Here is a 57,671-nt window from a genome sequence, read left to right as displayed (position 1 = left end):
GAGGAGGGGGGTAGGCGATCCGGTTGCCATTGAGGAGGAGAGAGATGGTGATGAGTTCCGAAGTGATGGACGACCTGCCGGCGATGGAGCTTCAGCAGTCGATGCCGGGCTCGCGTTGGATGCGGCCGGTCGAGATTATCTGTGCGGCTCTGCTGACTTTCATCGTCGCGATCCTGCTGGTTGGCGTAACTGCACGCTATGTGTTCTCCTCGCCGATCACTTGGGTGGATGAAAGCGCATCCTTCGCGTTTCTCTGGTTTGCCATGCTCGGTGCCGCGATCGCCATCGACCGGCATGAACACTTGCGTCTGACGGTCTTTCTGCATCTCCTCGATGAAAGGAAACAGGCGTTTGTTGCGACTGTCGGCCTGCTTCTCACCGCCGTTTTCCTTGGCAGCCTGCTTTATCCTGCGTTCGATTACGCGATGGAGGAAAGCTATGTCACATCCGCGTCTTTGCTGATCCCGATGAGCTATCGTGCATCGGCACTGCCTGTCGGATTGACGCTGATGCTGGCGATCGTCATTCTCCACGGAGTTCGCATCGGGAACGCCCGGATGGTGGTCGGCGCAGCGGTTCTCGTTGGAGCTGCCGGGGGCGCGCTTTTTGCGCTCGAGCCGGTGTTCGCCTATTTCGGCAACTGGAATATCGTCATCTTCCTCGTCTTCGGCGTGGGCCTGTTATTGGCCATGGGCGTGCCGATCGCTTTCTGTTTCGGTCTCGGTGCGCTGTCCTTCCTGACTTTTACCACTTCCATGCCGACCTTCGTCATCATCGGGCGCATGGATGAGGGCATGTCCAGCATCATCCTTCTTTCTGTTCCGATCTTTGTCCTGCTTGGTTGCGTGCTGGATGCGACCGGCATGGGCAAGGCGATCGTTGAAGTGCTTGCCTCATTGCTCGGCCATGTGAAGGCGGGCATGTCCTATGTCCTGCTCGGCTCAATGTTTCTCGTCTCGGGCATTTCCGGATCCAAGGTCTCCGACATGGCGACGGTCGCGCCGGCGCTGTTTCCGGAGATGAAGCGGCGCGGCCACAAGCCGCCGGAAATGATCGCTCTGCTGGCAACCGGCGCCGCGATGGCGGAAACGGTTCCTCCCTCAATCGTATTGATCGTGCTCGGTTCGACAGCAGGTGTCTCGATTGCCGGCCTGTTCACCTCCGGCTTTGCGATCGCCATGGTTCTGTTGCTGGTGCTGGCCGTTCTCGCCCGATGGAAGTCAAGGCATGAATCGATGGAAGGCGTCAGGCGAGCCTCAGTCAAAACGGTCTGGAAGGCGGTCGTCATAGCGGCGCCAGCACTGCTTTTGCCGTTCCTCATCCGTAGTGCTGTCGGCGGTGGCGTGGCAACCGCCACGGAAGTCTCAACCATTGCTGTGCTATATGCACTGATTATCGGCGCGACACTTTACGGTGGCATCAGTCTCAAGAAACTCTACGGCATGCTGGTCGAGACTGCGGCCCTGTCCGGTGCAATCCTGATCATCCTCGGTTGCGCCTCGGCGATGGCGTGGGCGCTCACCCAGACGGGCTTTGCCTTCAAGCTGGCGCAGGCGGTTACGGATCTTCCCGGCGGCTGGCTCACATTCATGGGCGTGACCGTTCTAATCTTTATGGTGCTCGGCTGCGTGCTGGAAGGTCTTCCGGCAATCGTGCTGATGGCACCGATCATGTTCCCAATCGCGAAAACCCTTGGCATCAACGACGTACACTACTCCATGGTTGTCGTCACTGCGATGAATATCGGTTTGATTGCCCCGCCGATCGGCATCGGCTTCTATATCGCCTGCAAAATCGGGGGCGTTGCGCCGGATGAGGCGATGAAGGCAATCTGGCCTTATATCGGCGCGCTGCTCATTGGCCTCTTCCTGATCGCGGTATTCCCGATCTTGTCTACAGCATTCCTTTAGCTCAGCAGGCAAACGTGGAGCTGGAGAAGGTTTTCGATTTCAAAACCGTTGGAAGGCACTATCTTCAAGACCTGAGATTGCGGTGAAGGGCTTGGCTATTTTCAATGGTGAACCTTTAAGCATTGGTTGCGCGTGATCAAACTGTTGAGAAGATAGGTATATCCTAGTCATGAATGATGGGCAGCGGTGCCGATCCCATCAAGACCAATGGGACACGTTTATAAACCGTCCTCATATTTGGATCTGCAGCTATGCCTTTTTCGATGAAAGATGGTCATTCGATAGGGCTGGATGGACTTAGAAGTCGTGATACTTTCCTAAGCGAAGCTGACCAAACCGCATAACCCGCTGCATTCATATGAACCAGATCGGGCAGGTAGTATCGGAACATCGGCAGACCGTTCTCGCCGATCAAGCCGGTACCCACTTCAATCCAGTAGGTGTCATCGCGGCTGTCGCACCAGTCGCTTGCCAGCCGGTTGAGCAGATCGAATTCGTGCCGGTAAATCCAGCGCGCCGGGCTGTGCTTGATCGACAGGACAAAAACCTCGGATTGCGGCATGGCCTGCGAAATGCGCTCTCTCAGACCCTTTAGATGACCAAGCGTCGTATGGGCGGTGAGGCCATCACTGGCGATATCATTTTCACCGAAATAGATCGCTATCCTGCCTGGCCTCAGCGGGGTCAAAAGCTGATCCATGTAGTGGATGCCTGAAAGAAATGTGCCTCCTCCGAAACCCAGGTTGACGACGTCCAGCGACCCCAGATCTTCGGTGATCGAGCTCCAGATGCGGAAGGAGGACGAACCATAAAAGGCTATCGGATTTGCGGGAAGGCCAACGCGCTCGAGTCGTGCCAGAACCGTGATAATATCGTTTTCGTGACGGGCTGTGCCGATACTGGCGGGAAAATCGTACATATCTACCCTCGAACATATGGTTGAAAGCGTTGCGCCAGCGAGCTTCCGGCTCGCTGCGCCGGGTCTATGAAAGCGAATGGCGCATTACATCGAGCGCACCACGGATCAGGACGTCATCGGCACCCAGCGCGATCTTGAGGTCGAATATGGTCGCCGCAATCACGTATAGGTCGTTCAAGCCGTCATTCCCGACAATGGTGGCCTCGTCACCTTCCAAATACCAGCCAGCCTCGCGCGCCTGCCTGAACTCCTGGCCGATCAGCATGCCATGGACATACGACCGCAACTGATCCGCCCTAAGCTTTCCCGCCAGTCCACCGGTCCGTGCCGAGAACAGCAGGGAAAGCATTGCCGCGGAGCTTTTCGCTTCTTCAAGACCCCGGAGATAGGCTTCTGGATCATTCACCGGTGGCTGGGTTGCGCCGCGGGCGATGAAGGAATTGTTCAGGAGCAGCGAAAAGATCTCACCGGTCACAAAGGTTTGAAAGCTGTCTATGCGGCCGGCTTTCACCTTGGCCCACTTGCTGTGGGTCCCGGGGATTATGATTGTTGCGTCTTCAGCCAGTCCGTGGCCGGCGACCTGGATCTCCTCACCGCGCATGACGTCGGGGAAGGGCCGGCGTGAGGCATCCGTCAGGCCCGGCAGAAACACAAGCTCAGATCCGTTAGACAAGGATTTCCGCAAGCTGCCCGCGGCAAGCTCAGCCGGACCTGCAGGGCAGGCCACATAGGGAACTTCGATCCAGCCGTTGCGGCTGGTGATCATCCCAAGCGCTGCAACGGGCAAAGCTCCGTGGATGGAAAACCATGGGGCAAGCGTCGTCATCAACACCGCTTCATGGTCGCCCTTTTTGAGGCTCGATATGCCTTGCGGCGTCTCGATATTCTCCACCTCGTTGCCGCTCTCGTCCACCAGCGTTGCCCGCAAGGACGTGGTTCCCCAGTCGACAATGATCGCCGCTGTTTCTGTTGCCATGTCGTGAGCCTCCTCCGCTCATTTCATCTGGGGGCTTGTCATAGGGCGCAAGCATATGTAGTGTCAATTAGTGAATTCATGGTTTCATATTGTGATACTTCATTGGGAGGTGAAGAGATGGCAACTGGTCTGAAGGGCATCTTGCCTGTTCTGCCGACGCCCTTTTTGGCGGATGGCGGTGTTGATGAGGCGGGAATGTCGCGACTGGTGCGGTTCGCCCTCGATCAGGGTGTGGATGGTGTCGTATTCCCTGGTTTCGCCAGTGAGGTGGAAAATCTTACGTCAGAAGAGCGTGCCAAGCTTTTGAAGATCGTTGTTGCCAGCGTGGCGGGTCGGGTGCCTGTGGTTGCCGGTGCAAGCGCTGCCGATTGGCGCGACGTGGTGGAGCATGGCCGGATCGCGACAGATATCGGTATTCGTCATCTGATGGTACAGCCGCCGAAGTCGGTAGGCACCGATGCAGCGGCCCTGATCGAATTTCTTGGCAAGGTGGTCGAGGCTCTGCCGGAGGTGGAGATCATCCTCCAAAATGCGCCGGCCCCTCGCGGTTCAGATCTGTCGCCGCAAGCGATCGTCGAGATCATTCGCGCCTTGCCGCGTGTTGCCTATGTGAAGGAAGAGACCTTGCCGGCCGGGCCGGCGATCAGCCACATCATTGCCCATGCGCCAGAAAGCCTGAAGGGCGTCATCGGTGGTGGCGGTGCGCGTTATATTCTTGATGAATATGCGCGTGGTGCGACCGCCGCAATGCCTGCTCTCGAGATCGCCGGCGAACATGTGGCGATTGACCGGGCGCTTGTCGACGGCAAGCGCGATGAGGCTCGCCAGATTTATGTTCGCACCCTGCCGCTTCTCGTCCTGCAGGCGGTTTATCGCATGCGGTTGACCAAGCACGTTCTGGCGCGTCGAGGGGTGATCGAAGGCGTCGGTGTACGCGCCCCTACACCGGATCTCGACGCTGCGGCGATTGCTGACATCGATGCAAACCTGGTTGAACTCGGCCTTCTGGCTCCGGAGGCTGCATGAACAGCCCCATCGCAACCATTGAGGTTTTTACTCTCACCCAGCCGCGCAAGGTGCCCTATCTCGGCGCATTGCGGGATGGAGAGGTGGTTAATCCTAACGGTTACATTGTCCGCAAGGGTAACCGCACGGTCTATCCCACCTTCGACCGAAGCGTACTCGTCCGTATGACGACGCGGGCGGGTTTGGTTGGCTGGGGTGAAACCTACGGCATCGTCGCGCCCGGTGCGGTTGCCGCTCTCATCAACGATCTTCTTGCCGGTTTCGTTATCGGTCGTGATGCGTCGGATCCATCCGCTATCTACGACGATCTCTACGACATGATGCGGGTGCGCGGTTACACCGGCGGCTTTTATGTTGATGCGCTGGCAGCCCTCGATATCGCGCTGTGGGATATTGCCGGCCAGGAAGCGGGAAAATCGGTTCGCGATCTGCTCGGCGGGGGCGTCGATAGCTTTCCGGCCTATGTCTCCGGCTTGCCGGAGAAGACGCTCCAGGCCCGCGGAGAACTGGCAAGATATTGGCAGGATCGAGGTTTCAATGCCTTCAAATTCGCAACGCCTGTGGCGGATGACGGCCCAGCTGCGGAAATGGAAAACCTGCGCAAGGTTCTCGGACCCGAGGCGAAGATTGCCGCCGACATGCATTGGAACCAGACGCCGGAGCGGGCGCTTGAGTTGATCGCCGAGATGGCGCCGTACGATCCGTGGTTTGCCGAGGCGCCGGTCTGGACCGAGGATATTGCCGGGCTCGAACAGGTTTCAAAGGGCATCGATATTCCGATCGCAGTCGGCGAAGAATGGCGTACCCATTGGGACATGCGTGCTCGTATCGAGCGTTGCCGTATCGCGATCGTGCAGCCGGAAATGGGGCATAAGGGCATCACCAATTTCATCCGAATCGGTGGACTTGCCGCTAAGCACGGTATCGACGTCATCCCGCATGCCACGGTGGGCGCCGGTATATTTTTGGCCGCGAGCCTGCAGGCGTCCTCAACACTGCCAACGCTCAAGGGGCACGAATTCCAGCATTCGATCTTCGAGCCGAACCGTCGTCTTCTTTCCGGCGAGATGGATTGCCGCGAAGGTCTTTATCATCTGCCATCCGGGCCAGGGCTCGGGGTGAAGCCTTCGGAGGTGGCGCTTAGTCTGCTTGAACGTATCTGAATTGGTTCTTTGGAGGAGGAAGCCATGAACAAGAGAGTGAAAAGATTGGCGCTCGGCGCCGCGACTGCAGCTTTGGTGACGATGGGCAGCTTTGCCCCGGCTATGGCCGATACGGTATTGAAATTCATCTCCTGGCAGACTGACGACGCCGGAACCGGCGAATGGTGGCATTCGGCCATCGCCGAGTTCGAGAAGCAGCATCCGGGCGTGAAGATTGAGTTCACCAAGGCCGAGCGCAGTTCATATGCGGATACGATGACAACGTTGTTCGCCGCCAACCAGCCGCCGCAGATTGTCCATCTCGCCTCGTTCGAATTCCAGATGTTTGCTGACAGTGGCTGGCTGGAGCCGCTCGATCCCTGGCTGAGGAAGGACGGCATCGACATGACCGGCTGGGCCGGCCAGAAGACGTGTGAATGGAACGGTGAAACCGTCTGTATCATGACGAACTACTTCGGTTTCGTCATGGCCTATAACAAGAAGATCTTCGATGAAGCCGGCATTGCCGTGCCGAAGACCTATGACGAATTCCTGGCCGCGGCAAAGGCGACCACCAAGGATCTTAACGGCGACGGCATCATCGACCAGTTCGGCACGGGCCATGAGACGAAAGGGGGGCCGGGCCAGTATCTCACCGAGATGCTGAACTACATCATCGACGCGGGCGCCTATTGGACCGACAAGGAAGGCAATATCACCATCGATACGCCTGAAATGGTCGAGGGTCTGACGCGCTGGAAGACCGTCATGAAAAGTGGCGTCAGCCCGGTCGACATGAGCGCCAGTGACGTGCGCAAGCTGTTTGCCGATGGCAAGATGGCCATGCGTCTGGACGGACCATGGCTTTACGGTACGACTGAAAAAGGCTCGGCCAAGAGCGATATCGTTTATGTCGCGCCGCCGCTCACGCCACCGCTTGGTGGATCGTCGAATGTGCTGGCCATGCCGTCCGATATTCCCGATGACCAGAAGCAGCTTGTCTGGGATTTCATTAAGCTGACGATGACGGCGGAATTCCAGCGTAGCTATGCGACGATGGGTGGAAATACGCCACCAAGCCCGAAGGCGGATGTTTCTGGCGTGGAGAAGACCATTCCGCATTTCCCGGTACTGCTCGCCACAATGAAGGCGGCCTCCGAAAAGGGGATCGACCGCGTGCCGATCGGTCTTGAGCTCTATTACAACGAGTTCAGCAAGATGATCATGGAGGAGAGCCAGCGGATGATCATCCAGGATCTCGATCCAGCGGCTGTCGCCAAGACCATGCAGGCCAAGGCCGAAAGCATCAAGGGCTGACCCGCTATAGGGCATGGCTCGCGTTGCGGGCCATGGGCAACTCAAAGCATTCGGAGGAGACCATCCATGACCGATACCGTTCAGGCGGGGAGGCGCAAGTTCTTTGACCTTGCGCGTCCCAGCCGGCAGCACCTTCTCGGCTATATCCTGATCGCTCCGGCGGTGCTGATGGTCGCCGCCATCATCGTTTGGCCGTTGATCCTGGCGATAGATCTGTCCTTTCAACAGGTCAAGATCCCGAGGCTCGGCGGCGCCAGCCGGCCGTTCTCGGTGAGCAACTATGTCTGGCTGTTCTCCTCACAGGAGTTCTGGCTGGCCTGCTGGGTGACGCTCAAACTCGTGATCGTCGTGACGGCGGGTAGTGTTGCTGTCGGCTTGAGCACGGCGCTTCTCGTCAACAACCGTTTTGAGGGCCGCACGGTTGCCCGGCTTGGCATGGCGCTGCCCTGGGCTGTGCCGGAAATCATCGCGGTCGTCATCTTTGCATGGATGTTCGACACGTCGTTCGGTCTGTTCGGCTGGCTGGCGATAAAGCTCGGTTTCACCGGTCAGATGATCCCATGGGTGAGCAGTTCGACGGCTGCTTTCTGGGCTGTTGCAATCACCATGGTTTGGAAGGGTTTCCCGTTCGTCTCGATCATGTGCCTTGCGGGCTTGCAGTCCATCCCATCCGACTACTACGCCGCCGCCAAAGTGGACGGTGCAAGCAGCTTTCAGCGGTTCCGCTGGATCACCATGCCGCTTTTGATGCCGGTTCTGGGCGTCACGCTGGTGCTGACGCTTCTGTGGGTGTTCCGTGACTTTTCCATCATCAAGGTGCTGACCGGCGGCGGTCCGCTGCGCTCGACGCAGACGCTGTCGATCATGACCTACGATCAGGCGTTCCAGTATCACAATTTCGGCCGTGCCGCCGCTGTCGGTGTCCTGACGTTGGTCATCTGCATTATCGCCAGTCTGCTGATGCTCGGCCGACGTTCGAAGTCGATTTATTGAGGAGGCCTTGATGAGACGCACACTGGCACAAAGCCTCGCACTTTATGCTACAGTGATCTTCACGCTGGTGATGATCCTCTTCCCTGTCTACTGGCTGTTGGTCACGGCTCTGTCCACCACCGATGAACTTTACCGCCTGCCACCGACTTTCTGGCCGGATGATCCACAATGGGATGTATTCGCTCGCGTCTGGGCGGCAAAGCCGATCCTGCTCTGGCTGTGGAATTCGATGCTGGCGGCGGTCGGTTCCGTGGCGCTGTCCATGCTGGTTTCGGTCAGTGCCGGTTATGCGTTGTCGCGTTATTCGATGCGCGGCGGTGCAACGATGGGGCTTTTCGTCCTTACAGCCAAAATGCTGCCCGCTACGCTCCTGGTCATCCCCTTGTTCTCGATCTTTTCAAGTTTCGGTTTGATCGGAAGCCTTTGGACGCTGGTACTCGCACATTCGACGATGATCATTCCCTTCGCGACATGGATGCTGAAAGGGTATTTCGACACGATCCCGAAAGAGCTTGAACAGGCGGCCATGGTCGATGGCTGCTCGCCCATCGGCGCCATGGTGCGTGTCGTCCTGCCGATCGCAACCCCGGGCTTGGCCGCCACGGCACTTTATGCCTTCGTGCTCAGCTGGGCCGATTACGCCTATGCGCGGACCTTCCTGGTCAATTCGCCAGACAACTGGACGGCCAATCTCGGCATCACCACGATGCAGGGCGAATATGTCACCTACTGGAACGACATCGCCGCCGCATCGGTATTCATCGCTTTGCCGATCATCGCAATCTACCTGTTCCTTGAACGTTATTTGGTCGGCGGCCTTACCGCTGGCGCGGAGAAATAAGCATGGCCAATATTTCCATTCGCAATGTCAGCAAGTCCTATGGCGCGCTGAACGTGCTCAGACCCTTTTCACTGGAAATCGAAAATGGAGAGTTTGTCGTGCTGGTCGGTCCCTCCGGCTGCGGCAAGTCGACCATGCTGAAGATCCTGGCGGGTCTTGAGCCTGCCACCGAAGGCCAGATCTTCATCGGCGACCGCGAAGTGACGGATCTTGCGCCCGGTGATCGCGATATCGCCATGGTGTTTCAGAACTACGCGCTTTATCCGCATCTGACGGTGCGCCAGAATATTGGTTTTGGCCTTAAAATGCGGGGCACCGACAAGACCGAGATCGACCGGCGTGTCGATGATGCGGCGCGTATCCTGGAAGTAACCCCCTATCTCGACCGAAAACCCAAGGATTTGTCGGGCGGTCAGCGCCAGCGCGTGGCACTGGGGCGCGCCATCGTGCGCCAGCCGCAGGCGTTTCTGATGGACGAGCCGTTGTCTAATCTCGACGCGAAACTGCGTGTGCACATGCGGGCCGAAATCGGCGCTCTGCACAAGCGTATCGGCGTCACGACCGTCTACGTGACGCATGATCAGGTCGAGGCGATGACGATGGCCGACCGCGTCGTCATCATGCAGGGCGGTATCATCCAGCAGATTGCCGCACCTGACGAGTTGTTCAATAACCCGGCCAATCTGTTTGTTGCTGGCTTCATCGGCTCGCCGGGTATGAACTTTCTGAACTCGGAACTGCGCGATGGCAAGCTCACCGCTTTCGGTCAGCAGATCTCGCTAAAGCGAGCCACCAGCGCTCAGGGGCCGGTGGTGGTGGGGCTTAGACCGGAACATCTCGTTCTGGGTGATGCCCCTGTGACCTTCGGCGTAAGGCCGACGCTGGTCGAAAGCCTGGGGTCTGAAAAATATGTCTATTTCGATGCCGAGGGCGCCCGGATCGCGGATGGCGAAGAAGGAAAGTCCAAGGGGTTGATCGCGCGCGTTTCGCATACGGGAAGCTTGCCGCGGAACCAAGAGATCAGGCTGGGTTTTGATCCCGCTCAGCTCTACCTTTTCGATGCAAAGACCGGTGAACGGCTATGATCCTTGTTACGGGATCGTCCGGGCGTGTCGGCCGCGCCGTTGTTGCTGCCTTGCGCGCCAAGGGCCGGAGAGTCCGCGGTTTCGATTTGCGTCCGTCAGGAGTGGATGGAAACGAGGTTATTGGTTCGCTTGAGGATGCGGCCAAGCTGGTAGAGGCTGTTCACGGCGTCACCGATATCCTTCATCTCGGCGCGTTCATGTCCTGGGCGCCGGCGGACCGTGATCTTATGTTTTCGGTGAATGTCGAAGGTACGCGCCGTTTGCTGGATGCAGCCTCGGCTGCAGGTGTGCGTCGTTTCGTGTTTGCCTCTTCCGGCGAGATCTATCCCGAAAACCGCCCGGAATTCCTGCCGGTAACCGAAGACCATCCACTCAAGCCCAATTCACCCTATGGACTGAACAAACTGCTCGGCGAAGAGATGGTGCGCTTTCACCAGCGGACCGGCTCGATCGAAACGGTAGTCCTCCGCTTCTCGCACACGCAGGACGCATCCGAATTGCTGGACGAAGACAGTTTTTTCTCCGGTCCACGCTTCTTCCTGCGCCCCCGCATTCGCCAGCAGGAGAGTTTCGGAAACACGGCGGTGGCCGATCTTCTCAGATCGAAGGATATCGGTACGCCTGCACATGTTCTGGCACGCAACCAGAACGGCCGGCCGTTTTGCATGCATATAACCGATACCCGCGACATGGTGAGCGGCATCCTTCTTGCCCTCGATCATCCTGATGCCGCGGGCGGCATTTTCAACCTGGGCGGAAATGAACCGACAGACTTTTCCGAACTTTTGCCGCGCATGGCGGCGCTCACCGATTTGCCTGTCGTTGCAGTCGATTTTCCCGGCGACGGCGTTTATTACCATACCTCGAACGAGCAGATCAGAAACACGTTGGGGTTTGAGGCGGAATGGACGATCGACCGGATGTTGGAAGAGGCCGCCGTAGCAAGGCAACGACGCCTCGCCGGGGAGACGAGGCAATGAAACCTGAGACACCGGGTGGCACAGCAGCACTGGCAAAAGGCCTTACCCTTCTGGACATGGTTGCCGATGCGCCCGAGCCTTTACGTTTTGCCGAACTGCTGCGCGCGTCCGGCCTGCCAAAACCCACATTCGCCCGTATCCTGCGCACTTTGATCGCCTATGGGCTCGTGCGCCAGGATGAAGCCCGCGGCACCTATGTCCTTGGCCAGCGGTTTCTCGAAATGTCCCACAAGGTTTGGGAGAGTTTCGATCTGGTTTCCGCTGCCACGCCTGAGCTCGAACGGCTGGCGGCCGAGCTGGGCGAGACGGTCGCATTGTGCCGGCTGGATGGCGACATGACACAATATCTTGCGGAACGCTCGCCCAACGGACTGTCAGTCCGGGTTGAAGTCGGCCGCCGCGTGCCTTTGCATTGTACCGCTCCCGGCAAGGCTCTTCTCGCATTCCAGGATCCCGCGGTGGGACGGTCGCTTATGGAGCGCCTGGCGCTGGACCGGCAGACACCGCAGACAATTACCACTCTCGAAGGATTGCAAGCCGATCTGACCCTGACGCGGGCGCGGGGTTATTCGATTTCCTATGAGGAGCATCTGCTAAGTGTGAATTCCGTCGCGGCTCCAGTGATGGGACGCGACAACACACCGATCGGCGTGCTGGTGGCGCTCGGCCCTTCATCGCGTCTGGAAGCGTCCAATATTCATCCTGTCGGTCGAGAGCTGATTGCCGCTGCACGCCGTATCACAGGCGCAGCAGGTGCCGTTGCCATCAGCTCACGACCCCGGCCGCGCTCGGCGACCGGGAAACCGACTGCCGAACTGAGCTGCATCCTGCCCTGGGGAGCTCAGTTGGGTGAAAGCCCTGTCTGGCACGAGGCGGAAAATGCACTTTATTGGGTTGATATCCTTCACCCCGCCGTTCATCGTTTCAATCCGGCAACGGGGCGCAACGATACCTGCGAAACGGGCAAGCTTGTCAGTGCTGTTATTCCGGTCTCGAAGGAGCGCCTGCTGGTCGCATCTCAGGACGGGCTGGAATGGCTTGATTTTGCTTCCGGCCGCCTTGCACCTTTTGTCAGCCCGGAGGCCGACATTGCCGATAACCGCCTGAACGACGCAAAATGCGGGCCGGATGGTGCGATCTGGGTCGGTTCGATGCGTATCGATGCCTCCAAGCAGACCGGTGCGCTTTATCGCGTCGATGAGGCCGGTGCGTTTGAACGCAAGGAAGGTGGCATCATCGTCTCCAATGGCCTTGGCTGGAGCCCGGATGGCGGCACTTTCTATTTCGTCGATACAGTGCCGGGTCTGATCCACGCCTACGATTTCAATCCCGCGACCGGCACGCTTTCAGCGCGTCGGGAGTTTGCCCGCATTCCGGTCGCCGATGGTCGACCCGATGGTCTTGCCGTTGATGCGGAAGGCGGTGTCTGGTGCGCGATCTGGGATGGCTGGTGCGTGCGCCGTTACCTTCCCAACGGGAAGCTGGATCAGGTGATCGAAATGCCGGTGCCGCGGCCTTCGAGCATCGCATTTGGCGGACCGGACCTTTCCACGCTGTTCATCACCAGCGCGCGCACACGCTTGCCGGCCTCGACATTGGCCGATGCGCCGCTATCCGGTGGCCTGTTCTCCTGTCGCCCCGGTGTTGCCGGGGCGCGCATCTCATTGTTTGGGGGAAATGATGAATCTTGAAACTGTCTTTGGTTTGAAGGGGCGCACGGCGCTTGTCACCGGCTCCAGCCGCGGCATTGGCGCGGCCATCGCGGAAGGGTTGGCGGCTGCAGGAGCACATGTCATCCTCCATGGCACCAAAGCCGGCGGAGCGGCTGCCGTTCACCAGCGGATTGTCGAAAATGGGGGCACGGCGCAGGAACTGGCGTGCGACCTGTCGGTACCTGGTGCCGGTCGCGATCTGATCGGGCAGGCCGAGGCCATCGCTCCCGTTGATATCCTGGTTATCAATGCCAGCGCCCAGATCAACGCAACTTTGCTGGACCTCAAGCCGGAGGATTTCGCCTTTCAGGTGGCGGTGAATCTCGGTGCGACCGTAGACATGTTGCAGGCGGCACTGCCGCTTATGGCTGCGCGCAAATGGGGAAGGGTGGTCTCCATCGGTTCGATCAACCAGCTGCGCCCAAAAGGTGTCGTCACCGCGTATGCGGCAACGAAAGCGGCGCAACACAACCTCATCCAGAGCCAGGCGCGTGATTATGCCAAGGACAATGTCCTGCTCAACACGCTTGCTCCGGGCTTGATCGATACCGACCGAAATGCCCATCGACGTGACGAGGATCCGGAAGGCTGGGCGGAATATGCCCGCACGCTAAACTGGATGGGACGCGCTGGTCAGCCTGAAGAAATGGTTGGCGTGGCGATCTTCCTCTCATCATCGGCCTGCAGTTTCATGACCGGCGAGACCGTTTTCCTGACGGGCGGTTATTGATGGGTCTGCCAGCAGAGCTGAGGAGGCAGGTGATACTGCCTGGGGATATGAATCTATCCTCCGCTACTACCGGCGGATTGAAGATTCGCAGGGTGCGCCGGACCCGGTTCGTCGCGGTATAGGCGGACCAGCCTACGTTGCGCAGCCTCAGTCTCCACAGCCCGTGGCGGAGGCTCTTTTGAGCGCTGCGTCAGCTATCGGTGTTCCGGTTTTCGATTCAACGAACGGCGAGATGATGGAGGGGCCCGGGGGCGCTTCGATCGCTGAACTGCGGATCCGTGATGGCAAGCGGGTGAGAGGGGTGGACGCTGTCATAGACGGCTGGCAGCGTTTCTTCCTGGCGCATTGCGAAACGGTACTCTCACTTGGGGCGATCAATACGCCGAAGGTTCTCATGCAGTCCGGAGACGAGCTGCGATCGCATGGCATTCCGGTCGTGCAACATCTGCCGGGTGTCGGCCGAAATCACCAGAACCATCTCGCCTTCGGCTGCACCTGGGCCTATGGAAAGCCTGACGCCATGGGCGGTAGCGGTTGCGAGGCGAATATTTACTGGAAGAGTGATGCACGTCTATCTCAGCCGGACATTCTGCAGTGCCAGTTGGAGTTCGCAGTTCCATCTCCGCCTGAGACCGGTCTCGAAACGCCTGAGCACGGCTGGACCATGTTTAATGGTCTTGCCCAGCCGAAAAGCCGCGGTCGGTTACGTCTCTCTGGTCCTGATATAAACAACCCTATCCTGATCGAGCCGAACTCCCTCAGTGAGCCGGAAGACATGGCCGCTGCTCTGGCCGCCGTCGAGTTGTGCCGTGAGCTTGGAAGAAGCGATGGGTCTTCCCAGTTGGTGACAGGCGAAACAGCTCCAGGTGTGCGCGACAGATCAGGTATGATCGATTTCATTCGACGCTCGGCCATTTCTGGCATCAAACCTCGACGGCCAAGATGGGACGAGACAACACGTCGGTAGTCGACAATGAACTCAAGGTCTACGGCATCGAGAGCCTGCGCATTGCGGACGCCTTGATCATGCCGCGGATCACCACCGGCAACACGATGGCACCCTGCGTTGTCATCGGCGAGCGGGCGGCTGATCTGATTGGAAATTCTCACGGACTGGGCGCTCAGCGCGAACCTGCCTCTTCCGTTGGCTGATCTGTATGGTCGGGGCTTAGCGCGTTGCATAGCATGGCGCTGAGCTTCCGAGCTGGATCATTTTGAAATCCCATGTCGACAACGGCGTTCGGCACTGAGTTTCATATCCATGATAAAGGACATTATCTCGGATATTCAGTGTGATACTCTCTTGAAGAATTGTAGGTAGCGAGTTCGATTCCGCTCAAGAGCAAACTTTGAAGATTGACTTAGATTACAGTCGCGCGGAGAGGATTGATAATGTCGATTCCTTGAAAATCTCGCTCATTATCTGTGATAACGATGCAGTTGTTGGATTGCGCAATAGCAGCCACGATTGTGTCCAAGGCACTCCGAGGACGGCCCGTCGCCTTTCCGTGTGCCATTAGCTCGCCCCAGATCAGAGCTGCTTTTTCGTCGAATGGAAGCACGCGGCCAGCAAAAAGAGATTGCGGCCCTTCATTGCCGGCAAACCAGGCTTCGAGGGCGGCTCGCTTCTTTCCCGCCGGCTTCTCCAGTATTCCTCGGTGAATCTCGGCGACGGTAAGCGAAGCGATGAATAGAGCTTCGTCGGCTTGCTCAGCCATCCATGCCATCAGTGACGTCGAAGGCTCTGGTTTGGTGATGTTGCTAAGAATGTTGGTGTCAAGCAAATAGCGCATCACAGATCTATCTCGCGACCTTCGTCGCGTGAACGGACTGTGTCAAGATCGGCTCCAACCATCGGTGATCGACGTAGAGCCGCTAGAATACCACCTTTTTTAGGTGGCTCTCCGGCAAGCGTTTCGCTGACAACGGCTCGCAGGTTGGCTGCTTCTGGGCCGTCTTCTGCCAATCTGCGAGCGAGTGATCTAATTAAACCACGATCAGTGTCACGCCCGAGTACCTCAAAACGAGCAAGGCCGCGGTCGCCCAAGCGGCTTCTGTAATTCTGAATTGCGCGTGTCTGAGAACTGGCCATCAGATCCTCCGGATGTTTCCAGTAATATAGCCAGTTATGGTGGTTTCTGCAAGTTGTCTGGGAATGGATAGTTGAGCTCGGCTGACGAGGCACGTTAATCAGAATCGTGGGGCATCGGTTCGAATCCTCTCACGACCAAAGGCATAATATATTGCTGGTCATCATGTCCGGGACGGCATTCGTGGCATCAGCCTCAAGAGATCCCGCGAGTAGTCCGTCTGCGGACTTTCGAAGAAATGCTCGGCCTGCGATGTCTCGACGATCTGTCCATCGCGCATGACGATAATTCGGTCGCACATCTGGCGCACCACCGGGAGGTCGTGGCTGATGAACAGAACGGTGAGATCGAGCGCATCGCGCAGATCCTTGAGCAGATTGAGGATTTGCGCCTGAATGGAAACGTCCAGCGCCGATGTCGGCTCGTCGCAGATGAGAAAACGCGGCCGTGTTGCCAATGCTCTGGCGATGGCAATACGCTGCCTTTGGCCGCCTGAAAATTCATGCGGGAATTTTTTCGCAGCCGCGGCTCCGAGCCCGACAATTTCCAGCAATTCGTGAACGAGCTTAGCGATTTCGGCGCCAGAGGCGTTGGCGTGGTGGCGGATCGGTTCGGCGATGATCCGCTCCACGCTCATGCGCGGATTGAGCGACGAATAGGGATCCTGAAAAATCATCTGGATCTGGCTGCGCAGCAGCTTCTGTTCACGCGCAGTCAATGTACCAAGGCGATGTTCGCCAAAGCGGATCTCACCACTCGATGGCTTGTAAATCTGGGTCAGCAGTTTGGCGATACTGGACTTTCCGCTGCCGGATTCGCCGACCAGACCCAGCACCTCGCCACGCCGGATCTGGAAACTGACATCCTTGACGGCATTGAAATAACGCCGGTAGCTGGGCAACAACGCATGGCGCGTCGTAAACCGCAGACCGAGATTGCGGACGGTGACGAGCGGTTCGTCGGTGATGGCCGGCATCTGATTAGTGTTGTCGAACCACCAGCCGCCGAGTTTCGGTTCGGCCGGGCGATCCGCTTCAAGGAAGGAAACGCCCGGAAAACGGTCCAGCCGCCGATCACCGCGTGGCACGGCGGAAATCAGGCTTTTTGTATAGGCTTGCTTTGGAGCGTGGATGATCTGCGCCGTCTCGCCGGTTTCGACCACTTCGCCCTTGTACATCATCACCACGCGGTCAGTCGTTTCGGCAATCACGCCCATGTCGTGGGTGACGAGAATGACGCCGACATTGCGCGTAGCGACGAGCGATTTGATGAGGTCGAGGATTTGAGCCTGGACTGAAACGTCGAGTGCTGTGGTCGGCTCATCCGCGATGATGAGGTCCGGGTCGGAACACAAAACGAGTGCGATGACGACACGCTGGCGCATGCCGCCGGAAAACTGGTGCGGATAATGATCGATCCGCTCTTCCGGCGAAGCGATGCCGACCGAGGCCAGAAGCTCGATCGCATTTTTGCGTGCTTCATCGGCGCTCAGCCGTTTATGCGTGCGGATCGTCTCGATCAACTGCTCGCCCACCGTAAAAAGCGGGTTGAGGCTCGTCATCGGATCCTGAAAGATCATCGATATGCGTTTTCCCCGAAGGCCGCGCATGGCGCGATCATCTGCTGGGTTCAGCCTCTCGCCGTCGAAGATGATCTCACCACCGGATACACGGCCCGGGTGGTCGAGAAGGCCCATGATGGCATTGCCGATGGTGGATTTCCCGGCTCCGGACTCGCCGACAATGCCGAGAATCTCTCCGCGCGCGACTGTCAGGCTGGCGTTCTTGACTGCGGTAAACGTTCCGAGTGGGCCCGGATACTCGACGGTCAGGTTCGAAATCGAAAGAAATGACATGAGTTTTCCGGATCAACGCAGTTTGGGATCGAGTTCTTGCCGGAGCCAGTCACCGACTAGATTGACGGACAGAACCATGAGCGCGAGCGTCATGCCCGGAAAGATGATCAGCCACCGTTCACCTGAAAACAGAAAACCGTTGCCAATGCGGATCAGCGTGCCAAGCGATGGTTCCGAGGCCGGAATGCCGACGCCGAGAAAGCTCAACGTTGCTTCGCCGAGAATGGCGACGCCGAGATTTATTGTCGCAATAACGAGGATCGGGCCAAGTACGTTGGGCAGGATATGCCGCACCAGAATGAGCGGTGAGGGGATGCCGATCACCTGCGCCGCTAGCACGTAATCGCGTTGGCGCTGCACCATGGTGGAGGCGCGTACGGTTCTGGCCACCTGCGGCCAGATCGACAGGCTGAGCGCGAAGATGATGACGAAGATTGCAAGCCGGTCGTGCTGTTCTGCCGGCAGTATTCCGCGACTGACGCCATCGATCAGCAGCGCCACCATGATAGACGGAAACGTCATCTGGATATCGACAATACGCATGATGACGGCATCGAGCAGGCCACCGAAATAACCGGCGATGAGGCCCAGAAACAGTCCGATCAGGACGGCGATCGAGACCGAGACACCGCCGACGATCAGCGAGGTGCGGGTGCCGTAGAGGATGGCCGAAAACAGGTCGCGGCCCTGATCGTCGGTGCCGAGCAGATAGCCAGCATCGCCTCCTTCCTGCCAGGACGGCGGCAGGAGCGAGTTGAGCAGGTCGAGTGCTGCCGGATCGAACGGATCCTGTGGAGCCAGAAATGGTGCGAGGAAGGCCGCAAGGATCATGGCCGCGCCAAGAAAGGTGGCGAGCATGGTGATCGGGGAGGCGAGAAAGCGATAAAGAAGCGGGTGTGCTGCGATACGGATGCGCAGCTTTCTGAGCGGTGTTGTGAACATGATGCGCCGCCTCACTTCGCGCCGACGCGCAAGCGCGGATCGACCATGTAATAGAGCATATCGACGATCAGGTTCACCACAACGAAGATGACCGCGACAAGAAGCAGGTAGGTGGAGACTACCGGGATATCGACAGCGGATATCGCCTGTAGGAACAGAAGCCCGATACCCGGCCACTGGAACACGCTTTCGGTGATAATGCCGAAAGCGATGATCGAGCCGAACTGCAGGCCGGCAATCGTCATGACGGGTACCAGCGTGTTTTTGAGCGCATGGCGGAAATGGATGCGGCGGGCGGGCAGGCCGCGGGCTCGGGCAAAACGGATGAAATCGGCCCGCATCACTTCCAGCATTTCGGCCCGCACGAGTCGCATGATGAATGTCAGCTGGAAGAGCCCGAGGGTGACGGCGGGAAGAATGATCGACAGCCAGCCGGATTTTGTCAGAAACCCGGTCGTCCAGAAACCGAGATCGACGGTTTCACCCCGTCCAAAAGTCGGCAGGATGGCAAGTTCGACACCGAAATAGACCATCAGCAACAGGCCGACAAAAAAGGTCGGCATGGAAATGCCTGCCAGTGACAGGATCATGATGACACGGGTTATGATGCTGTTGGGCTTCAGACCGGCAAAGACGCCGAGTGGAATGCCGATCAGCAGCGCCAGCGAAAAGGCGACAAAGCTGAGTTCGAGCGTTGCCGGCAGCCGTTCGGCGATCAACCGCATCACCGGCTGGCCCATCTGATAGGAAAGCCCGAATTCCCCCTGTACGACACGCGCCGCAAAATGCCCGAACTGGACGATCAGCGGATCATCGAGGCCAAGGCTCTGGCGGATGAGCGCTCTGTCTGCAAGCGTGGTTTCCTCGCTGACGAGCTGAGCCACCGGATCGCCCATGAAACGAAACATCATGAAGGAGCCGAAGGCGACGACTGCAAGCACGATAGCGGACTGGAAAAGACGTCGTAACAGATAAAACAGCATCAACACTGCCTGAAATTATAACGAAATGCATATCGCAAAGCCCGGTCAGACTTTGCGATATGCGGTCTATAGCAGAAGAGCGGATTGCCCCAAGAAGAACTTATTTGCCAAGCGTCACGTGGCGCCAGTCGAAAACGTTGTCGGCGCGGCGCTCCACCTTGGCGCTCTTGGCAATTCCCCATGCAGCCCAAGTCTGATGCAGCGGAATATAGGCGACATCATTGGTAGTGATGGTCCAAGCCTGCGTAATCAGCTCATTGCGTTTGGCGGTATCGGTTTCTTTCAGGATGGCATCGGCCAGCTTGTCGATTTCAGGATTGCAATACCCGCCGAAATTCGACTTTCCGGCGACGATCTTGCTGAGGTCATCTTTGTTCCAGAGCGGGCGATCGGCAGCAGTGCGTGGGCACATGTGCAGCGAGTTCAGGGCAATATGGCTGTCGAGGCTGGCGGGCGTGGTGCCGAGGATGGCGAGGCCGAAATCCATGCTCGGAGCCGTTACCGATTCCAGATATTTTGCTCGCGGCTGAATGTTCGGTTTGGCGGTCACGCCGACCTTCGCGAGCATCGAGGAGATCGCCAGGCAGGTCGCTTCGTCGTTGACATACATGTCGTTCGAGCACTGATAGGTCATGGAAAAACCGTCGGGATATCCGGCTTCCGCCAGCAATGCCTTTGCCTTTGCCGGATCGTATTCATAGCGTTTGATCGTATCGGTAAAGCCGTTGACGCCCGGTGCTACCATCAGAGCCGATGGCGTTGCCTGACCGCGCATGATCCGGTCGCGGATGGCATTGATGTCGATGGCGCGGTAGATGGCCTCGCGCACGCGCCGATCCTTCAGCGGGTTGACGCCTTCAAGGCCTGAGCCCGGCAGCATGTCTTTCCACTGGTTCATGGAGAGATACATGGTACGCACTTCCGGGCCGGCGATAACGCCGACATTCGGTGCGGCCTCAAGGCGCTTGATGTCCTGTACAGGAATAGGGAAAACCACGTCGAGCTGGGCGGAAAGCAGGCCGGCCACACGCGTCGCCGGGTTAGGAACCGGCGTATAGGTGACCTTGTCGACATTGCCCTTCTTGTCGGCATTGCCCCACCATTGCGGGAATGCTTCGAGCGTCGTGCGAATGCCCGGCTCGCGCTTGTCGACCTTGTATGGGCCTGTGCCGTTTTCATGAAGGGTCGCAAAGTTCTCGGTGTCGCCACCCTTGGTTGGCGGAGCAACCTTGTTTGCTTCGGCCCAGGACTTGGACATGATGTACCAGTTCGCCCAGGTGAAATTCAAAATCGGATTGGGTTCCTTGGTGACGAAATCGACAGTGAAATCATCGACCTTGACGACTTCGATACCGGCCGGAAGACGGTTCTTGAAATCGGATGCACCGGAGCGGACACGTTCGGCCGAGAAGATGACGTCGTCTGCGGTAAACGGGCTGCCATCATGGAAGGTCACGCCCTTTCTGAGATGGAAACGCCATTGCGTGGGAGACACATTTTCCCAACGTTCCGCCAAGGCAGGCTCTATGGTGAGGTCCGGTGCGCGGCGCACCAGTCCCTCATAGACATTTCCGAGGAAACCGGAGGTAAAGACTTCTTCGACTGCGTAAGGATCGAGCGATACGAGATCGCCCTGCGATGCGAAACGCAGCTCATTTGCCGCAGCCGGTCCAAAAGCCGACAAGAAAGTTGCCGAGGCTAACGATAGCGCCAGGGTCCAGCGGGGCATATGCGATCCTTCCAGAAAAAACCAATGAATATGCGCTGACGTCTACAACCGGCACAGGGCAGCGCAACGATAGAATTTGCTTTATCGTTACCGCAGTGAGAATATCTTACCACTGAAGCACAACGTCCGACGGGGCTAATCCGTTTTCGACAACAAAACCGGCTAGCGATGCATTCGACACGATGCTCTTCCAGCAGAATGTTTTCGTTATTCCTGCGGATAGCTCAGGCCGATTTGCTGCCTGAATTGATCGAGAACCGCCATGATGGCGACGCTCTGTTCGGACGCCATCAGGCATCGATCGCTGCGCTGAACGGATCAAAAGCTACAATATAGTGGCGCATTGTTTTTGCGTTGGACTCAGGGATGCTGCTGTACGCTCAAGCCGCCATCGACCGTCAGGCACGCTGCGTTGAGGAACGTGCATTCATCGGAGATCATGAATACGGCCGCCATAGCGATTTCCTCCGGTGCTGCGATCCGGCCGCCGGGATGCAATTTCATAGTCTCCGCTTTAGCCGCCGCGGGATCGGGAAACGAGTTCCAGTAATCGAGGACTTTCTGTGTCGCAACGTAGCCGGGCGCCAGAGCGTTCACGCGAATGCCTTCACCGGCATATTCCAGCCCCAGTGATTTCGTCATGCCAAGCAGGGCATGTTTTGCAAGTGGGTAGGGAAATGTGTGACGTATGATGGTGAAAGCATGGGTAGACGCGATGTTCAGGATTACGCCGTTTTTGGCAGCAACCATGGCCGGCAGCACGGTTCGGCAGCAGTTCCATGCACCTTTCAGATTTATGTCAAAGCAGCGGTCCCAATCTTCATCCGTCGAGGCTAGAGCTTCGGCGAATACATTGACGCCAGCATTGTTGATGAGCGCGTTGATCTCTCCGATCTCATGGCGCGCCTCGTTGACGGCTGCGGTAATCGCATCGCGGTCGGTAATATCGGCAGTACGATGAAGAAGAGACGCGCCGTGGTTGCGAAGCCGCGTTGCGATGTCTTGCAGCAAATCGTTGTCGCGGTCGATCAGCAACAGGGCTGCACCTTCGCGCGCGCAGGCTTCGGCAATGGCAAGGCCGATGCCCTGGGCTGCGCCGGTGATCATGATGCGCTTGCCCTGCAATCGTTCAACCATTGTCCTGTCTCCGGAATTGAATTGTCATTTGGGAATGAAGTGTTTCTGCGTGGCCCAAAAGGGTCATTCCACCAAACTCTTGCATTTGGTGTGCATTCGGAAGGTGGGTCATTGGCTCAAGGCAGAAAAAATCGTCCCGCTCCGTGGGAGCGTATATCATCAAGACGTCATGCGCCGGTGATGCGTCAATGGCGGCAGTAATCTCTAGCTCAGGCCATGCAATCAGCGCCGTTCCATCCCAGCCACCAAAGGCATTGTTGATGAAACGTCTTGGAAGACCGGAGCCTTGCTGGAAATCGAGGTCGTCAGGCGCTGGGAGTTTCGGGCCGGGAAGATGTCCCGTCCGCTCCGACCAATATTCCCTGACGGATGCGGTAATGCGCATGGCAGGCGTTCGAACAAAAAACGGGTGCTGGCCATGCCCGAAAGGCATTGTTTCTTCGGCATCATTGGTGACCGAAAGCTCGAACGTGACAGCATTGCCATCCACGGATATGCGCTGCCATGCGCTGTAATCATATGGGCTGAGTTCATCGGGGTGGTGCTGCAGAGCAAGCTCGATACTTGTGCCTTCAAAGGCGACCAGAGACCAGTCGCACAGCCAGCCATCTCCATGCAGATAAAACGGATCGGCGCTATTGGGCCGAAACGCGTAGGTTCTGTTGTTGAGCTGAAACCTGTTGAATTCGATCCGGTTGCCGAACGGAACCAGCGGAAAGTTTGCCATATCGCCCAAAGGGCCGCCTGCCGGGATCATTACTGAGTTGCCGGCGAAGTCGAGGCCGCGCAAGGATCCGCCGCGGCGCGACACCAGGACGGCGAGATCGCCGTCCTTCAGGCAATATGTGTCGTGCAGGTTCATCGGCGCCCGGCTGCCGAAGACCTGAGATTGTCGAGCAGCACTGCAAGCAGAAGGATCAGACCGCGCACGACATACTGGTAAAATGCCTGAATATTGAGGAGATTCATGACATTTTCGGCGATACCCATAATAAGGACGCCAACGATGACACCGCTCATTGCGGCGCGGCCACCGGCAAGTGAAACACCACCAAGAACGCAGGCGGAAATCACCGACAGTTCAAGCCCGGTTGCCGCATTCGGCTGGCCTGAGGTGATGCGCGAGGCGAGCAGTATTCCCGCGACGGCGCAAACCAGACCCTGCAACATGAAAATCCAGACGCGCATGTTGACGACGTTCACGCCAGCCAGACGGGAGGCTTCCGGATTGCCGCCGATGGCGAGCGTGTTCTTGCCGAAGACGGTGCGGTTCAGAAGAAAGCCAAAGATAATAAATGCAACCAACATGACCCAGATCGGCGTTGGAACGCCAAGGAACCTCGATAGCGCCAGCTGATAGAAGCCGGGATCATTGATGCCCACCGCGCGGCCATCCGACGAGATCAGCGCAAGGCCGCGTACGATCTGCATGGTGGCGAGCGTGGTGATCAACGCATTGATGCGGAAACGCGCGATAACGAGCCCATTGACGAGGCCAACGGCGCTGCCGCAAGCCAATGCGGCGAGAATGCCCAGTGGTATGGAGCCCGTGGCATTCGATGCCATGACAGCGACCATGCCCGAAAAGGCGACAGTGGAGCCGACGGAAAGGTCGAAGTCGCGCGAGGCAAGGCAGAACATCATCGTGCAGGCCACGATGCCGATCGTGACGACCGATTGCAAAAGGCCCAGCATGTTGCGCTCGGTCAGAAAGTTCGGAACCGTGAGCGATACGATGAAGAAAGCGACGGCGAAAAGAACGACGAGGCCCTGTTCACCAAGGAGAAGTTTTTTCAAAGACGTCATTGTTGCTGGACCTGTTCGCTTGGAAGTTCGCTGACGGAAGTGATGTCGGGCAGGGCGGCCGCCAAAATGCGGCGTTCATCAAACTCGTCCCGCTCAAAATCGGCGACGATGCGGCCTTGGCACATCACCATGATGTGGTCGGTTATGCCCATCACTTCAGGCAGTTCGCTGGAAAGGACAACGATCGCCATGCCCTGAGCCGCCAGGTCATAGAGAATTTCGTAGATTTCCGACTTGGCGCCAACATCGATACCGCGGGTAGGCTCATCGATGATCAGGACTTTTACGCCCTGTTCGGACAGCCACCGGCCGAGGATTACCTTTTGCTGATTGCCACCGGAAAGGTTGATGATGTCCTGCTTTCGCGATGGTGTGCGCACTCTCAACTTGGCAATGAAGGTTTCGGCGAGCTCGGCTTCCTTCTTGGGCTGTGTGATGCCGAAAGGCGAAAAATGCCTGCGTGAGGAAAGCGTCATATTTTCCTCAATGGATCGTCCCTGCACGATCCCATCGAACTTGCGGTCCTCGGGGCAGAGCACGATCCCGGAACGGATCGAATGCGACGGGCTATCCGCACGGACGGCAGTTCCATCAACGAGAACAGAGCCTTGGGCTCGATTGTCCGCACCGTAAACCAGGCGCATCAGTTCACTGCGACCGGCACCGACCAGACCGAAAAAACCGAGAATTTGTCCTTGGCGAACGGAAAAACTGGCAGGATGACCAAGTTTTGCGCCGGATATGCGCTCGACTTTAAGGCGTTCGGGTCCGAACTCGCGGCCACGCCATCCCCAGATGTTGGAGATTTCCCGTCCAACCATCTCGGAGATGATCTGGTCGCGCGTGATGTCCGTCATTTGAGGGTGGTGCGCGGCGAGCTTGCCATCACGCAGCACCGTCATGCTGTCGCAAAGGCGAAAAATTTCATCGAGGCGATGCGAAACATAAAGAATGACGACGCCCTGCGCGCGCAGCCGGTCGATCAGCGCAAACAGAATTTCGCTTTCGCGTGAAGAGAGCGAGGACGTCGGCTCATCCAGCGCAATAACGCGGGCATCCGCCATAATTGCCTTGGCGATCTCCACCATCTGTCGTGCGCCCAGCGAGAGCGTCGCCACTTTGGCCGCCGGATCAACGTCAATACCGATTTCCACGAGTTTCTGGCGAACGACATCGAGCAGCTTTCGCCGGTCGATCACGCCGGCCTTGCCGGGAAAACGGCCGAGCCAGAGATTTTCGGCGACCGACAATTCGGGTACGAGCTGAAGCTCCTGATGGATAACGATAACCCCGGCATCGAAAGCGTCCCGAACAGAGCGGTAATGCTGTACGGTTCCGCCGATTACGATCTCGCCCGTGTCTGCGGACTGGTCACCGGATAGCAACCGGATCAACGTGGATTTGCCCGCACCGTTTTCGCCCATCAGGCCGTGCACGGCGCCTTTGCGGACACCGAATGAAATATCGGCCAGCGCCTGAACGCCAGGATAGCCCTTCGATATCGTTTTGAATTCGAGAAAGTCTTGCATGAATATGCTCCGGCAGAAGGTCCGGCGACCTTGAAGGTCGCCGGTTTCGTAGCTTCGGATGGAGAAGATTACTCGATGCCGAGTTCCTTGCGGACAGTCTGGTAGTCGTCACGCTTGGCCAGCTGGCCCGTGGTCAGGATCAGCTTTTCCGGTTCCTTGCCGTTGGCGACCCACTCGTACATGTTGAGTGCGGTTTCGTAACCGTGGCGCTTCGGAGAGATGATGACCGTGCCGAAGAAACCAGTGGCGGAAGGCTTCTTGAACTCGTTGATGGCCGATTCAGCGCCGCCGATACCAACGCCTATTACGCTGTCTGCTGCAATGCCGACGCTTTCGGTCGCGCGGACAGCGCCCAGAACGGCTTCGTCGTTAAGGCCAACGGCAACCCAATGCTTTACGCCCGCGTTCTTGTTGAGAACGATGGTAGCCGCATTGAGCGCTGCTTCCGTATCTGTCTTGGCCTGCGGCGCGTCGAAGATCTTGGCATCAGCAAAACCGGCGGCTTTCAAGACGGAAACTGCACCGCCGACACGATCAACTGCGGTTGGCAACTGGTCGTAAGAAACGCGGATGACACCTACATCGGCAATGTTCCAGCCCCGCTTTTTCACTTCGTCCACGAGAGCTTGGCCGACGGCCTCGCCGATTTTTGTGGCGGAAATGCCCATGTGAGGCACGTCTTCAATCGGGCTACCGTCAGCGTTCACAAGGCGGTCGTCAACCGTCATGAGTTTCAGATCATTTGCCATAGCCTTGGCGACAATGCCGGGGCCGAGCTTTACGTCCGGGGTGCAGATGATGAAGCCCTGAGCGCCCTGCGCACCAAGGTTGTCGATTGCCGACTGAACCTTCTCGCCGTCTTCAGCGCCAATCTTAACAAGCATGAAGCCTTTTTCCTTGGCAGCGACTTCTGCGAACTTCCACTCGTCCTGGAACCACGGCTCTTCTGCCTGCTTGACGACAAAGCCAATCTTTATGTCGGCGGCGAATGAGGACGTGGCGGCGATCATGGCGACCGTGCCAGCCAGGATGGCTGTTTTGAAAATGCCCATTGTCTCTCTCCCTAATGGTCTGCTGACGCAGTGGCTTAAGGATTAGTGTCTTTCATCATATTGGTCAATTGCATTTGTATGATGAATAAAATATCAGTGTATGACTTTGATGCGCATGGGAAGCATTGCTATCCTTGAATGCAAGTGCAGCCATTCAGGGCTGACGTGATCGGAATGGAGTGCAGACGTTGAATGAGCGACAAGGACGCAAAGCTGCTGTTGCAGTAGAGGCGGGATTAAAGCGTCCGCGCGTTCAGAAAAATGTGACGCGATCGATAGCGAGCGACATTTTTACCGATGTGTTCCCGAGCGGATCACTGCTACCGACAGAAAATGAACTCTGTATTCGTTATGGCGTCAGCCGCACCGTGATCCGGGAGTCTTTGAAGATTCTGGAATCGAAGGGGCTCGTCCGGGGTCGTTCGCGTGTCGGCACATCGGTATGCGAAAAAGAGGATTGGAATATTCTCGATCAGCAGATGCTCGAATGGATAGGTCCGCGCATCGTTGAAATGGATCTGCTGCAATGCGTGCTGGATGCGCGCCGCGCAATCGAGCCCTTCGCGGCGGAACTTGCGGCCCAGCGCGCCAGCGTCCAGGAGATTGCCGCGATAGAGGCCGCTTGGCAGGCCATGCGTGATGCCGAAGGTGATGTCGAAGAATTCACAAAGGCCGATGTTGCATTCCACACCGGCATTTTGAAAGCCAGCCACAATCAGGTCTTTATGCAGCTTTCAAGCATCATCAGTGCGGCACTGGAATTTGCCCTGCATGCTTCCAACGAGGCGGTAGATGCGCGCGGCGAGGCACTGGATGTGCATCACGCCCTGATAGAGGCTCTGCGTATGCGCGACGCCAAGGCGGCTCGGGAGTGTTCGCAGCGCATGCTCGATATCGCAGCCCGCGATCTGGCAATTGCGATGCAAAAATATCCCACTCAAACGCTTTGAAACCCGGCGTTTTTCGCCGTTCTGACCTCATTACAGAGTGAAACGCATGAAAATCACCAAACTGACCACCTATATCGTTCCGCCGCGTTGGTTGTTCCTGAAGATCGAGACCGACGAGGGCATTGTCGGCTGGGGCGAGCCGGTCGTGGAAGGTCGCGCGCTGACGGTTCAGGCCGCCGTTCACGAGCTGGAAGATTACCTGATCGGCAAGGATCCTTTCCTGATCGAGGATCATTGGCAGGTCATGTATCGCGGTGGTTTTTATCGCGGCGGAGCCATTCATATGTCCGCCATTTCCGGCATCGATCAGGCGCTTTGGGACATCAAGGGCAAGGCGCTGGGCCAGCCGATCCATTCACTGCTCGGCGGCCAGGTGCGCGACAAGATCAAAATTTATTCCTGGATCGGCGGCGACCGTCCCTCCGACGTCGCCAACAATGCCAAGGATGTGGTCGCGCGTGGTTTCAAGGCGATCAAGCTCAACGGCTGCGAAGAAATGCAGATCGTCGATACCTGGGACAAGGTCGAGAAGGCTGTCGAAACGATAGCCATCATCCGCGAGGCCATCGGTCCGCATATCGGCATAGGCGTCGATTTCCATGGCCGTGTCCACAGGCCGATGGCAAAAGTTCTGGCCAAGGAATTGCAGCCCTATAATCTTCTCTTCATTGAAGAGCCGGTCCTTTCAGAAAATCGAGAAGCTCTGAAGGAAATCGCCAACCATTGCTCGACGCCGATTGCACTCGGCGAACGCCTGTTCTCGCGCTGGGATTTCAAGCAGGTCCTGTCCGACGGTTATGTCGACATCATTCAGCCCGACCTCAGCCACGCCGGCGGCATCACCGAATGCCGCAAGATCGCAGCCATGGCGGAAGCCTATGACGTCGCGGTCGCGCCGCATTGCCCGCTCGGGCCGATTGCGTTGGCGGCCTGCCTTCAGGTCGATGCCGTCAGCTATAACGCCTTCATTCAGGAACAGAGCCTCGGCATCCATTACAACAAGGGCAATGACATCCTCGATTACATCTCCAACAAGGAGGTGTTCCATTATGCCGACGGTTTCGTCTCGATCCCGCAGGGGCCGGGCCTGGGCGTCGAGGTGGACGAGCAATATGTCATCGGGCGCGCCAAAGAAGGCCATCGCTGGCGTAACCCGATCTGGCGCCACGAAGACGGTAGTGTTGCCGAGTGGTAAAGATGCCGAGTCTGCTCTAGGTGTTCAGAGCTCTTTGATCCCCACAAAACCTCCGAAATTCCGGAGTGGACTTGGGGATCAGCAACAAGATCAAAGTGTTTATGTTTACGGTAGTTTATGCTCGTTTAGTGCATAATTGTGCCGCTGCATAAGTACTTGATAATGTTCGTCGAGCAAAAATAATAATGCTTAAATTTGTACCGAATAAAAGCGACCTGAAAGAAGCGATTAGACAAAACCAGATATTGCCGGCATTCCAGCCTCTTGTTGATCTGAAGACCTGCTACTGAGAACTTCCTCCAGAATGGATTAGAGTTCGGCCCATTGAGGACGGACTTATGAAGAAGCAGAGATTTACGGAAGAGCAGATTATTGGGGTGCTGAAGGAGCAGGAGGCGGGCGTTAAGGCCGTTGATCTTTGCCGCAAACATGGGATTTCCGAGGCGACCTTTTATAACTGGAAAGCCAAATACGGCGGCATGGAGGTGTCTGAGGCCAAGCGACTGAAGGCATTGGAGGACGAGAACGCCAAGCTGAAGAAACTGCTCGCCGAACAGATGCTGGATACAGCCGCACTTCGCGAGCTTCTTTCAAAAAAATGGTAGGGCCTGCCGCCAAGCGTGAAGCCGTCACGCACCTGAAGACCACCATGGGCCTTTCGGAACGGCGGGCCTGTCAGATCATGTCCGCGGACCGAAAGACGATCCGCTATCGATCCTCTCGACCGCCGGAGGTCGAGTTGCGAGCGAAGCTACGCGAACTGGCCAATGAGCGCCGCCGGTTTGGCTATCGTCGATTGTTCATCTTACTTCGGCGCGATGGGGAGCCGTCCGGTGTCAATCGCATCCACCGGCTCTATCGCGAGGAAGGTCTTTCCGTGCGCAAGCGCAAAGCCAGACGTCGTGCTGTTGGCACGCGTGCGCCGATCCTCGTGGAAGCAAAGGCCAATGCCCGCTGGTCTTTGGATTTCGTCCACGATCAATTCGCCTGCGGCAGGCGCTTCCGCATCCTCAATGTGGTCGACGACGTCACACGCGAATGCCTGGCAGCGATCCCGGACACTTCGATATGAGGTCGCCGTGTCGCGCGAGAACTGACGGCACTTATCGAGCGGCGTGGCAAACCCGGCATGATTGTCTCAGACAACGGGACCGAACTGACCTCGAATGCCATCCTTGCCTGGTCGAAGGATCACAAGGTCGAGTGGCATTACATCGCGCCGGGGAGGCCAATGCAAAACGGCTATGTCGAGAGTTTCAACGGCAGAATGCGCGACGAACTGCTCAACGAGAGCCTGTTCTTTGGGCTCGATCATACTCGCAATGCCATTGCGGAATGGGCCGACGACTATAGGAATTTCCGGCCGCACTCATCGCTCGGATACCAAACCCCGGCAGACTATGCCGGGATCATAGCCGCAACCGGCTACAACGCTACGCAATGTGGAAGCTTCGCGTTTCCGCCGGTTCCTTCCACCCCGCCATTTGGCGTAGCAAAAACAGCCCAAGCTCTAATCGCAGCCGGATGAAACTTCAGTAGCAGGTCAGTCGCGGTTCAGCATGAACACACACTCCAGAAAAAATTAAGTGATGCGCAAATGACGGTCCGGCTGGAGATGGTGCCGCGCGGCACCATCTCGAATATCTGGGTTAGGACTGGATATAAACGGCGTGGGTCACGGTGAATTCGTAAAGGCCGTGCTTGCCGTCGGCCCCGCCGATCCCGGATTTGCGGCGCCCGGCATGAAAGCCCTGCATGGCCTCGAAGTTTTCGCGGTTGATATAGGTTTCGCCGAACTTTAGTTCGCGCGAGGCCCGCATCGCGGCATTGAGGTTCGACGTATAGATGGATGATGTCAGGCCGTAGTCGGAATCGTTTGCGAGCGCGATGGCTTCATCGAGGCTGTCGACGGCCTGGATCGGCAAGACGGGACCAAAAGTTTCCCGCTTCATGATGTCCATTTCGGCTGTTGCACCGGTAATGATCGTCGGCTCGTAGTGTAAGCCCTGCCCCTTGTCGGCGATCTTGCCGCCCAATAGAACCGTCGCGCCCTGGCTGCGGGCGGTTTCCACGGCATGAGCAACCTTGTCGAGACCGGCTTTGTTGACCAGCGGACCCATATGCAGATCCGCTTCGACGGAAGGGTCGCCATAACGCGTCGCTTCGAAATGGACTTTCAGCTTGGCAACGAGCGCATCATGCACGGAACGTTCGACATAGACGCGTTCAGCGCAATTGCAGACCTGTCCGGTATTGATCACTCGCGAATCGAAGATCGCCTTGGCGGCCAGATCGAGATCGGCATCAGCCAGGACGATTGCCGGGGCCTTTCCACCGAGTTCGAGATTGACCTTGGTCAGGTTCTTGCCGGCCAGCTGCATGATGTGGGAACCGGTGGCAACGCTGCCGGTAAAGGTAATGAGGTCGATGCCCGGATGGCTTGCGAGCGCTTCGCCGGAAACGCGACCGTGGCCGCCGACCAGATTGAAGACACCGGCAGGAAGATCGGTCTCAGCCAGAAGTTCTGCGAACACATAGGCATTGATCGGCGTCTCTTCGCTCGGCTTGATGACGATCGTGTTTCCGGTCACCAGTGCCGGCGCCATTTTGCGCGCGATCAGGAAGAACGGGAAGTTCCAGGGCAGGATGCCAGCTACAACGCCGACAGGCTTGCGCAACAGCAGCATGGTTTCATTCGGGCGGTCGCTGGTCAGAACTTCGCCCTCGATCCGGCGTGCCCACTCGGCCATGTAGTCGATATAGTCGGCGGTGAAGTCTACCTCTACCTGCGCCAGACCGCGAACCTTGCCCTGTTCGCGGATGATGATGTCGGCGAGTTCGAGCCTGTGCTCACGGATCTTCGCGGAAATCTTGCGCAGATAGTTGGCGCGCTCGATCGCCGGCAGCTTCTCCCATGCCGGTTGGGCGCGACGTGCGGCAGCGACGGCCGCGTCAACGACACTTGCATCGCTATCGGGAATGCGGCCGAGCAATGTACCGGTCGCCGGGTTGGACACGTCGATCCATTCCGTTCCACCATCGACGAAGGCACCGTCGACATAGTTCCGGTAATTGGTGGGCGCGCTGGAAAAGGCGTCCGCACGGGGACGCAGATTGATCATGTTCATGATGTTTCCTCCTCAAGAAACTCAATGCTCCGGTCTCCGCCGGGCATCGAAAATTGCCGCGCCAATTGACGATTGTCATCCAATCGGCGGCATTCCCATGGAAGAACTGGCTCATTCATGAGCCGGTTGTTTGGATTTTACATTTTACGGTGCAGACGGTGCTGCTGCATTTTCCGTTTCATCGTCGCAAGACTGATATCGAGCGTGCGGGCTGCCGCAGTCACATTGCCCCGATGTCGCGTCAGGGCGCGTCGCAAGACACCGCGCTCGGCTCCGGTAAGATCATCCGGATCGGTTTCGAAAAGATCCGTGACACAGCAGCCGTCCTTGATCAGGATATCGTTCACGCCGAGCGTCGCCCGGGCCGTTCTGGAGGCGCCAAGCAGGATCTCGTCATGGTCGACGGCGATCAGCGCCGCCCCGCGGCGCCCTCCGATGGACAAAATCCGCGAACCCTCGAATGCGTGGTGAAAATACTCGGTTTCGATTTCCTGTGCGGCATCGCATATGGCAGCGAAGAGCAGTTCCACCCAGCCGGGCTCCTGGTTGCCACCATAGATGGTTGCGTTCAACGCACCTCGCAAAACGCCCATATGATCGAATATCGGCGCAACGAGGCAGGTAATCCGCGCCTCGCGCGGAAAGAAGTGCTGGTCATGGCGGATGACGATGGGACGTTTTTCGACAAGGCAGGTCCCGATGCCATTGGTTCCTTCGCTTCGCTCGCTCCAATCGACGCCAGGCCAAAGCCCGAGGCGTCTGAGGTCACCCGCATCGGCGTCACTCGCCCATGATTGCAGCGGCACGCCATCCGCATCGGCCCATAGAAGGCACACACCTGCGCCGGCCAACAGCCGCAAGCGATCGACGACGGGGCGCCCGACATATAGGAGCTTAGCAGAAGCCTCTCGTGCCATATCAAGTTCGGCATGGTTGAGGACACGAGCAGACGCGGCATTTGCCGGATCAAGGCCGTAGAGAGAAATGCAGCGCCCCCAAGATGCCGCAAGAACCGAACGTGACGCCTCACCACTGGCGACAGCGTCACGAATGCGTTCGATATGCACCTCTCGGCTTGTCATCAGTCGCACTCCGATCAGCCATGTCTCGACCTTGAAGACATGGCATTTGTCATGGATTGACAGAATACGGCATCACCTGCGGGGTACAACAGATATCCGCTGCGGCCCCAGATGAGCTTTAGTAGCATTCCTCGACGGCCCAGTTTACCGGCACATCGGAAATGCTGGCGGAAGCTGGAAGCGACAGGACCGTTCGTATGATCGTGGCGATATCCTGCGGACGGGTCAGTTCGGCCTCCGATGCACTGGTGAGGCCTTGCGCCATGTCGGTTGCAACGTAGCTCGGGCAGATCGCCGTGGACCGCACGCCGCTCTCCTTGCCGCATTGTCGCAGCGCTTGGGAAAGTGCGGTCAGCGCAAATTTCGACATGCCGTAAAGCCCGGCGCCGGCGGAGCGAACCCGTTTTCCCGAGAGCGATGACATGACCACGATACGACCGGGGAGCTTTTCGAGATGCGGCCATGCCAACTGGCTCAGCCGCATCGGCGACTTTACGTTGACCCCGAACATGAGATCGAAATCGGCGTCCGAAGCTTCGAGAACCGTCTTCTTCATCATGATGCCGGCATTCAGCACCAGCGCATCCACTCCACCGAAATGCTCCACGGTCTGCGAGACCCAGTCACGCTCCGACTGCGGATCAAGCGCGTCGTATCTGCAGTTGAGAACCGGCTCTCCCGAAAATTTCGAGGCGGACGGATCCCGCATGCCGAGGCTGACGCTCCAGCCGGCCTCCAGCATGGCTTGCGCCGTCGCAGCACCAATCCCGCGCGACGCGCCGCTGATCATCACGACAGGTTTTCCAACATCGGCCATTTTCTCGATCCCGATTGTTATGCCGTTTTGGCGAGCGCAGGCCGCAGCCGTGAAATATGGAAGGGTTTCGGATCGACGAGCGGCGTCGTGCCCATGACGATATCCGCCATCAATTGTCCGGCACCCGGGCCGATGCCGAAACCGTGGCCGGAGAAGCCCGAAGCGATGTGGAAGCCCGGTACCGAGGCGATCTCGCTGATGACCGGCACGGCATCCGGCGTCACATCCATCATGCCAGCCCATTCATTGACGATCTTCGCCTTGGCGAAGGCCGGATAGGCGCGTGCAAGCTTGGCGAGCGCCTTCTGATTGAAGGAGCGAGCCGGAACCGGATCGAGCGTTCGGATAGCTTCGAAGGGCGTGCGCTGATCGAGCGACCAGCTTTTTGGCATCGACATTTCTTCCAAAAATGTCTTGCCGACCCGAAGCTTGAGTTCGCGCCAGGTCTGAACGAAGGACGGCATGTATTCAGCAAAGAGGCGGAAACTGTCCGGCACGATATTAGCGATATTGGCGTTGCGCAGGGCGACCGTATAGTCGCCATCAAGCCGCTTGCGATAGGCGAAGTCCGATGCAGCGACCGGCATGTCCGAAATGCCATCGATCCCGGTGACGCGGGCAACGGTGCCCATGACTTTGAGCTGGGGGAAATCGAGGCCCATATTGCCGGCAAACAGCCGTGACCATGCGCCACCCGCCAGAACGACGGAAGAGCAGGCGATACGGCCGCGCTCGGTCATGACGGCGGAAATTTTGCCGGCGCTTTTTTCAACGCCGCGGGCGGCGCATTGGGTAAGAATGCGGGCACCGGTGCGCCGGGCTGCATTGGCCATGGCAACGGCTGCGATCGTCGGTTCGGCACGACCATCGGAAGGCGTGTGGAGACCGCCAATCAAACCACCGGCGGAGCCCGGCAGAAGGTCGGTGACCTGCCCGCCGGTCAGCATCTGCGAATCCAGACCGTAAGCCTTGCCCTTCTCGTACCAGCCGCCCCAGATATCCATGTCGCGTTTGTTGTAGCAGAGATAGGTGATACCGGTCCTGCGCCAGCCGGTTTCGTCACCGATCCGCTCGTTCATCTGCGACCAGAGCCGCAAGCTTGCCATGGTGAGCGGCAATTCGGCAGCGTCACGCCCCATCTGCCGCGTCCAGCCCCAGTTACGGGCCGACTGTTCGCCGGCAATCACGCCCTTTTCCACGAGAGCGACAGAAACGCCACGCTCGGCCAACGTCAGGGCCGTCGCGACGCCAATGATACCGCCGCCGATAATAACGACATCGGCCTGGGCAGGAAATTCTTCATCGCCCTGAAACGGGGCAAGCGGAATGGAAAGAGACATGGAACGGCTTTCGAAAATGGCGATAGGCATCAGGCCTCTGCCGCGAACGGAAGATATGGCCCGATGCCCTGATCGGTTTAGAGATCGATCTTGATATATTTGGCTTCTGTCTTGCCGACGCCACGATAGGCCGTGACCTCGATTTCGACGCGGTAATCACCGGCCAGCGGCGTGGCGGTGATCGTCGATGCGGGATCGATACCGCGGAATTTTTCGCCCAGAACGGCCAGAACAGATTCTTTGTCCTCGGCGCGCGGAATGGCGACGCGCGAACGAACGACATCGGCAAGCGTCGCGCCGACCGAGGCCAGAGCGCCTTCGATGTTCTTGAAGCACTGCAGTGTCTGCTCGCGAATGTCGGACGACAGGACGCGGCTCTTGTAGTCGATCCCGGCGGTGTTGGAGACGAAGATCATGTCTCCGACCATGGTCACGCGCGAATAGCTGGCCTTCTCTTCATAAGGGCTACCGGACTTGACTTTGGTAACTTCGAGGTCGCTCATGCTATCTCCCTGATATGTGCATGTGAAATCGTGGCTTGGGCTGCAGACGCCTAAAGGCGCCTGCGATCTCTGAAATCCGAAATCAGGCGTTCTGTCCGTTCCGCATCTGCAAAGGCGGAGATGTCGGCGAAGAGAAACTCCGCATCTTCCCGGCTCATCAGATCGCAGGCCACTGCCGCAGCGCTGATGGAAATTCCGTGCTTTGCGGCATGTTTGGCAACCGCGGATGCGGACGGATAACCGTAGATTAACGCAAGCGCCGTCGACAGCGCCAGTGAACCGGACGCATCGGCGAGGCCGACATCGGCTTTGACCTCGATCCCGGCAATGCACTTGCTGACAAACAGCGGGATTGCCCTGCGCATCAGCCGGATGGACTCGCTCACCGCTTCGAGGATGATGGATTCCCAGACATTGAGATCCAGTTCGCCCTCGGCTGCGCGCGTAACGGTCGCGTCATTGCCGATCACCCGGAAGGCCACCTGCATCATCATTTCCGGCATGACCGGATTGACCTTGCCCGGCATGATCGATGACCCGGGCTGCACCGCCGGCAGGCTTATCTCGCCAAGCCCGGCCCTTGGGCCAGAGGACATCAGGCGCAGATCGGCAGACAGCTTGGAAAGCGTCACGGCGATGGCCTTCAGAGTGGCCGAAACCTTGAGCCAATGATCCGCATTCTGCAGCGCGTCGAAAAGGTTTTCCTCCACATGGAAGGCCTTGCTCGACAGAAAGGACAGTTCTTCGAAGACGAATTGCCGGTATTGCGCGGAAGCTCCGAAGGATGTGCCGATCGCGGTTGCTCCGAGTGGCAACCCGAGACACGAGATTTCCAGCGCGTCGATTTCGACGATCTGGCGCTCGAAGGCCGCACGATAACCGGAAAACTGCTGGCCGAAGGTGATCGGCAAGGCATCCTGCAGGCAGGTGCGTCCGAGCTTGACGACATCGGCCAGCTTAACTTCCTGATCCTGCAATGCGTCAACGAGCGTCGAAAGGCTAGCCTTCAGTCCGGCCAACTCTCCGCCAACCGCAATCTTCATTGCTGACGGAATGACGTCGTTCGTCGACTGCCCCATGTTCACATGGGTATTGGGATGAACCGGAGCGGCACTCTTGTTGCCGGGAAGGATTTCGCTGGCGCGGTTTGCCAGAACCTCGTTGACATTCATGTTCGCGGCAGTGCCGCCACCACCGTGATAGATGTCGACCGGATAATCCTGAGGCCGAATGCCGGCGAGTTGCTCCACTGCCGCCGCCTCTATCGCCTTGGAGATCCCAGCATCGAGTTCGCCGGACCGCCGGTTCGCACGCGCGGAGGCCTGCTTGATCAGGATGATGGCGGCAATGAAGCCTTCAATATCCGCAATGGAGCGGCCGGAGATCGAGAAATTCTCGACCGCCCGGACCGTCTGGATGCCATAGGCCGTTTCATCGGGAAGCCATCGGGTACCGAGCGCATCCTCCTCCAGCCGCATGCCTTCGGGCGCCTTTTCCACGCTTAGCGCCCCGGACGGTCAAGGAAGTCGCGCAGGCGATACCAGCCAGTGAAGACCGGCAGGAACCAGGGCTTTCCGGAATAGAAGGGAACCGGCGTGAATTTTTCCCGGTCGAAGGCGGACGGCATGTTCTGTTCGCCGAGGATTTTTCTCGCCGTTTGGTAGCCGAGATAGGTCATCAGCGCGACGCCGTTGCCATTGCAGCCGACGGCGAAATTGGCGCCGTCGCGCTCGCCGATATGCGCAAGCTTGTCGACGGTCATGGCAACACTGCCCACCCAGGAATGGGTGATCTTGACGCCGGCCAGCTGCGGCCAGATCGCCAGCATGCGGGCATAGATGTGCTTGGCCGCCTGCCGTTCCGACATTTCGAAAACGCCGGGTCGCGAGCCGAACAGGAGACGCGTGCCATCCGGAGAAACACGGCTGTAGATCAGGTCGCGGCGCGTATCGGACACCATGCGCGACTGAGGAATGAGCTCCGTCAGAAGGTCTGCCGGCAAAGGTTCGGTGGCGATCTGATAGCTCTTCACCGGCACCAGCCGACGCGCCAGTTCAGGGGAGGCGTCGGCTTCCGTATAACCGTTGGTGGCAATGATGACATTGGTCGCCCGGATCGTTCCGCGTGCCGTCGGCACGATCTTCTCACGGTTTGGACCGTCCTTGACGATGCCGGCGCGTGCATGAGAGCGCAGCATGACGCCCGCCGCCTTGGCCCGCTCGCGCAGCGCCCTGTGATACATGCCCGGGTGCAGGCCGCCATATTCATCGATGACCATGCCGCCATGATAATAGTCGGAGCCGATCACTTCGCGTTGATTGCTGCGATCGAAATAATGTACGTTGACGCCGGTCTTTTCAGACAACAACGCGCCGTGGCGTTTCAGCGTCTCGAAATCCTTTGCGGTATTGGCGCCGAAAAAGCGGCCCTTGAGTTCGAGGCCGGCGTCAAGCTTTTCTGTCTCGACCAGCGTCTTCATATATTCGAAGCTCTCGTTGCTTTCGCCGATCAGCCGCGAAATCATGGCCGGATCGATACCCTTGATGGCACCGCCGACAACCAGCTTTTGACCGCTCGATACCATGCCGCCCGAACGCGTCGAACAGCCGGAACCGATCCGGTCGCTATCGAGAACGACAACGGAGCGACCAGCGCGCGCCAGATGTGTCGCCGCGTTCATTCCGGCATAACCGGAGCCGATAACCGCGACATCCACCTTCTCGGGCAGCGGATCGAGGTTGGTTTCCGGTTCGGCCGCTTCCCACCAATAGGGCGCTTCCTTGAAATCCTCTGAATAAATGTCGTCAAAACGGGGCATGGTCAATCGAGCGGCAAGGCTCGCCTTTCGTGAAACGCGATCGGCAAAGGGATCGGCCGCAAGGCCGGTTCATATGCCAGTAGGTCGATGCGGGCTTGGGGTCGCCCAGCCCGCATCCTTGTTTTCTCAGAGAACCTGACCGAGGAATTCGCGCAGGCGTGCATCCTGCGGATTGTCGAAGAATTCGGCAGGCGGGGCGCTTTCGACGATGCGGCCGTGGTCGGTGAAGCACACGCGATGGGACACCTCCCTGGCGAACTTCATCTCGTGGGTGACGAGCATGCAGGTCAGCCCCTCCTCGACGAGTTCGCGGATGGTGAAGAGAACCTCCTTCACCGTCTCGGGGTCGAGTGCGGCTGTGACTTCATCGAACAGGATGATGTCGGGCTGCATCGCAAGCGCTCTGGCAATCGCCACACGTTGCTGCTGTCCGCCGGAGAGCTGGCCCGGATAGCTGTCGGCCTTTTCCGAAAGGCGCACCTTCTTCAGAAGCTTGCGGGCACGCTCCTCAACTTCGCGCTTGTCATGACCCAGTACCTGGATCGGCGCCATCATGATGTTTTCAAGTGCCGTACGATGCGGGAAGAGGTTATACTGCTGGAACACCATTGCAACCTGATGACGCAGCGGGCGCATGGCCTTCTCGCTGGTCAATTCATGGACGCGATGATCACCCACACGGATCGAGCCGCTGTCGATCGGCATCAGGCCATTGATGCAGCGCAGGATGGTGGATTTTCCGGAACCCGACGGGCCGATGATGCAGACGGCCTCGCCCTTGCCGACGGTGAGCGAGATACCCTTGAGCACCTCGAATATGCCGAAGGATTTGCGGATGTCGTCGATCTCGATCAAAGCATTGGAACGGTTCATAGATTGTCTCCTTTGACGGCACGCTCCAGACGCCGCGCGAAAACCGCGATGGGGTAGCAGTAAGCGAAGAAGAGGAAGAGGATGGTGATGTAGAAGTAGACGATGGCGCGTTCGCTCTCCATTGCGAGCGAGGTATTGAGGATCGTCAGCACGTCCTGAATACCCGTGACCGTGGCGAGCGCGGTTGCGATCATCAGCAGTGCATAGAGGTTCATCCAGCCGGGGATCATTCGGCGGAAGGCCTGGGGCAGGATGACGTAGCGATAAATCTGCGTCGTCGTGTAGCCGAGCGAACGGGCTGCTTCCCACTGTCCGCTATGGATGGATTGGACCGCGCCACGGATGACTTCCGAGAGATTGGCGCCGGTCGGCAGGGCCAGACCGATCACAGCTTTCACGAAAGGCGGAAACGGAACGCTCAATCCGAAGACATGGACTTCGAACGGGATGATGTAAAGCATCGCGAACAAAAGCACGAGCCAGGGCGAGTTGCGCAGGAAGTTCATCAGCGCAAGAGACGGAATTCTGACGAATGCCGATCTGGAAAGCGTTGCAAGCGCCAGAACGATGCCGAGCGCGGTTGCGACGGCCATCGATGCTATCGAAAGCATGATATTCAGCGCGAAGCCACCCGTAATCGGCCAGCCGGAACCGGAGCCGGTCAGGATGAGCGGCAGGCGAATGGCCACACGCTGCCATTGTTCCGAGCCGCCGGCCATCGCATCCACCAGGATGCCGGTGATGACGGCGAGCGCGATGAGCAGAAGGACGCCGCGTTTCTTGTTTTCGTAAGTGCGTACCGAATCCATGATCAGCGCCCCGTTCCATAACCGGGGAAAGCCATCCAACGCTCCAGCCGCGCCATCGCAAACGTGATGACCGAAACCAGCGCCACATAGATGACGAGGATCAGCAGCATCACTTCGAGCGTGCGCAGGTTGTCGTTGTAGATCTGTCCCGCGTAGTACATCAGCTCCGGCACGGTGATGACCGATGCCTGGGATGTGGTTTTGAAAAGATTGGTCAGGATATTGGTCAGCGCTGGCAGGCAGATGCGCGTCGCGATCGGCGCTTCGACCCGCCAGAATCTCGACCATCGGCTATAACCAAGCGAACGCGCGGCCTCGATGATTGCCCGCGGCATGGTTTCGATGCCGGAACGGAAAGCTTCGATCGCCAGCGCGCCGCCGAACAAGCTGAGCGAGATGGCTGCGCAGGCAAAGGCGCTGAGCAGCGGCACGGACAGACCGGTTGCCGGATCGGTTACCTTCAGCCCGAGGGTCGAAAGCGTGAAATAGGCGAACAGCATCTGCAGAAGCGGCGGCGTATTGCGGAAGAACTCGACGAAAAGTTCGACGATTGCTTCGAGCCAGAAGATCCTCAGCGTCAGCGCAAGCGCGCCCAGCATTCCGATAATAACCGCGGCAACAGAAGAGATTGCCGCAAGTTCGATTGTGTTGGTGACACCTACCAGCAGCCACTGCTGGTAGGTCGCATCACCGAGCCAGGAGAAATCAAGACCGAGCAATGTTTATCTCGATATGACTTAGTTGGCGGACGCCGCGGCCTTGGCACGCTGCGCGATGTAATCGGAAGCCGGCATGCCGAACTTCTTTTCCCATTCGATCAGCTTGCCTTCGCCTTCGGCCTTGTGGATCGCCTTGTCGACGGCTTCGCGGAATGCGGTCTCGCCCTTGCGAAGGCCACCGGCCATCGGCGCGAATTCATAAGGAGCAACGGCGATCTTGTAGCTCGACCAGTCCGGCTCGCGCAGCTTCATCTGCAGCGTCATGTCGTCGAAGACCATGCCGATGCAACGGTTATCCTTGAGCGCGCGATAGGCTTCAGGCTGGCTCTTGAAGTTGACGAGTTCGATGCCGAATTCCTCGGTCATCTTCTTGTTGAAGTAGGAACCCTGGATGCCGCAGACCTGGCGACCCTTGAGTTCTTCCCACTTGCTGATCTTCGCAGCACCGGCCATCAGCACCGACGGGCCGCCTGCGGATACGTATTGGGTGGTGAAGTCGATGACCTTTTCGCGTTCCGCCGTGATGCCGAGCGTCGCGAAAATGGCGTCGATACGGCCGGCGGTCAGGAATTCGATACGGTTGGCGGCAACGACGGGAACGAGTTCGATCTTGTCCTCCGAACCAAGAAGCTCCTTGGCGACATATTTGGCCAGCTCGATTTCGAAGCCGACAGTCTCACCCTTGTCGTTGAGATAGCCATAAGGTGCATAGTCGTTCTTGACGCCGACGATGAGCTTGTCACGGGCCTTGATGTCGGCAAGCGTGTCGGCCATGGCCGTGCTGGCAGACAGCGCGGCGACGATCGCAAGCACGGACATAACGGTATTCTTGATCATGCTAGTTCCCCATTTTCCTGAAGCGGACTTCCTGCCCGCTATGACGACTGGCGCAGGCTTATTCATAGCCGCAATGATCAGGCCGCCCATTAAATAGTCATTTTCAGGAGCGACTTAATAATCATCGTTGAATACGCAAAATTCTCATTATACAAGATAACAATCGTCAATTTGTCATAATGTGGAAATTTATGCCTCAAGTAAAACAATCTACATCTGGCGGTGCCCAACTTTTGGACCGTGCAGTTATCCTGCTCGACCTTGTCGCCAATGGCGGCGTGAACGGCGTTACATTGAAGGATCTGACAGCAAATTCAGGTCTCAACACAGCAACCTGTCATCGAATTCTCAACACGCTCGTCGGCCATAAGCTATTGGCAAGAGACGATAAAAAGCGCAGCTACCGGTTGGGTGCCCGCATGGCGATCTATGGCGCGCGTGCCGCCCGCGGCCCCGGCATCATCAGCAGTTACGACGCCGCCCTGACGCGCATTCGCCGCAAAACCGGGGATACGATCCACCTGATGGTGAGGCTTAATCACGACTCCGTCTGTCTCGACCGGCGCGACGGTGAATGCGTTGTGCCGACCCTCACCGGGTCGATTGGGGGAGCCGTCGCGCTGGGCGTAGGTCCCGGCTCCATCGCCATGCTTGCCTATCTCGATGAGGACGAGCAGGAATTCATCATCCGGGCCAATGCAGAGCGCTATGCCTCCTATCGCGACCTCAACCCGGACAAGGTCCGCAAGCTCATCGCCAGCACGCGCGAAAGAGGATACGCAATTGATGTCGGCGAGCTCATTCCTGGAATTGCCGGGGTTTCCGTGCCTATTTTCACGGACGGCACGAAAGCCAGTGCATCCCTCGGATTCACGTTGCTATGTGCAAAGCTCACCCCCGGCTCCCTGCATCAATACGCTCTCATGCTGAAGGAAGAGATCGCGATGATTTCCGACAGTTAGAAATGAGCTGAGCTTGGCCTACATTCCCATACCGTAATTTTCGCAGGCAACATCATATCGACGGCCCACACACTACCGAAAGTGGGCTGCAAAACACCTGGTCCTGAAAGCCACTGGTGCTGCGAACTACACGCGCATTTCAGCGAAGTACGAAATGTCGATCGCCGACCGGCTGCAGCGTTGCCTCCTCAGGCGGCAGGTTGGCGCTGACATCGAAGGTGATCGGCTTGCGGTTACGCTCGATTCTCGGATCGGGCACGGGAATCGCCGATAGGAGCGCCTGAGTATAGGCATGCTGCGGGTTTTCGAAGATTGCCTCGCATGGACCGATTTCGACAATCCGGCCCCGCAGCATGACAGCGACGCGATGGCAGAGATAGCGGATCATCGAGAGGTCATGGGCGATGAACAGATAGGTCAAGCCCAGTTCGTCCTGCAGATCCTGAAACAGGTTGACGATCTGCGCCTGGATCGAGACGTCGAGCGCGGTGATCGGCTCGTCGGCAACAATGAAGGCCGGATCGAGCGCAATACCGCGAGCGATGCAGACCCGCTGGCGCTGGCCGCCGGAAAATTCATGCGGGTAGCGCGTCATAAAGGACGGATCGAGGCCCACCTTGCGGAAGAGTGCCGCAACCCTGTCATTGCGCTCCGACTTGTTGGTCGCAACACCGTGCACGATCAGCGGTTCGGAGACGAATTCGCCAACCGTCATGCGGGGATTGAGCGACGAATAGGGATCCTGGAAGATGATCTGCATGTCGCGCCGATGCGGCTTCAACAGCGACTTCGACAGGCCCGTGAGATTTTGCCCCTTGAAGATGATATCGCCGCTGGTCGGCTCCTCAAGCTGCAGCAAAACGCGGCCCGTCGTGCTTTTGCCTGAACCGGATTCTCCGACCAGGCCAAGTGTCTCGCCCGGGAAGATTTCGAAGCTGACATCATTGACGGCTTTCAGTGCCGGCGCGCTTGCGCCAAGCAGGCTGCGTCCGCCGCCGAATGTCTTGCAGAGACGGTTGGCGATCACGAGAGGCTTTTGCGGCGGCGTCATGGTCCGGTCAACGCTCATACCTTTGCCTCCTGCTTTTTCAATTCTTCGCGCAGATCATACCAGACCGCAGCCTTGTGGCCCGGCACGCTGCCTTCCACCTGTTGCAGCGGCGGCGTTTCGCGAAGACAACGCTCCGTCGCAAACGTGTTGCGCGGCGCGAAGGGATCCCCGATCGGCTCGTTGATCAGGTTCGGAGGATTTCCGGGGATCTGGTAAAGACGCGTCGTTCCGCGCTTGCCACCATGCGGCAGCGACTTCAGCAGACCCCAGGTATAGGCGCTGCGAGGATCCTCAAACACGGTATCCACCGGTCCGCGCTCCATGATGCGCCCGCCATACATGACCTGGATCGTATCTGCGAGCCCCGCAACCACGCCCATGTCATGGGTGATCCAGATTACCGTCGTGCCGATCTTCTTCTTCAAATCGCGAACCAGATCGAGGATCTGCGCCTGCACCGTCACGTCCAGCGCCGTCGTCGCCTCATCGGCAATCAGAAGCTTCGGATTGCAGGAAATGCCGATCGCGATCATCACACGCTGGCGCATGCCGCCGGAGAATTCGTGCGGGTACTGGCCGATACGCTCACGGGCATTGGGAATGCCGACAAGTTCCAGCAGTTCGACGACACGCTCGCGCGCCTGGCTCTTCGACAGGTTGAAATGCCGCCGCAACGGTTCGGCGATCTGGCGTTCAACCGTCAGCACCGGGTTGAGCGAGGTCATTGGGTCCTGGAAGACGAAGCCGATTTCCTTGCCGCGAAGGTCGAACAGCTCGCGCTGGGACAATTTCAGCAGATCCCGGCCCTTGAAATAGACTTCGCCGCTGACGATGCGTCCCGGCGGGCGAGCGATCAGCCCGACCATGGAGAGTGCATGGACGCTCTTGCCGGAGCCGGATTCGCCGACGATGCCGAGCGTTTCGCCCTCCTCTATCGTGTAGGAGACATCGTTGACCGCATGCACGGTACCGGCTGGCGTATCGAAGACGACGGTGAGATTGCGGATATCGAGAAGCGGTGCCATGGCGTCAGAGCTCCGAGAGACTGTTGAAGGACTCGCACAAGATTTTGGAACTCATCGTGCGGTCCTCAGCTTCGGGTCGAAATAGTCACGCAGCCAGTCACCGAGCAGGTTCACGCTCAGGACGGTCAGCAGGATGGCAAGGCCCGGGAAAGTGACGATCCACCAGGCGGTGGTGATATAGACACGACCATCGGCAAGCATCCGTCCCCAGCTCGGGCTTGGAGGCTGGACGCCAAGCCCGAGGAAGGACAGGGCCGCATCCATGATGATGATGCGCGCAAGCTCCAGCGTCGCGATGACCAGAACCGGCGTCATCACGTTCGGCAGAAGATGCTTGATCATGATCCGCCATGTCCCGGCGCCGATCGCATGGGCGGACAGGATGAATTCACGTTCGCGTAGTGCCAGAACCTGGCCACGGATGATGCGCGCGTAACGCAGCCAGCTGGTAAGCGCCAGAACGATGACAAGGTTCTGCGTCGAGGCGCCCACCGCGGCCACGACCAGCAGTGCCAGCAACATCAGCGGCAGCGCCAGCTGGATATCGACGACACGCATCAGGATACGATCGACGATGCCGCGGTAATAACCGGCAACAATGCCGAGCAGGGTTCCGACTGCGCCGCCGAGGATGACGGCACCTGCCGCGATCAGAAGCGTTGTGCGGCTGCCATAGAGGATGCGCGAGAGAATATCGCGGCCAAGTTCATCCGTGCCGAGCGGGTGAGCACCCGGCGAAAAGAGGCCGGTCCATGTCGGTGCGACCATGCGCGAGGTAAGGCTGGAGCGAATAGGTGATGCCAGCCCCAGATATGGTGCGAGAATGGCTCCTGCGACGAAGAGCATGACCAGCACGAAGCCGAACAATCCGGCACGGCTTCTCAAAAGGGCGGAGAGGAAAGACTTCATGACCGCACTCAGCCTCGACGAATACGGGGATCGAGCACGCCGTAAAGCAGATCGACCAAAAGGTTGACGAAAACGAAGATGGCGGCGACGAGCGTGACCCCGGCCTGGATGACGGGGAAATCCTGCGCCTGAATGCCCTGAACGATGACGCGACCGACGCCCGGCCATGCAAACACCGTCTCGATTACCACCGAACCGCCCAGCAATTCGCCGGCGATGATCCCGATCATCGTGACGACCGGGATCAGCGCGTTACGGGCGATATGCCAGAAAAAAACGGTGCGCGGCATCAGCCCCTTGGCACGTGCCGTGCGAACATAGTCTTCCCGCATGATGTCCAGAAGCGAGGAACGCAGGAGACGCGCGATCGAAGCGGACACGAAAACCGAAAGCGTCAGGCCGGGCAGGATGTAGTGCAGCCAGGTTCCTGACCCGCCGGTGGGAAGCAGCCCGAGCTCGACCGAAAACAGCAGGATCAGCATGATGCCGAGCCAGAAGGTCGGGGTCGCCTGGCCGAGCAATGCAGCGACCATGACGATCAGTTCCGCCACGGTGCCGCGCATCAGTGCCGCGATGGCACCGGCCGCAACACCGATCAACGTGCCGAAAAGCAGCGCCAGGCCAGCAAGCGATGCAGTCGCCGGCATCCGCTCGAGGACGACATCGAGTGCAGGCCGCGTGTGCTGGAAGGAAATGCCGAAATCACCCTTCAGCATGGAAAGGAGCGATTGGAAATATTGCTCGAGCAGCGGCCGGTCGAGGCCGAGAGCCGCGCGGAGATTGTCGATCTCCTGCTGGCCTGCACCGACGGGCACGAGCAGCACCGCCGGATCACCCAGAATACGGCTGACGAAAAACACGATCGTCACGACGCCCCAAATCGCAATGAAAGCCTCGATCAGCTTGGTCATCAGATAACGCGTCATATCCGACCTCCAGCCTGCGCGACGCCTAAGATTGTTCCGGCCTGTCTGTTATCAATCATCGTCATGCGCTTCCAGAAAATCACGAGACCGGAGAGTTAAGCTACCCATGAAAGAAGATCATTCTCATTTTCGAATTGTCTGCCATAAAGCGCGTTGACGACGACGAGCCCTGCCTTATGCAAGGGCACGGCAACGCCACGTTCGTCCGCAAGCGCTATGACCGGCACGATGCCGAACGGAACGTCCTCGGTCACGAAGCGCGTATCGGTGGTCACCGGGCCGGGTGGCCCCTTGCGCTTTTCGTGAACCGCAGCAGCCATTTCCGCAAGCGTTCGGCCGGGCTCGAAGCCAAATGTCAGATGATAGTGCTCGTGCACCGTGCGCACAGTGACGCCATAGGCTTCAGCGACCGCCAGCCTTTCGGCATCGAGCGCCTCGATCATACGCGCGACGGAAGGGGTAATGCCGTCGTAATTGGCCCAGTATTCAGCCTTCTCGATGCGGGTGAAGTTGCAGAGCGCGCTGGCGAGATGGATCGGCGGATTGAGATTGCTGAGCGCGATCGCCGTGATATCGGCCACCTCGGTAAAGCGATCGCCGAACAGATCCCTGCATATGTCGATAGCCGAACCATCTCCGCCGGCAGGCAGAACCGCAGCCTCAAGCCTGGATCGGATGCCGCCGATGGAAATGCTCTTCGGCCCGGACCGACGTGACATCAGCGCCGTTGTTGCCCAGGCCACGACATTCGCAGAAACGCCACGGATCTGCAATTGCTGCCAGAGATAGGTCGCGCTCAGAGAAAGCTGGGCACTGACGATTAATGTCTGCCCGCTCCTGGCAAAGGGAACGACGGCATCGATAACCGCCTTGTGCCCGTAACCCGGCACGGCAATGATCACCACCTCGGCGTGTTCGACAAGCACTTGAGGATCACAGGCGAAGGCCGGGCAAAACCGCGTTTCCAGAACTCCGCTTACGTCCAGTTCCGCGCCACGCAGATCCGCAGCACTTTTGCCTGAGGGCGACCACAGGATAGTATCATGCCCCTCTTCGGTCAGCATTGCTGCGTAACCGAGGGCAATGCCGCCACATCCGACGATACCAATGCGCATGCCTGTTCCCCTTTTTTATCGGCATCTGCTTGTTAGCATCGGTGCACCGGGGCTCGCCCGACGCACCGGCGCGCCTCAGATGTCCAGACCGTAGATTTCGCGTGCCGCCTTTTCCGAAATGCGGCCTTCGCGCAGATCCTTGCGAACCAGTTCCCGGTCGCGTTGCTTGGGATCACCGTAACCGCCGCCCGAAGACGCAACCATGGCGACCGTCTGGCCGGCGCCGACGATACCGGCACGACGTTTCAGCGGGGCAACGCCTTCGCCGAGTTCGACATTGGTCGTGCGACCGTTTTGTCCGCCGAACAGACCCCATGGCGGGATGACCGCGTTGGTGCCACCAGCGGAAATCGTTGCCGTATGGTCGAGGATCTTCACCTTGCGGCGCATCGTCATGCCGCCACGGAATTTGCCCGGACCGCCGGAATCCTCGACGAGTTCATAACGCTCGACCATGACCGGATGCTCGTATTCGAGCGCCTCGATCGGAATGTTGGCCGTATTGGTCGTATGGACCTGCACGCCATCAAGTCCATCCATATTGGCGCGTGCGCCCATCGAGCCGCCGCACATCTCGTTATAGACGTAGAAACGGCCGGTGCGCGGATGCATGCCGCTGAAGGTGAGAAGTCCGCCGCCGGTGCAGGCCGCGCAAACCTCTTCCGGAATAGCCTGGGAGAGTGTTGCAAAGATCAGATCGACGAGGCGCTGACCCGGATCGGTACGGCTATAGACGGCAGCCGGTGCGACGGCGTTGAACAGCGTACCTTCCGGTGCTGTCACATGGATCGCCCGGTGGAAACCGGAATTGGCCGGAATATCCGGATCGACCAAGGCCTTGACGGCAAAATAGACCGTCGCCAGCGTTGCCGTCATCACCATGTTGATCGGCGCACGCACCTGTTCGGGGTTGCCGGCGAGATCGAAGAAGATCTCGTCACCCTTCACCTCGATCTTCACCTTGAGGTCCATGACCTCTTCGACAAGGTTGCTGTCGAAGCGGCAGCTATGCTCGTAGACGCCATCGGGAATACGGGCAATGCCGGCGCGGGTCTTGCGGTCGGCATAATTCAGCACCTCGAGGCCGGCAGCCGCAACGATCTGCTTGCCATACTTTTCGCAAAGCGCCTGATAGCGCTGTACGCCAAGGCGATTGGCCGCCATCTGGGCACGGAAATCGTTGATGCGTTCGCGCGGCACCTGGCAGTTAAGCAGGATCAGATCCATGATGTCCTGCTGCAGCACGCCCTTGCGGTAAAGCCGGATCGGTGGAATGCGCAGGCCTTCCTGGAAGATATGCGCGTGGCCGCGATCGACGAAATCCGAATGGTGGGCAAGGTTCGTTACCCAGGCGACGAGTTCGCCTTCGAAGAACACCGGCTCGAGGAAGACGATGTCATTCAGGTGGGTGCCGCCACCGGTATGCGCGTCGTTGCCGACAAAGACATCACCCGGCTCGACGGTCGACAGATCGCAATGCTTCAAGACATATTCGCCGATGCCGAGCAGCGAGCCGAGATGGACGGGGATGCGCTCCGCCTGTGCAAGCGTACGGCCCTCGGCATCGAAGATCACCGTGGAGCAGTCCTGGCGCTCCTTGATGTTGGTCGAATAGGCAGCACGGACGATAGCTTTGCCCATTTCCTCGACGATGGTCGACAGCGCGCTACCGATCACTTCGGTCGTGACGGGATCGACCGCAGGCAGTTTCGTCTCAAGTGAAACAGTCTGGTTCATGGCGTTACTCGATGATCAGGTTGAGCTGGCTGTCGACGGTGGCCGACTGGCTGGGAAGAATGAGCGTGGTGGAATCCATCTGTTCGACAACCGCTGGGCCGGCAACCACATGGCCGGGGCCGAGCAGCGTGCGGTCATAAAGCGGGCAAGGCGTGAAGCCGCCGAGTTCCGGCAGGTAGACAGTGCGCTCACCGATGATGGCAGCCTTAACTTCGGTGGTCGCCGCCGGATAGGAACTCACTTCCGCTTTCGGCACGTTACCGATCGCCTCGATACGCAGGGTGATGATCTGTATCGGCTCTTCGGCCGCGACATAACCATAGAGCTGCATGTGGGCACGCTCGAAGCCGTCTTTCATAGCTTCCAGTAGCTCTTCACCCGTCAGCCCTTCGGGGCGATCGATCGTCAGCTCATAGCCCTGGCCGCCGTAACGCATATCCATCGCAAGCGAGAGACGACGATCCTTGGCGGGGATTTTCTCCTGATCGAACCACTCGTCGGCGCGCTCGCGCAACTGGGCGAAGCTTTCGTCGATCGCCGGCAGCGATGCAGAAGCAAGCGGTGCCATGCGGGTAAGCGAAATGTTGGTCCGCAGATCGGCCTGCAGCAGGCCAAGGGCGCACATGATGCCCGGATGTTTCGGGATCATCAGGCGTGGAATATCCAATTCCTTGGCAAGGCGTGCCGCATGGATCGGGCCGGCTCCGCCGAAGGCAAGCATGGTGTAGTCGCGAGGGTCGTAACCGCGCTCGACGGAAATGACGCGGATCGCCTTCGCCATATTGGCGGTGACAACGCGAATAATGCCCTGCGCCGCATCCATGACGTCAATGCCGAGATCAGCGGCGAGGCGTGCGACAGAGCGCTTGGAAGCCTCAGCATCGATCTTCATGCGCCCGTTGAGGAGATGGGTCTGGTTCAGGACGCCAAGGACTATATTGGCATCCGTCACCGTCGGCTCCTCGTTTCCGAGGCCATAGCAAACCGGGCCCGGATTGGCGCCGGCACTGCGGGGACCAACCTTCAGCAGACCGTTATCGACATAGGCGATAGAGCCGCCGCCGGCTCCGACCGTGTGAATATCGAGCATCGGCACCTTCAGCGGATAGCCGTGCACGACGATATCGTTGGCCATCTGCGGCTTGCCGCTGTCGATCAACGAAACGTCGCTCGACGTGCCACCCATATCGAAGGTGATGAGATTGTTGCTGCCGGTCGCCTTGCCGATTTCCAGCGCTGCCGTCACGCCGGCTGCAGGGCCGGACAGCACCGTGCGGACCGGCTGCTTCTTGGCGGTGTCGCAGGAAATGACACCGCCATTGCTCTGTGTCAGATGCGGTTCGGCATGCACGCCCGCCGCCTCCAGACGCGGCGTCAGCCGATCGAGATAACTGCGCATGATCGGGCCGAGATAGGCGTTGACCACCGTCGTCGAAACCCGCTCGTATTCCCGGAATTCCGGCGCGATTTCGTGCGATACGCTGATGAATGCGTCCGGAATTTCCTCTTCGACAATCTCGCGGATACGCTTCTCGTGGCCCGGCTCGACAAAGGAGAACAGCGTGCAGATGGCGATCGCCTTGATGCCGGCTTCCTTCAACTCGCGAACCGCCTGGCGTACGTCGTCCTCATGAAGCGGAACGGCGATCGTGCCGTCATAAAGCACGCGCTCACGCACTTCCTTGCGCATGTCGCGGGTGGCAAGCAGCGGCGGCTTTACCGTCTGCAACGAATAGAGCTCGGGGCGCTTCTGTCGGCCGATCTCCAGCACATCGCGAAAACCATCGGTGGTGATGAGACCGGAGGCTGCACCGCGCCCCTGGATCAGCGCGTTGGTGCCGACCGTAGTGCCGTGACCGAAATAGGCAACAGCATCCGGGCTTGCGCCGCCTTCGGGAAGCGACTGCAGCCCCTGAACGATACCGTTGGCGATGCCTTCGGATGGATCGGCGGGAGTGGAAGAAACCTTCCAGACGAACATTTCCTGCTTCGTCTCGTCAAAAATGCAGACGTCGGTGAAGGTGCCGCCGGAGTCGACGCCGATGCGGTAACGGGAAACTGCGCTCTGTGCCACGATAATCTGAACCACCGTTGGAATTGAAATTCTCAACAAGATTGGCGCCAATTTTGGGTGGTGTCAACGCAGCAAATCGCTGATAGGATAAAAACTACAAGCCGACCCACCGCAGGAGGACGGCAGCACAGGCAGGAAACAGCGTATGGAAACCACGATTGATACGGGCGGCGAGAAAGACCCGCGGCCACTGATCGAGCAGATTGAAACCGATATCTACAGCGGCAAGCTCGCTCCCGGCATGTGGCTGAAACAGATCGATCTCGAGGAACGCTATCAATGTACGCGGCTTACGCTGCGCCACGCCCTCGAACAACTGCAATCACGCAAGATCGTCCAGCGGCTACCCAATCGCGGTTATTACGTTCCTTCGGTCGATCAGGCCCATGCCAACAATGTTCGAGGCGCCCGTGCTCTTGTCGAAAAATCCATCGCAGATGAGCTGATCTCCAACATTAGCGGGGAATCCCTCGCCCGCCTGTCCTATCTCGCGAGCGAGTTTTCCGAGACATTGAAAACCGGCACCCTTGCAGATCAGGACGAAGCCAATCTCGCCTTCCATCGGGAGTTGCTTACATCCTGCAAGAACCCCGTCATGGTCGAAATCATCTGGGATCTGCGGCGCCGAGTGCCACTCGCCGCACAGCGCGCCAGCAACACCCCGGCGGAGCTGGAACGCTCTGCCCGTGAACATTTCGAGATGATCGAGTGCCTGCGAACCCGCGATGCCGAGCGGCTGCGCCTCGTCACCGAAAAGCATGTCGGGGCAAGGCCCATCCAGAATTGATTTCTAGCGCCTGCTCGAACTAAGAAAAAATTTGGTTTGAAATTGGCGCCATTTCATGTTCTCATTTTTGCAATAATTCTGAGGCGGTAAAAATCGCCTCGCAAAAAATGGGAACAGATCTGGATGCCGACGATAAAGCTCAATGGGGCGACGTTCGTTTATGATGATATCGGCGACAAGGATGCCGAGGTTATCTTCGCTCTCCATGGGGGCCGGGGCATCGGCGACCGCAAGGGGGAGTTCAATGCCTATAAGGCGCTTTCCGACGATTATCGGCTGATTGCCTATGACCAGCGCGGATGCGGCGAAACGAGCCTGACGCCACCCTATAATTTCGAACAGTTCGCCGACGATCTGGAAGCCTTTCGCCAGCATTTCTGTGGCGACAGGAAGATGATTTTGCAGGGCGGCTCATTCGGCGGCATGATTGCGCTCACCTATGCGGTGCGCCATCCACATGGCCTATCCCGGCTCATCCTCAGAGGCACCGCTCCGAGCCACCACAACGAAGATGACGCCTTCGTCACCTTCAAGGAACGGCTGCACAAGGCACCGAGCGCTTCAGTCTCCATGCTGGAAAAGCTGTTTTCCGACAAGGTGAAGGACGACATGGAGCTGCGGTTGATCTGGCTCGCGCTCCAGCCGCTCTATTACGAGGAATTCGATCCCGACGCGGCACTTGAACGCACCCGAACCATGCATCTGCATGCCGAAACCCATAACGCGTTGTTTGCCGAGCGTATCTATGACGTGCGCGACCGGTTGAAGGACATCGACGTGCCGACGCTGGTAATTTGCGGCGCCAAGGACTGGATCTGCCCGCCGAACCATTCGCGCTACATCGCCGAGCACATTCCCAAGGCCGATCTTCTGGAAGTCCCGAACGCTAATCACGCCGTTCACGTGGAAGCCAATGCCACGGTCGTTTCCGCCATCCGCGAATTCCTGGCGCGCACCGCGCCCTGAACTTCATCCCGCTCACCCGAAAAAGGACGTCCGAAATGCGCTTTACCAAGATTGACCTTGCCCTTTATGGCGCAACGTTTCTTTCCATTGCCGGGCTTTCCGCACCGGCTTTTGCGCAGGCAACCGATACGGTGACGATCGCGCTGCGCGTTTCGGTCAATACGCTGGATCCGCATATGAGCGCATCGGTCGGCTCCGACCTCAGCGTCATCAGCCATATCTATCCCGCCCTGATCATGCGAGGTCCAGACTACAAGCTGAAGGGCGATGCGGCAAAAAGCTGGACCATGGTCGACGCGAATACCTGGCGCTTCGAACTGGTTGACGGAGCGCATTTTGCCAACGGCGAAAAGATCGATGCGGCGACGGTGAAATGGAATATCGACCGCGTTCTCGACAAGAGCGTCGGCGCTCGTATCGCCGGCTGGTTCAGCCTCGTCTCAAGCGCAAACGTGATCAGCCCGACGACGGTCGAGATCAAGACGTCTTCGCCCTATCCGGCGCTTGCCGACCAGCTGTCGATGTTCTTCCTGTTGCCGCCGGAATGGGCCAAGACCCACAAGCCGGCGACGGAAACCATGTCCGGCGGCCCGTATATGATCAAGGAAAACGTTCCGGGCGATCACATCACTCTGGTACAGAATCCCGAATACTGGGGTCCGAAGCCGGACTTCAAGTCCGTCAACTTCCGCGTCATCCCGGAATCGGCTGCCCGTACTGCGGCACTCGAAGCCGGTGAAATCGACCTGATCACCGGCCTTCCGACCACGGAGATCAAACGCATCAACGAAGGTGGCCGCGCCACTGCCGATGCGATCGATTCCATCCGCACCATGCTCGGCAAGTTCAACCATCAGAAGAAGCCGTTCGAAAACCTGAAATTCCGTCAGGCGATCAATTACGCGATCGACAAGGAAGGGATTGTTGCGTCGATCTTCGATGGCAAGGCAACGGTTTCGGACTGCCAGCTTTTGACCCCGGCCTATTTCGGTTACAACCCGGACCTGAAGGCTTATCCCTATGATCCGGAAAAGGCTGCGGAACTCCTGAAAGAGTCCGGTGTCGATCTCAGCCAGCAGATAGAGATCGAAATTCCGACGGCAACCTATCTCCAGGGCGAAGAAGTCACCCAGGTTATCGCCTCGCAGCTCCAGGAAGTAGGCCTCAACGTCAAGATCACCGAGATCGAGTTTGGTGCATTCATGAACAAGCAGATCAAGGAGCGCAATTTGGCTCAGATCGCAGTTCAAGGACTTGCTTGGCCGACGATCGATGCCGACGGCATGCTGACCATGTTCGCGCCTGGCAATGTCTACGACTATTGGAACAATGCGGATTTCGGCAAGCTGCTTGACGCGGGCCGCGCATCGACCGTTCCGGATGAGCGCAAGAAGATCTACGCCGATGCCACCAAGCTGATGTGTGATCAGGCGGGCGCTCTCTTCCTCTATGCACAGCCGGCTACCTATGGCCTTTCCAAGAAAATCACCTGGCAGGCCCGTGGTGATGACTGGGTCCGCGCCTTCGACATGAAGCCGGTCAATTAAAAATCGCTCTTTAGCCCAAGATAATGGAGCGCCAATCTCCGGTTTGGCGCCCCATTGCGGCTTGATTTGACCTCATCATTCCACCAGATCAGGCATCTCACGTTAGGCTCATGATTGGAACCGGATCGGGTCTCCGGATGTTTGGTTTTCCTCGGCAACGGCAAGGGCCCCGCACCGCTTCATAATCCAAACTACGATTTCAAAGACAATGGCGTTCTTCACGGTACGCGCTTCCACGAAGCCGTGGTGCGTCATCGCCAGAGGTGAAGGGATCAGATCCTATGATCTGGCTGTTAAACACCAATATTTTCAGAAGCTGCAATCTTGTGAATTTCTTAGGTCGTCATCTCGACATGAATGTCTTCGCATTTCTCACCAGCGCCGTGGTACTGCGACCGTGGTTCAATTGGTTCTTTGATACGGGCTTCACCGAATGTGACATGCCTGCCTCCGTGTTTCTGCCGCATGTCAGGCCAGTCGGCCTCGAATGCGAGAGAGACATGCTGACGGCAACGAGAGGGGTGAACACCCATAAGGGCAGTATCTTTGCCTTTGGTCTGCTTTGCGCTGCCGCCGGGCGGTTGGCCGGACGTGGCGCTTCGCTCGGCGCCGATATTCTGTGCAAGGAAGTGGCGGGGATGTGTGTGGACTTGGTCGATGAACTCGACGCGGCAAGGGAGGCAAGAACTGCCGGTGAGCTATTTTTTCAGCGCTACGGCATGACCGGTGCGCGGGGTGAAGCGGCATCCGGATTTGCAACCGTGCGAAAGCATTCCTTGCCTCCGTATCATAAGCTCCGTCGCATTGGTGTGGCTGACGAAACTGCTTTACTCGTTGCACTGTTAGAGTTGCTCGCCTTTAATCCCGATACAAATCTGGTTGCCAGAGGCGGCCTCGAGGGACTTTCTTTCGTGCAGAAACTAGCTCGTGCGCTGCGATCGGAAGACTGTGCCGCCCTGCCGTACTTGCGATCCCGCCTTCAGGAGTTTGATGAGTTGGTGGTCGCGCGCAATCTGAGCCCCGGAGGAAGCGCAGATTTGCTTGCCGTGACATGGTTTCTTGGCAATCTAGGTTTCGGAGCTACGGTCCCGTCTATCCCATGAGATATCTCACCACTCGATCCTTGAGGGCGCCTTCATAACCGGAATATTACGAGCAAGCTGCCTTGATCGACTAGGATGAGGACCTGATCAAACTATTGCCGAAGTATGGCTAACTCCTTAAGAGGGTGTTTCGCATCGGTCGGGCGGACTTTGGGTTTGGGGGCGTTTGGAGCGGCCAGGGCCCTGTGTTCGTTGGTACGACAATGCTTGCGACCGGGATGGTTCCCGGCCGCGGTTCGGTCTTATCCGAAGGTAACGTTGAGGCTGATCGGAACGGCCGAAAGTGCCTTTGAGACGGGGCAGGCAGATTTCACGTCTTCAGCAATCCCGGCAAACGTCGCTTCATCCGTTCCCGGGACCGTTCCGCGCAGGTTGAGTTCGATGCCCGTAATCTCGAACCCGTCACCAACCTTGTCGAGCGTCACCACCGCCTTGGTGTCGAGGCTTTCTGCGGTCAGGCCGGCTTCGCCAAGCGACTTGGAGAGCGCCATGGTGAAACAGGCAGCATGTGCCGCACCGATCAACTCTTCAGGATTGGTCCCCGGAACACCCTCGAAGCGGGTGTTGAAGCCATAGGGCTGAGATTTCAGGGCACCGCTCTCCGTCGAGACCTGCCCCTTGCCGTCCTTCAGTCCACCTGTCCAGTGTGCAGAGCCATTCTTGTTGATCGCCATCGTGTACCTCCTCGTATTTTCGTTGCGATGGATCAACGGGCTGTCGGCGCGCAACGTTCCGGGCAAGCCGACAAAATCTCCATGCCCGGGCACGGTCGATGACTGTAACTTTTTTATCCTTCGCGCGTTGGACAGCACGCCCATACGCGAGGAGCAAAATGGAAAGACTGGTTCACACGATGATGGAAGCGCTTGGGCCTTTCGGCATCGCGCTTCTCATGTTTCTGGAAAACATCTTTCCACCCATCCCGTCCGAACTGATCATGCCGCTTGCCGGCTACCTCGCGACGCGCGGCGACATGCATATCCTGGTCGTCATCGCGTCTGGTACCGTTGGCTCCCTGCTCGGAATTCTGCCCTGGTATTTCCTCGGCAGAAAGCTGGGGCATGAAGGGGTGAAAAGGTTCGCCTCGCGCCATGGCCGATGGCTCACCATGTCGCCATCGGAAGTCGATGCAGCGGCAGATCGCTTCAAGCGCCACGGCAAGGTTTCCGTCCTCGTCGGACGACTTATTCCTACCATCCGCACGTTGATATCCGTACCTGCAGGCGTCGAGGGCATGTCGCTCGGTCAATTCCTTGCTCTGTCGGCCATCGGGACATTCATCTGGACCATGGCGCTGGCGATGGCGGGATATTTGCTAGGGCAGGCCTATGGCGTCGTCGCGGACTATGTCGATCCGGTGTCGACCGCAGTGCTTGTCCTTCTCATCGCCGTCTACCTCTACCGGGTCGCAACCTACAGGGGTGAGCGCGCATGACTGATTGGGCCACCGCCTTGGGCATCCAACTCGATTTCGTGCCCCATCTGGCCGCACTCATCTTCGCCTATGTCCTCGCTCTGCCGATCGGCTGGGATAGGGAGCGCAACGAGCGGAGTGCAGGACTGCGCACGTTTCCGCTCGTCGCAATAGCAGCCTGCGGTTTCATACAGGCCGCAGAAACCGTGACAGTAGGTAATGCCGAGGCA

Annotated in this window: 51 protein-coding genes and 2 pseudogenes (1 of these 53 cut by a window edge); 21 read left to right on the top strand and 32 right to left on the bottom strand. The window is 58.3% G+C overall.

From position 1 onward, the window contains the following. The first annotated feature begins 44 nt into the window (after nucleotides 1-44). Nucleotides 45-1,910, top strand: coding sequence for a TRAP transporter large permease (locus tag JNB91_RS17260; RefSeq protein ID WP_220326745.1), 1,866 nt, complete (start codon nucleotides 45-47; stop codon nucleotides 1,908-1,910). A 274-nt stretch (nucleotides 1,911-2,184) separates the two neighbouring features. Here the strand turns inward: JNB91_RS17260 and JNB91_RS17255 are convergent, their stop codons facing one another. Then, entirely contained in the window at nucleotides 2,185-2,829 is a 645-nt protein-coding gene (locus JNB91_RS17255; protein ID WP_220326744.1) for a GDSL-type esterase/lipase family protein, read from the bottom strand. A gap of 64 nt (nucleotides 2,830-2,893) precedes the next feature. Continuing rightward, nucleotides 2,894-3,805 carry a 2-dehydro-3-deoxygalactonokinase gene (locus JNB91_RS17250; RefSeq protein WP_220326743.1) on the bottom strand — a complete coding sequence of 304 codons (912 nt, stop codon included), beginning with the start codon at nucleotides 3,803-3,805 and terminating at the stop codon, nucleotides 2,894-2,896. 117 nt (nucleotides 3,806-3,922) lie between these two features. Here JNB91_RS17250 and JNB91_RS17245 point away from each other — a divergent pair, with 117 nt between their 5' ends. From JNB91_RS17245 to JNB91_RS17200, 10 genes and pseudogenes are all read left to right on the top strand, one after another. Then, the gene (locus tag JNB91_RS17245; protein ID WP_220326742.1) at nucleotides 3,923-4,831 is read left to right on the top strand and encodes a dihydrodipicolinate synthase family protein; all 909 of its coding nucleotides are present in this window, start codon (nucleotides 3,923-3,925) and stop codon (nucleotides 4,829-4,831) included. Then, nucleotides 4,828-5,994 carry a mandelate racemase/muconate lactonizing enzyme family protein gene (locus JNB91_RS17240; protein ID WP_220326741.1) on the top strand — a complete coding sequence of 389 codons (1,167 nt, stop codon included), beginning with the start codon at nucleotides 4,828-4,830 and terminating at the stop codon, nucleotides 5,992-5,994. The genes JNB91_RS17245 and JNB91_RS17240 overlap by 4 nt, the downstream gene beginning before the upstream one ends. Before the next feature lie 24 nt (nucleotides 5,995-6,018). Then, a complete protein-coding gene (locus JNB91_RS17235; RefSeq protein ID WP_220326740.1) occupies nucleotides 6,019-7,290 on the top strand; it encodes an ABC transporter substrate-binding protein in 1,272 nt (423 codons plus the stop codon). A 66-nt stretch (nucleotides 7,291-7,356) separates the two neighbouring features. Then, on the top strand, nucleotides 7,357-8,283 hold the full coding sequence (locus JNB91_RS17230) for a carbohydrate ABC transporter permease (RefSeq protein WP_220326739.1): 927 nt from the start codon (nucleotides 7,357-7,359) through the stop codon (nucleotides 8,281-8,283). A gap of 10 nt (nucleotides 8,284-8,293) precedes the next feature. Beyond that, a complete protein-coding gene (locus JNB91_RS17225; RefSeq protein WP_220326738.1) occupies nucleotides 8,294-9,124 on the top strand; it encodes a carbohydrate ABC transporter permease in 831 nt (276 codons plus the stop codon). A 2-nt stretch (nucleotides 9,125-9,126) separates the two neighbouring features. Beyond that, nucleotides 9,127-10,209 (top strand): ABC transporter ATP-binding protein, encoded by a 1,083-nt coding sequence (locus tag JNB91_RS17220; RefSeq protein ID WP_220326737.1) that lies wholly within the window; start codon nucleotides 9,127-9,129, stop codon nucleotides 10,207-10,209. Further along, nucleotides 10,206-11,189: an NAD-dependent epimerase/dehydratase family protein gene (locus JNB91_RS17215; RefSeq protein WP_220326736.1), complete on the top strand. Its 984-nt coding sequence runs from the start codon at nucleotides 10,206-10,208 to the stop codon at nucleotides 11,187-11,189. Before JNB91_RS17220 ends, JNB91_RS17215 begins: the two co-directional genes overlap by 4 nt. Continuing rightward, entirely contained in the window at nucleotides 11,186-12,880 is a 1,695-nt protein-coding gene (locus JNB91_RS17210; RefSeq protein WP_220326735.1) for an SMP-30/gluconolactonase/LRE family protein, read from the top strand. Before JNB91_RS17215 ends, JNB91_RS17210 begins: the two co-directional genes overlap by 4 nt. Then, entirely contained in the window at nucleotides 12,870-13,631 is a 762-nt protein-coding gene (locus JNB91_RS17205; protein ID WP_220326734.1) for an SDR family NAD(P)-dependent oxidoreductase, read from the top strand. The genes JNB91_RS17210 and JNB91_RS17205 overlap by 11 nt, the downstream gene beginning before the upstream one ends. A 16-nt stretch (nucleotides 13,632-13,647) precedes the next feature. Beyond that, nucleotides 13,648-14,783, top strand: a pseudogene (locus JNB91_RS17200) (GMC family oxidoreductase); the annotation flags it as partial. Nucleotides 14,784-14,992: 209 nt separating this feature from the next. On the opposite strand, the gene JNB91_RS17195 reads toward JNB91_RS17200, so the two are convergent. The 11 genes from JNB91_RS17195 to JNB91_RS17150 form a co-directional block, all read right to left on the bottom strand. Further along, a complete protein-coding gene (locus JNB91_RS17195; RefSeq protein WP_220326733.1) occupies nucleotides 14,993-15,424 on the bottom strand; it encodes a type II toxin-antitoxin system VapC family toxin in 432 nt (143 codons plus the stop codon). Next, on the bottom strand, nucleotides 15,424-15,723 hold the full coding sequence (locus JNB91_RS30775; RefSeq protein WP_223218229.1) for a hypothetical protein: 300 nt from the start codon (nucleotides 15,721-15,723) through the stop codon (nucleotides 15,424-15,426). The genes JNB91_RS17195 and JNB91_RS30775 overlap by 1 nt, the downstream gene beginning before the upstream one ends. A gap of 161 nt (nucleotides 15,724-15,884) precedes the next feature. Next, complete coding sequence (locus JNB91_RS17190; protein ID WP_220326732.1) at nucleotides 15,885-17,576, bottom strand: ABC transporter ATP-binding protein; 1,692 nt, start codon at nucleotides 17,574-17,576, stop codon at nucleotides 15,885-15,887. Nucleotides 17,577-17,588: 12 nt separating this feature from the next. Further along, complete coding sequence (locus JNB91_RS17185; RefSeq protein WP_220326731.1) at nucleotides 17,589-18,518, bottom strand: ABC transporter permease; 930 nt, start codon at nucleotides 18,516-18,518, stop codon at nucleotides 17,589-17,591. Nucleotides 18,519-18,529: 11 nt separating this feature from the next. After that, nucleotides 18,530-19,501 carry an ABC transporter permease gene (locus JNB91_RS17180; protein WP_220326730.1) on the bottom strand — a complete coding sequence of 324 codons (972 nt, stop codon included), beginning with the start codon at nucleotides 19,499-19,501 and terminating at the stop codon, nucleotides 18,530-18,532. A gap of 100 nt (nucleotides 19,502-19,601) precedes the next feature. Beyond that, complete coding sequence (locus JNB91_RS17175; protein ID WP_220326729.1) at nucleotides 19,602-21,230, bottom strand: ABC transporter substrate-binding protein; 1,629 nt, start codon at nucleotides 21,228-21,230, stop codon at nucleotides 19,602-19,604. Between the two features lie 360 nt (nucleotides 21,231-21,590). After that, nucleotides 21,591-22,367 (bottom strand): SDR family oxidoreductase, encoded by a 777-nt coding sequence (locus JNB91_RS17170; RefSeq protein ID WP_220326728.1) that lies wholly within the window; start codon nucleotides 22,365-22,367, stop codon nucleotides 21,591-21,593. Then, a complete protein-coding gene (locus tag JNB91_RS17165; protein WP_220326727.1) occupies nucleotides 22,360-23,229 on the bottom strand; it encodes an aldose 1-epimerase in 870 nt (289 codons plus the stop codon). The genes JNB91_RS17170 and JNB91_RS17165 overlap by 8 nt, the downstream gene beginning before the upstream one ends. Continuing rightward, nucleotides 23,226-24,173: an L-arabinose ABC transporter permease AraH gene (araH, locus tag JNB91_RS17160; protein WP_220326726.1), complete on the bottom strand. Its 948-nt coding sequence runs from the start codon at nucleotides 24,171-24,173 to the stop codon at nucleotides 23,226-23,228. Before araH ends, JNB91_RS17165 begins: the two co-directional genes overlap by 4 nt. Next, nucleotides 24,170-25,702, bottom strand: coding sequence for an L-arabinose ABC transporter ATP-binding protein AraG (araG, locus tag JNB91_RS17155; protein ID WP_220326725.1), 1,533 nt, complete (start codon nucleotides 25,700-25,702; stop codon nucleotides 24,170-24,172). The genes araH and araG overlap by 4 nt, the downstream gene beginning before the upstream one ends. Nucleotides 25,703-25,770: 68 nt before the next feature. Then, the gene (locus tag JNB91_RS17150) at nucleotides 25,771-26,754 is read right to left on the bottom strand and encodes an arabinose ABC transporter substrate-binding protein (protein ID WP_220326724.1); all 984 of its coding nucleotides are present in this window, start codon (nucleotides 26,752-26,754) and stop codon (nucleotides 25,771-25,773) included. Between the two features lie 179 nt (nucleotides 26,755-26,933). Here JNB91_RS17150 and JNB91_RS17145 point away from each other — a divergent pair, with 179 nt between their 5' ends. From JNB91_RS17145 to JNB91_RS17135, 3 genes and pseudogenes are all read left to right on the top strand, one after another. After that, on the top strand, nucleotides 26,934-27,704 hold the full coding sequence (locus JNB91_RS17145) for a FadR/GntR family transcriptional regulator (RefSeq protein ID WP_220326723.1): 771 nt from the start codon (nucleotides 26,934-26,936) through the stop codon (nucleotides 27,702-27,704). Between the two features lie 46 nt (nucleotides 27,705-27,750). Further along, the gene (gene dgoD / locus JNB91_RS17140; protein WP_220326722.1) at nucleotides 27,751-28,899 is read left to right on the top strand and encodes a galactonate dehydratase; all 1,149 of its coding nucleotides are present in this window, start codon (nucleotides 27,751-27,753) and stop codon (nucleotides 28,897-28,899) included. Between the two features lie 338 nt (nucleotides 28,900-29,237). Further along, nucleotides 29,238-30,427: pseudogene (locus JNB91_RS17135) on the top strand (IS3 family transposase). Nucleotides 30,428-30,548: 121 nt separating this feature from the next. Here JNB91_RS17135 and aldA read toward each other — a convergent pair. The 11 genes from aldA to JNB91_RS17080 form a co-directional block, all read right to left on the bottom strand. Beyond that, nucleotides 30,549-32,027 (bottom strand): aldehyde dehydrogenase, encoded by a 1,479-nt coding sequence (gene aldA / locus JNB91_RS17130; protein WP_223218228.1) that lies wholly within the window; start codon nucleotides 32,025-32,027, stop codon nucleotides 30,549-30,551. A gap of 137 nt (nucleotides 32,028-32,164) precedes the next feature. Next, nucleotides 32,165-33,109 carry a GAF domain-containing protein gene (locus tag JNB91_RS17125; RefSeq protein WP_220326721.1) on the bottom strand — a complete coding sequence of 315 codons (945 nt, stop codon included), beginning with the start codon at nucleotides 33,107-33,109 and terminating at the stop codon, nucleotides 32,165-32,167. Between the two features lie 118 nt (nucleotides 33,110-33,227). Beyond that, nucleotides 33,228-33,926 carry an SDR family NAD(P)-dependent oxidoreductase gene (locus JNB91_RS17120; protein WP_220326720.1) on the bottom strand — a complete coding sequence of 233 codons (699 nt, stop codon included), beginning with the start codon at nucleotides 33,924-33,926 and terminating at the stop codon, nucleotides 33,228-33,230. Nucleotides 33,927-33,943: 17 nt separating this feature from the next. Next, on the bottom strand, nucleotides 33,944-35,266 hold the full coding sequence (locus JNB91_RS17115) for an NAD(P)/FAD-dependent oxidoreductase (protein ID WP_220326719.1): 1,323 nt from the start codon (nucleotides 35,264-35,266) through the stop codon (nucleotides 33,944-33,946). A 77-nt stretch (nucleotides 35,267-35,343) separates the two neighbouring features. Beyond that, nucleotides 35,344-35,769, bottom strand: a complete 426-nt coding sequence (locus tag JNB91_RS17110; protein WP_220326718.1) for a RidA family protein — start codon at nucleotides 35,767-35,769, stop codon at nucleotides 35,344-35,346. Between the two features lie 50 nt (nucleotides 35,770-35,819). Next, nucleotides 35,820-37,268, bottom strand: a complete 1,449-nt coding sequence (locus tag JNB91_RS17105) for an aspartate ammonia-lyase (protein WP_346269356.1) — start codon at nucleotides 37,266-37,268, stop codon at nucleotides 35,820-35,822. Between the two features lie 2 nt (nucleotides 37,269-37,270). Continuing rightward, the gene (locus tag JNB91_RS17100) at nucleotides 37,271-38,587 is read right to left on the bottom strand and encodes an NAD(P)/FAD-dependent oxidoreductase (RefSeq protein WP_220326717.1); all 1,317 of its coding nucleotides are present in this window, start codon (nucleotides 38,585-38,587) and stop codon (nucleotides 37,271-37,273) included. 126 nt (nucleotides 38,588-38,713) lie between these two features. Then, nucleotides 38,714-39,460: an amino acid ABC transporter ATP-binding protein gene (locus JNB91_RS17095; protein ID WP_275957788.1), complete on the bottom strand. Its 747-nt coding sequence runs from the start codon at nucleotides 39,458-39,460 to the stop codon at nucleotides 38,714-38,716. Continuing rightward, nucleotides 39,457-40,269, bottom strand: a complete 813-nt coding sequence (locus tag JNB91_RS17090) for an amino acid ABC transporter permease (RefSeq protein WP_220326716.1) — start codon at nucleotides 40,267-40,269, stop codon at nucleotides 39,457-39,459. The genes JNB91_RS17095 and JNB91_RS17090 overlap by 4 nt, the downstream gene beginning before the upstream one ends. 2 nt (nucleotides 40,270-40,271) lie before the next feature. Continuing rightward, nucleotides 40,272-40,988 carry an amino acid ABC transporter permease gene (locus tag JNB91_RS17085; protein WP_220326715.1) on the bottom strand — a complete coding sequence of 239 codons (717 nt, stop codon included), beginning with the start codon at nucleotides 40,986-40,988 and terminating at the stop codon, nucleotides 40,272-40,274. 18 nt (nucleotides 40,989-41,006) lie between these two features. After that, the gene (locus JNB91_RS17080) at nucleotides 41,007-41,825 is read right to left on the bottom strand and encodes a transporter substrate-binding domain-containing protein (RefSeq protein ID WP_220326714.1); all 819 of its coding nucleotides are present in this window, start codon (nucleotides 41,823-41,825) and stop codon (nucleotides 41,007-41,009) included. Nucleotides 41,826-42,004: 179 nt separating this feature from the next. Here JNB91_RS17080 and JNB91_RS17075 point away from each other — a divergent pair, with 179 nt between their 5' ends. Continuing rightward, the gene (locus tag JNB91_RS17075; protein WP_223218227.1) at nucleotides 42,005-42,787 is read left to right on the top strand and encodes an IclR family transcriptional regulator; all 783 of its coding nucleotides are present in this window, start codon (nucleotides 42,005-42,007) and stop codon (nucleotides 42,785-42,787) included. 139 nt (nucleotides 42,788-42,926) lie between these two features. On the opposite strand, the gene JNB91_RS17070 is transcribed toward JNB91_RS17075, so the two are convergent. The 7 genes from JNB91_RS17070 to JNB91_RS17040 form a co-directional block, all read right to left on the bottom strand. Then, complete coding sequence (locus JNB91_RS17070; RefSeq protein ID WP_223218226.1) at nucleotides 42,927-43,856, bottom strand: ABC transporter ATP-binding protein; 930 nt, start codon at nucleotides 43,854-43,856, stop codon at nucleotides 42,927-42,929. After that, nucleotides 43,853-44,863, bottom strand: a complete 1,011-nt coding sequence (locus JNB91_RS17065) for an ABC transporter ATP-binding protein (protein WP_220326713.1) — start codon at nucleotides 44,861-44,863, stop codon at nucleotides 43,853-43,855. The genes JNB91_RS17070 and JNB91_RS17065 overlap by 4 nt, the downstream gene beginning before the upstream one ends. Before the next feature lie 51 nt (nucleotides 44,864-44,914). Next, entirely contained in the window at nucleotides 44,915-45,772 is an 858-nt protein-coding gene (locus JNB91_RS17060) for an ABC transporter permease (RefSeq protein WP_220326712.1), read from the bottom strand. 8 nt (nucleotides 45,773-45,780) lie between these two features. Continuing rightward, nucleotides 45,781-46,698, bottom strand: coding sequence for an ABC transporter permease (locus tag JNB91_RS17055; protein ID WP_220326711.1), 918 nt, complete (start codon nucleotides 46,696-46,698; stop codon nucleotides 45,781-45,783). Between the two features lie 95 nt (nucleotides 46,699-46,793). After that, the gene (locus tag JNB91_RS17050; RefSeq protein WP_220326710.1) at nucleotides 46,794-47,813 is read right to left on the bottom strand and encodes an NAD/NADP octopine/nopaline dehydrogenase family protein; all 1,020 of its coding nucleotides are present in this window, start codon (nucleotides 47,811-47,813) and stop codon (nucleotides 46,794-46,796) included. Between the two features lie 75 nt (nucleotides 47,814-47,888). Continuing rightward, nucleotides 47,889-49,550: a hydantoinase B/oxoprolinase family protein gene (locus JNB91_RS17045; protein ID WP_220326709.1), complete on the bottom strand. Its 1,662-nt coding sequence runs from the start codon at nucleotides 49,548-49,550 to the stop codon at nucleotides 47,889-47,891. 4 nt (nucleotides 49,551-49,554) lie between these two features. Continuing rightward, nucleotides 49,555-51,624 carry a hydantoinase/oxoprolinase family protein gene (locus JNB91_RS17040; RefSeq protein ID WP_346269355.1) on the bottom strand — a complete coding sequence of 690 codons (2,070 nt, stop codon included), beginning with the start codon at nucleotides 51,622-51,624 and terminating at the stop codon, nucleotides 49,555-49,557. A gap of 145 nt (nucleotides 51,625-51,769) precedes the next feature. On the opposite strand from JNB91_RS17040, the gene JNB91_RS17035 reads away from it, so the two are divergent. The 4 genes from JNB91_RS17035 to JNB91_RS17020 all read left to right on the top strand — a co-directional run bounded on the left by JNB91_RS17035 (nucleotide 51,770) and on the right by JNB91_RS17020 (nucleotide 56,027). Then, nucleotides 51,770-52,411 (top strand): GntR family transcriptional regulator, encoded by a 642-nt coding sequence (locus JNB91_RS17035; RefSeq protein ID WP_220326708.1) that lies wholly within the window; start codon nucleotides 51,770-51,772, stop codon nucleotides 52,409-52,411. 123 nt (nucleotides 52,412-52,534) lie between these two features. Then, nucleotides 52,535-53,377, top strand: a complete 843-nt coding sequence (locus tag JNB91_RS17030; protein WP_220326707.1) for an alpha/beta fold hydrolase — start codon at nucleotides 52,535-52,537, stop codon at nucleotides 53,375-53,377. 35 nt (nucleotides 53,378-53,412) lie between these two features. Beyond that, nucleotides 53,413-54,924 carry an ABC transporter substrate-binding protein gene (locus JNB91_RS17025; protein WP_220326706.1) on the top strand — a complete coding sequence of 504 codons (1,512 nt, stop codon included), beginning with the start codon at nucleotides 53,413-53,415 and terminating at the stop codon, nucleotides 54,922-54,924. Nucleotides 54,925-55,205: 281 nt separating this feature from the next. Then, nucleotides 55,206-56,027 carry a triphosphoribosyl-dephospho-CoA synthase gene (locus tag JNB91_RS17020; protein ID WP_220326705.1) on the top strand — a complete coding sequence of 274 codons (822 nt, stop codon included), beginning with the start codon at nucleotides 55,206-55,208 and terminating at the stop codon, nucleotides 56,025-56,027. A 242-nt stretch (nucleotides 56,028-56,269) separates the two neighbouring features. On the opposite strand, the gene JNB91_RS17015 is transcribed toward JNB91_RS17020, so the two are convergent. Continuing rightward, nucleotides 56,270-56,701 carry an OsmC family protein gene (locus JNB91_RS17015; protein WP_220326704.1) on the bottom strand — a complete coding sequence of 144 codons (432 nt, stop codon included), beginning with the start codon at nucleotides 56,699-56,701 and terminating at the stop codon, nucleotides 56,270-56,272. 158 nt (nucleotides 56,702-56,859) lie between these two features. On the opposite strand from JNB91_RS17015, the gene JNB91_RS17010 reads away from it, so the two are divergent. Further along, nucleotides 56,860-57,462, top strand: coding sequence for a DedA family protein (locus JNB91_RS17010; RefSeq protein WP_220326703.1), 603 nt, complete (start codon nucleotides 56,860-56,862; stop codon nucleotides 57,460-57,462). Further along, nucleotides 57,459-57,671 carry the beginning of an MgtC/SapB family protein gene (locus JNB91_RS17005; RefSeq protein ID WP_220326702.1) on the top strand. 249 nt of this gene lie beyond the right edge of the window, so only the first 213 of its 462 coding nucleotides appear in the window; the start codon lies at nucleotides 57,459-57,461; its stop codon lies off the right edge, out of view. Before JNB91_RS17010 ends, JNB91_RS17005 begins: the two co-directional genes overlap by 4 nt.

The organism is Aliirhizobium wenxiniae, assembly GCF_019511445.1.
GTDB lineage: Bacteria > Pseudomonadota > Alphaproteobacteria > Rhizobiales > Rhizobiaceae > Neorhizobium > Neorhizobium wenxiniae_A.
Note: the sequence above shows the minus strand (reverse complement) of the source record. Positions and strands in the feature narration are given on the sequence as shown.

Coding starts and splice junctions, on each gene's coding strand:
- JNB91_RS17260 (WP_220326745.1), top strand. CDS start 45: ATGGTGATGAGTTCCGAAGTGATGGACGACCTGCCGGCGATGGAGCTT.
- JNB91_RS17255 (WP_220326744.1), bottom strand. CDS start 2,829: ATGTACGATTTTCCCGCCAGTATCGGCACAGCCCGTCACGAAAACGAT.
- JNB91_RS17250 (WP_220326743.1), bottom strand. CDS start 3,805: ATGGCAACAGAAACAGCGGCGATCATTGTCGACTGGGGAACCACGTCC.
- JNB91_RS17245 (WP_220326742.1), top strand. CDS start 3,923: ATGGCAACTGGTCTGAAGGGCATCTTGCCTGTTCTGCCGACGCCCTTT.
- JNB91_RS17240 (WP_220326741.1), top strand. CDS start 4,828: ATGAACAGCCCCATCGCAACCATTGAGGTTTTTACTCTCACCCAGCCG.
- JNB91_RS17235 (WP_220326740.1), top strand. CDS start 6,019: ATGAACAAGAGAGTGAAAAGATTGGCGCTCGGCGCCGCGACTGCAGCT.
- JNB91_RS17230 (WP_220326739.1), top strand. CDS start 7,357: ATGACCGATACCGTTCAGGCGGGGAGGCGCAAGTTCTTTGACCTTGCG.
- JNB91_RS17225 (WP_220326738.1), top strand. CDS start 8,294: ATGAGACGCACACTGGCACAAAGCCTCGCACTTTATGCTACAGTGATC.
- JNB91_RS17220 (WP_220326737.1), top strand. CDS start 9,127: ATGGCCAATATTTCCATTCGCAATGTCAGCAAGTCCTATGGCGCGCTG.
- JNB91_RS17215 (WP_220326736.1), top strand. CDS start 10,206: ATGATCCTTGTTACGGGATCGTCCGGGCGTGTCGGCCGCGCCGTTGTT.
- JNB91_RS17210 (WP_220326735.1), top strand. CDS start 11,186: ATGAAACCTGAGACACCGGGTGGCACAGCAGCACTGGCAAAAGGCCTT.
- JNB91_RS17205 (WP_220326734.1), top strand. CDS start 12,870: ATGAATCTTGAAACTGTCTTTGGTTTGAAGGGGCGCACGGCGCTTGTC.
- JNB91_RS17195 (WP_220326733.1), bottom strand. CDS start 15,424: ATGCGCTATTTGCTTGACACCAACATTCTTAGCAACATCACCAAACCA.
- JNB91_RS30775 (WP_223218229.1), bottom strand. CDS start 15,723: ATGGCCAGTTCTCAGACACGCGCAATTCAGAATTACAGAAGCCGCTTG.
- JNB91_RS17190 (WP_220326732.1), bottom strand. CDS start 17,576: ATGTCATTTCTTTCGATTTCGAACCTGACCGTCGAGTATCCGGGCCCA.
- JNB91_RS17185 (WP_220326731.1), bottom strand. CDS start 18,518: ATGTTCACAACACCGCTCAGAAAGCTGCGCATCCGTATCGCAGCACAC.
- JNB91_RS17180 (WP_220326730.1), bottom strand. CDS start 19,501: ATGCTGTTTTATCTGTTACGACGTCTTTTCCAGTCCGCTATCGTGCTT.
- JNB91_RS17175 (WP_220326729.1), bottom strand. CDS start 21,230: ATGCCCCGCTGGACCCTGGCGCTATCGTTAGCCTCGGCAACTTTCTTG.
- JNB91_RS17170 (WP_220326728.1), bottom strand. CDS start 22,367: ATGGTTGAACGATTGCAGGGCAAGCGCATCATGATCACCGGCGCAGCC.
- JNB91_RS17165 (WP_220326727.1), bottom strand. CDS start 23,229: ATGAACCTGCACGACACATATTGCCTGAAGGACGGCGATCTCGCCGTC.
- araH (WP_220326726.1), bottom strand. CDS start 24,173: ATGACGTCTTTGAAAAAACTTCTCCTTGGTGAACAGGGCCTCGTCGTT.
- araG (WP_220326725.1), bottom strand. CDS start 25,702: ATGCAAGACTTTCTCGAATTCAAAACGATATCGAAGGGCTATCCTGGC.
- JNB91_RS17150 (WP_220326724.1), bottom strand. CDS start 26,754: ATGGGCATTTTCAAAACAGCCATCCTGGCTGGCACGGTCGCCATGATC.
- dgoD (WP_220326722.1), top strand. CDS start 27,751: ATGAAAATCACCAAACTGACCACCTATATCGTTCCGCCGCGTTGGTTG.
- aldA (WP_223218228.1), bottom strand. CDS start 32,027: ATGAACATGATCAATCTGCGTCCCCGTGCGGACGCCTTTTCCAGCGCG.
- JNB91_RS17125 (WP_220326721.1), bottom strand. CDS start 33,109: ATGACAAGCCGAGAGGTGCATATCGAACGCATTCGTGACGCTGTCGCC.
- JNB91_RS17120 (WP_220326720.1), bottom strand. CDS start 33,926: ATGGCCGATGTTGGAAAACCTGTCGTGATGATCAGCGGCGCGTCGCGC.
- JNB91_RS17115 (WP_220326719.1), bottom strand. CDS start 35,266: ATGTCTCTTTCCATTCCGCTTGCCCCGTTTCAGGGCGATGAAGAATTT.
- JNB91_RS17110 (WP_220326718.1), bottom strand. CDS start 35,769: ATGAGCGACCTCGAAGTTACCAAAGTCAAGTCCGGTAGCCCTTATGAA.
- JNB91_RS17100 (WP_220326717.1), bottom strand. CDS start 38,587: ATGCCCCGTTTTGACGACATTTATTCAGAGGATTTCAAGGAAGCGCCC.
- JNB91_RS17095 (WP_275957788.1), bottom strand. CDS start 39,460: ATGAACCGTTCCAATGCTTTGATCGAGATCGACGACATCCGCAAATCC.
- JNB91_RS17090 (WP_220326716.1), bottom strand. CDS start 40,269: ATGGATTCGGTACGCACTTACGAAAACAAGAAACGCGGCGTCCTTCTG.
- JNB91_RS17080 (WP_220326714.1), bottom strand. CDS start 41,825: ATGATCAAGAATACCGTTATGTCCGTGCTTGCGATCGTCGCCGCGCTG.
- JNB91_RS17075 (WP_223218227.1), top strand. CDS start 42,005: ATGTGGAAATTTATGCCTCAAGTAAAACAATCTACATCTGGCGGTGCC.
- JNB91_RS17070 (WP_223218226.1), bottom strand. CDS start 43,856: ATGAGCGTTGACCGGACCATGACGCCGCCGCAAAAGCCTCTCGTGATC.
- JNB91_RS17065 (WP_220326713.1), bottom strand. CDS start 44,863: ATGGCACCGCTTCTCGATATCCGCAATCTCACCGTCGTCTTCGATACG.
- JNB91_RS17060 (WP_220326712.1), bottom strand. CDS start 45,772: ATGAAGTCTTTCCTCTCCGCCCTTTTGAGAAGCCGTGCCGGATTGTTC.
- JNB91_RS17055 (WP_220326711.1), bottom strand. CDS start 46,698: ATGACGCGTTATCTGATGACCAAGCTGATCGAGGCTTTCATTGCGATT.
- JNB91_RS17050 (WP_220326710.1), bottom strand. CDS start 47,813: ATGCGCATTGGTATCGTCGGATGTGGCGGCATTGCCCTCGGTTACGCA.
- JNB91_RS17045 (WP_220326709.1), bottom strand. CDS start 49,550: ATGAACCAGACTGTTTCACTTGAGACGAAACTGCCTGCGGTCGATCCC.
- JNB91_RS17035 (WP_220326708.1), top strand. CDS start 51,770: ATGGAAACCACGATTGATACGGGCGGCGAGAAAGACCCGCGGCCACTG.
- JNB91_RS17030 (WP_220326707.1), top strand. CDS start 52,535: ATGCCGACGATAAAGCTCAATGGGGCGACGTTCGTTTATGATGATATC.
- JNB91_RS17025 (WP_220326706.1), top strand. CDS start 53,413: ATGCGCTTTACCAAGATTGACCTTGCCCTTTATGGCGCAACGTTTCTT.
- JNB91_RS17020 (WP_220326705.1), top strand. CDS start 55,206: ATGATCTGGCTGTTAAACACCAATATTTTCAGAAGCTGCAATCTTGTG.
- JNB91_RS17015 (WP_220326704.1), bottom strand. CDS start 56,701: ATGGCGATCAACAAGAATGGCTCTGCACACTGGACAGGTGGACTGAAG.
- JNB91_RS17010 (WP_220326703.1), top strand. CDS start 56,860: ATGGAAAGACTGGTTCACACGATGATGGAAGCGCTTGGGCCTTTCGGC.